The organism is Ruegeria sp. BH6 (assembly GCF_056538105.1).
The window spans coordinates 115,344-171,252 of the sequence record NZ_JBQFSR010000003.1 but is presented as its reverse complement, the minus strand read 5'-3'; the positions used below and the strand labels follow the sequence as shown (position 1 = coordinate 171,252).

Annotated in this window: 55 protein-coding genes, 3 tRNA genes and 1 pseudogene (1 of these 59 running past the window's edge); 18 read left to right on the top strand and 41 right to left on the bottom strand. The window is 56.0% G+C overall.

From position 1 onward, the window contains the following. On the bottom strand, positions 1 to 5 hold the start of the coding sequence (locus ACR0B8_RS08810) for a selenium-binding family protein (protein ID WP_226688885.1). Its footprint begins 1,351 nt before the window's first position; the window shows 5 of its 1,356 coding nt (coding positions 1–5); it begins with the start codon at positions 3 to 5; its stop codon lies beyond the left edge, outside the window. A 70-nt stretch (positions 6 to 75) separates the two neighbouring features. Between ACR0B8_RS08810 and ACR0B8_RS08805 the strand changes: the two genes are divergently transcribed. The 3 genes from ACR0B8_RS08805 (at position 76) to ACR0B8_RS08795 (ending at position 2,006) form a co-directional block, all read left to right on the top strand. After that, positions 76 to 837, top strand: coding sequence for an IclR family transcriptional regulator (locus tag ACR0B8_RS08805; protein WP_170359652.1), 762 nt, complete (start codon positions 76 to 78; stop codon positions 835 to 837). Between the two features lie 96 nt (positions 838 to 933). Next, on the top strand, positions 934 to 1,287 hold the full coding sequence (locus tag ACR0B8_RS08800) for a putative quinol monooxygenase (protein ID WP_170359650.1): 354 nt from the start codon (positions 934 to 936) through the stop codon (positions 1,285 to 1,287). A 506-nt stretch (positions 1,288 to 1,793) separates the two neighbouring features. Further along, a complete protein-coding gene (locus ACR0B8_RS08795; protein WP_170359648.1) occupies positions 1,794 to 2,006 on the top strand; it encodes a hypothetical protein in 213 nt (70 codons plus the stop codon). 172 nt (positions 2,007 to 2,178) lie between these two features. On the opposite strand, the gene ACR0B8_RS08790 is transcribed toward ACR0B8_RS08795, so the two are convergent. The 3 genes from ACR0B8_RS08790 to ACR0B8_RS08780 form a co-directional block, all read right to left on the bottom strand. Further along, a complete protein-coding gene (locus ACR0B8_RS08790) occupies positions 2,179 to 2,586 on the bottom strand; it encodes a (R)-mandelonitrile lyase (RefSeq protein ID WP_170350246.1) in 408 nt (135 codons plus the stop codon). 174 nt (positions 2,587 to 2,760) lie between these two features. Next, positions 2,761 to 3,165, bottom strand: a complete 405-nt coding sequence (locus ACR0B8_RS08785) for a DUF4345 domain-containing protein (protein ID WP_170359644.1) — start codon at positions 3,163 to 3,165, stop codon at positions 2,761 to 2,763. Between the two features lie 28 nt (positions 3,166 to 3,193). Continuing rightward, positions 3,194 to 4,021 carry an NmrA family NAD(P)-binding protein gene (locus ACR0B8_RS08780; protein ID WP_170359643.1) on the bottom strand — a complete coding sequence of 276 codons (828 nt, stop codon included), beginning with the start codon at positions 4,019 to 4,021 and terminating at the stop codon, positions 3,194 to 3,196. An 11-nt stretch (positions 4,022 to 4,032) separates the two neighbouring features. Here ACR0B8_RS08780 and ACR0B8_RS08775 point away from each other — a divergent pair, with 11 nt between their 5' ends. Then, positions 4,033 to 5,166, top strand: a complete 1,134-nt coding sequence (locus ACR0B8_RS08775; RefSeq protein ID WP_217356013.1) for an AraC family transcriptional regulator — start codon at positions 4,033 to 4,035, stop codon at positions 5,164 to 5,166. Here the strand turns inward: ACR0B8_RS08775 and ACR0B8_RS08770 are convergent. Beyond that, positions 5,133 to 5,606, bottom strand: coding sequence for a GNAT family N-acetyltransferase (locus tag ACR0B8_RS08770; protein ID WP_170360093.1), 474 nt, complete (start codon positions 5,604 to 5,606; stop codon positions 5,133 to 5,135). The genes ACR0B8_RS08775 and ACR0B8_RS08770 overlap by 34 nt on opposite strands. 66 nt (positions 5,607 to 5,672) lie before the next feature. After that, the gene (locus ACR0B8_RS08765; RefSeq protein ID WP_170377329.1) at positions 5,673 to 6,320 is read right to left on the bottom strand and encodes a class I SAM-dependent methyltransferase; all 648 of its coding nucleotides are present in this window, start codon (positions 6,318 to 6,320) and stop codon (positions 5,673 to 5,675) included. Positions 6,321 to 6,416: 96 nt separating this feature from the next. On the opposite strand from ACR0B8_RS08765, the gene ACR0B8_RS08760 reads away from it, so the two are divergent. Further along, positions 6,417 to 7,316 carry a LysR family transcriptional regulator gene (locus ACR0B8_RS08760; RefSeq protein WP_170359638.1) on the top strand — a complete coding sequence of 300 codons (900 nt, stop codon included), beginning with the start codon at positions 6,417 to 6,419 and terminating at the stop codon, positions 7,314 to 7,316. Between the two features lie 589 nt (positions 7,317 to 7,905). Here ACR0B8_RS08760 and ACR0B8_RS08755 read toward each other — a convergent pair. Further along, on the bottom strand, positions 7,906 to 9,306 hold the full coding sequence (locus tag ACR0B8_RS08755) for an NCS1 family nucleobase:cation symporter-1 (RefSeq protein WP_480686150.1): 1,401 nt from the start codon (positions 9,304 to 9,306) through the stop codon (positions 7,906 to 7,908). A 212-nt stretch (positions 9,307 to 9,518) separates the two neighbouring features. On the opposite strand from ACR0B8_RS08755, the gene ACR0B8_RS08750 reads away from it, so the two are divergent. After that, positions 9,519 to 10,175, top strand: coding sequence for a GntR family transcriptional regulator (locus tag ACR0B8_RS08750; RefSeq protein WP_170394381.1), 657 nt, complete (start codon positions 9,519 to 9,521; stop codon positions 10,173 to 10,175). Positions 10,176 to 10,657: 482 nt separating this feature from the next. Continuing rightward, positions 10,658 to 12,142, top strand: coding sequence for a DUF1214 domain-containing protein (locus tag ACR0B8_RS08745; RefSeq protein WP_480658380.1), 1,485 nt, complete (start codon positions 10,658 to 10,660; stop codon positions 12,140 to 12,142). 172 nt (positions 12,143 to 12,314) lie between these two features. Here the strand turns inward: ACR0B8_RS08745 and ACR0B8_RS08740 are convergent. From ACR0B8_RS08740 to ACR0B8_RS08715, 6 genes and pseudogenes are all read right to left on the bottom strand, one after another. Next, positions 12,315 to 12,860: pseudogene (locus ACR0B8_RS08740) on the bottom strand (D-lyxose/D-mannose family sugar isomerase); the annotation flags it as partial. After that, on the bottom strand, positions 12,857 to 14,134 hold the full coding sequence (locus ACR0B8_RS08735) for an MGH1-like glycoside hydrolase domain-containing protein (protein WP_170359632.1): 1,278 nt from the start codon (positions 14,132 to 14,134) through the stop codon (positions 12,857 to 12,859). The gene ACR0B8_RS08735 and the pseudogene ACR0B8_RS08740, both read right to left, overlap by 4 nt. 12 nt (positions 14,135 to 14,146) lie before the next feature. After that, positions 14,147 to 15,187 (bottom strand): ABC transporter ATP-binding protein, encoded by a 1,041-nt coding sequence (locus tag ACR0B8_RS08730; protein ID WP_480658382.1) that lies wholly within the window; start codon positions 15,185 to 15,187, stop codon positions 14,147 to 14,149. 23 nt (positions 15,188 to 15,210) lie between these two features. Next, positions 15,211 to 16,047 (bottom strand): carbohydrate ABC transporter permease, encoded by an 837-nt coding sequence (locus ACR0B8_RS08725; RefSeq protein WP_117871523.1) that lies wholly within the window; start codon positions 16,045 to 16,047, stop codon positions 15,211 to 15,213. Continuing rightward, complete coding sequence (locus ACR0B8_RS08720) at positions 16,044 to 16,889, bottom strand: carbohydrate ABC transporter permease (protein ID WP_170350238.1); 846 nt, start codon at positions 16,887 to 16,889, stop codon at positions 16,044 to 16,046. Before ACR0B8_RS08720 ends, ACR0B8_RS08725 begins: the two co-directional genes overlap by 4 nt. Positions 16,890 to 16,965: 76 nt before the next feature. Then, on the bottom strand, positions 16,966 to 18,234 hold the full coding sequence (locus tag ACR0B8_RS08715; RefSeq protein ID WP_170359630.1) for an ABC transporter substrate-binding protein: 1,269 nt from the start codon (positions 18,232 to 18,234) through the stop codon (positions 16,966 to 16,968). Positions 18,235 to 18,445: 211 nt separating this feature from the next. Here ACR0B8_RS08715 and ACR0B8_RS08710 point away from each other — a divergent pair, with 211 nt between their 5' ends. Beyond that, complete coding sequence (locus tag ACR0B8_RS08710; RefSeq protein WP_170359627.1) at positions 18,446 to 19,456, top strand: LacI family DNA-binding transcriptional regulator; 1,011 nt, start codon at positions 18,446 to 18,448, stop codon at positions 19,454 to 19,456. 802 nt (positions 19,457 to 20,258) lie between these two features. Further along, on the top strand, positions 20,259 to 21,959 hold the full coding sequence (gene aspT, locus ACR0B8_RS08705) for an aspartate-alanine antiporter (protein WP_170359625.1): 1,701 nt from the start codon (positions 20,259 to 20,261) through the stop codon (positions 21,957 to 21,959). A 1-nt stretch (position 21,960) separates the two neighbouring features. Here the strand turns inward: aspT and ACR0B8_RS08700 are convergent, their stop codons facing one another. The 3 genes from ACR0B8_RS08700 to ACR0B8_RS08690 all read right to left on the bottom strand — a co-directional run bounded on the left by ACR0B8_RS08700 (position 21,961) and on the right by ACR0B8_RS08690 (position 25,917). After that, entirely contained in the window at positions 21,961 to 23,634 is a 1,674-nt protein-coding gene (locus tag ACR0B8_RS08700; RefSeq protein ID WP_170350233.1) for an aspartate:alanine exchanger family transporter, read from the bottom strand. Positions 23,635 to 23,663: 29 nt separating this feature from the next. Next, on the bottom strand, positions 23,664 to 25,295 hold the full coding sequence (locus ACR0B8_RS08695; RefSeq protein WP_170359624.1) for a bifunctional aspartate transaminase/aspartate 4-decarboxylase: 1,632 nt from the start codon (positions 25,293 to 25,295) through the stop codon (positions 23,664 to 23,666). Positions 25,296 to 25,410: 115 nt separating this feature from the next. Further along, a complete protein-coding gene (locus ACR0B8_RS08690; RefSeq protein ID WP_226688881.1) occupies positions 25,411 to 25,917 on the bottom strand; it encodes a hypothetical protein in 507 nt (168 codons plus the stop codon). Positions 25,918 to 26,465: 548 nt separating this feature from the next. Here ACR0B8_RS08690 and ACR0B8_RS08685 point away from each other — a divergent pair. From ACR0B8_RS08685 to ACR0B8_RS08660, 6 genes are all read left to right on the top strand, one after another. Next, complete coding sequence (locus tag ACR0B8_RS08685; protein WP_226688880.1) at positions 26,466 to 27,371, top strand: LysR substrate-binding domain-containing protein; 906 nt, start codon at positions 26,466 to 26,468, stop codon at positions 27,369 to 27,371. A 99-nt stretch (positions 27,372 to 27,470) separates the two neighbouring features. Beyond that, positions 27,471 to 28,625, top strand: a complete 1,155-nt coding sequence (locus ACR0B8_RS08680; protein WP_226688879.1) for an aromatic ring-hydroxylating oxygenase subunit alpha — start codon at positions 27,471 to 27,473, stop codon at positions 28,623 to 28,625. Positions 28,626 to 28,658: 33 nt separating this feature from the next. After that, positions 28,659 to 28,898: a hypothetical protein gene (locus ACR0B8_RS08675; RefSeq protein WP_170359617.1), complete on the top strand. Its 240-nt coding sequence runs from the start codon at positions 28,659 to 28,661 to the stop codon at positions 28,896 to 28,898. Positions 28,899 to 29,031: 133 nt separating this feature from the next. Then, positions 29,032 to 30,504 (top strand): flavin-containing monooxygenase, encoded by a 1,473-nt coding sequence (locus ACR0B8_RS08670; RefSeq protein WP_226688878.1) that lies wholly within the window; start codon positions 29,032 to 29,034, stop codon positions 30,502 to 30,504. 1 nt (position 30,505) lies between these two features. Beyond that, entirely contained in the window at positions 30,506 to 31,480 is a 975-nt protein-coding gene (locus ACR0B8_RS08665; RefSeq protein WP_170359613.1) for an alpha/beta fold hydrolase, read from the top strand. An 83-nt stretch (positions 31,481 to 31,563) separates the two neighbouring features. Then, a tRNA-Met gene (locus ACR0B8_RS08660) sits at positions 31,564 to 31,640 on the top strand. 112 nt (positions 31,641 to 31,752) lie between these two features. Here ACR0B8_RS08660 and ACR0B8_RS08655 read toward each other — a convergent pair. The 8 genes from ACR0B8_RS08655 to ACR0B8_RS08620 form a co-directional block, all read right to left on the bottom strand. Further along, on the bottom strand, positions 31,753 to 32,049 hold the full coding sequence (locus ACR0B8_RS08655) for a DUF6538 domain-containing protein (RefSeq protein ID WP_480658386.1): 297 nt from the start codon (positions 32,047 to 32,049) through the stop codon (positions 31,753 to 31,755). Positions 32,050 to 32,355: 306 nt separating this feature from the next. Further along, entirely contained in the window at positions 32,356 to 34,104 is a 1,749-nt protein-coding gene (locus ACR0B8_RS08650) for a DUF262 domain-containing protein (protein WP_480658388.1), read from the bottom strand. Positions 34,105 to 34,527: 423 nt separating this feature from the next. After that, positions 34,528 to 34,602 (bottom strand) — tRNA-Phe (locus tag ACR0B8_RS08645). Between the two features lie 79 nt (positions 34,603 to 34,681). Then, the gene (locus ACR0B8_RS08640; protein ID WP_170359530.1) at positions 34,682 to 34,864 is read right to left on the bottom strand and encodes a DNA gyrase inhibitor YacG; all 183 of its coding nucleotides are present in this window, start codon (positions 34,862 to 34,864) and stop codon (positions 34,682 to 34,684) included. After that, complete coding sequence (locus tag ACR0B8_RS08635; protein ID WP_170359528.1) at positions 34,861 to 35,883, bottom strand: ribonuclease E/G; 1,023 nt, start codon at positions 35,881 to 35,883, stop codon at positions 34,861 to 34,863. The genes ACR0B8_RS08640 and ACR0B8_RS08635 overlap by 4 nt, the downstream gene beginning before the upstream one ends. Beyond that, positions 35,880 to 36,458, bottom strand: coding sequence for a Maf family protein (locus ACR0B8_RS08630; protein WP_170359526.1), 579 nt, complete (start codon positions 36,456 to 36,458; stop codon positions 35,880 to 35,882). Before ACR0B8_RS08630 ends, ACR0B8_RS08635 begins: the two co-directional genes overlap by 4 nt. A gap of 11 nt (positions 36,459 to 36,469) precedes the next feature. Beyond that, a complete protein-coding gene (gene infA / locus ACR0B8_RS08625) occupies positions 36,470 to 36,688 on the bottom strand; it encodes a translation initiation factor IF-1 (RefSeq protein ID WP_005978431.1) in 219 nt (72 codons plus the stop codon). A gap of 91 nt (positions 36,689 to 36,779) precedes the next feature. Next, a complete protein-coding gene (locus tag ACR0B8_RS08620) occupies positions 36,780 to 37,655 on the bottom strand; it encodes a carbon-nitrogen hydrolase family protein (RefSeq protein WP_170359524.1) in 876 nt (291 codons plus the stop codon). Between the two features lie 306 nt (positions 37,656 to 37,961). Between ACR0B8_RS08620 and ACR0B8_RS08615 the strand changes: the two genes are divergently transcribed. After that, the gene (locus ACR0B8_RS08615) at positions 37,962 to 38,282 is read left to right on the top strand and encodes a hypothetical protein (RefSeq protein WP_170350221.1); all 321 of its coding nucleotides are present in this window, start codon (positions 37,962 to 37,964) and stop codon (positions 38,280 to 38,282) included. Positions 38,283 to 38,375: 93 nt separating this feature from the next. Here the strand turns inward: ACR0B8_RS08615 and ACR0B8_RS08610 are convergent, their stop codons facing one another. The 9 genes from ACR0B8_RS08610 to ACR0B8_RS08570 all read right to left on the bottom strand — a co-directional run bounded on the left by ACR0B8_RS08610 (position 38,376) and on the right by ACR0B8_RS08570 (position 44,172). Beyond that, positions 38,376 to 38,969 (bottom strand): GNAT family N-acetyltransferase, encoded by a 594-nt coding sequence (locus tag ACR0B8_RS08610; protein ID WP_226688876.1) that lies wholly within the window; start codon positions 38,967 to 38,969, stop codon positions 38,376 to 38,378. After that, positions 38,962 to 39,360 carry a ketosteroid isomerase-related protein gene (locus ACR0B8_RS08605; RefSeq protein ID WP_480658391.1) on the bottom strand — a complete coding sequence of 133 codons (399 nt, stop codon included), beginning with the start codon at positions 39,358 to 39,360 and terminating at the stop codon, positions 38,962 to 38,964. Before ACR0B8_RS08605 ends, ACR0B8_RS08610 begins: the two co-directional genes overlap by 8 nt. Positions 39,361 to 39,362: 2 nt before the next feature. Beyond that, a complete protein-coding gene (locus ACR0B8_RS08600; protein ID WP_170350218.1) occupies positions 39,363 to 39,815 on the bottom strand; it encodes an arsenate-mycothiol transferase ArsC in 453 nt (150 codons plus the stop codon). 3 nt (positions 39,816 to 39,818) lie between these two features. Next, positions 39,819 to 40,298, bottom strand: coding sequence for a UPF0262 family protein (locus ACR0B8_RS08595; protein ID WP_170350217.1), 480 nt, complete (start codon positions 40,296 to 40,298; stop codon positions 39,819 to 39,821). Positions 40,299 to 40,390: 92 nt separating this feature from the next. Continuing rightward, positions 40,391 to 41,689 carry a histidinol dehydrogenase gene (gene hisD / locus ACR0B8_RS08590; RefSeq protein WP_226688875.1) on the bottom strand — a complete coding sequence of 433 codons (1,299 nt, stop codon included), beginning with the start codon at positions 41,687 to 41,689 and terminating at the stop codon, positions 40,391 to 40,393. A 60-nt stretch (positions 41,690 to 41,749) separates the two neighbouring features. Continuing rightward, entirely contained in the window at positions 41,750 to 42,268 is a 519-nt protein-coding gene (locus ACR0B8_RS08585; RefSeq protein WP_170359516.1) for a GNAT family N-acetyltransferase, read from the bottom strand. After that, the gene (locus ACR0B8_RS08580) at positions 42,269 to 42,745 is read right to left on the bottom strand and encodes a DUF2948 family protein (RefSeq protein ID WP_170359514.1); all 477 of its coding nucleotides are present in this window, start codon (positions 42,743 to 42,745) and stop codon (positions 42,269 to 42,271) included. It abuts the gene before it with no gap. After that, positions 42,742 to 44,010: a UDP-N-acetylglucosamine 1-carboxyvinyltransferase gene (gene murA, locus ACR0B8_RS08575; RefSeq protein WP_170350213.1), complete on the bottom strand. Its 1,269-nt coding sequence runs from the start codon at positions 44,008 to 44,010 to the stop codon at positions 42,742 to 42,744. Before murA ends, ACR0B8_RS08580 begins: the two co-directional genes overlap by 4 nt. Positions 44,011 to 44,016: 6 nt before the next feature. Then, positions 44,017 to 44,172 (bottom strand): hypothetical protein, encoded by a 156-nt coding sequence (locus tag ACR0B8_RS08570; RefSeq protein WP_170350212.1) that lies wholly within the window; start codon positions 44,170 to 44,172, stop codon positions 44,017 to 44,019. Positions 44,173 to 44,255: 83 nt separating this feature from the next. Here ACR0B8_RS08570 and ACR0B8_RS08565 point away from each other — a divergent pair. Continuing rightward, positions 44,256 to 44,330 (top strand) — tRNA-Thr (locus tag ACR0B8_RS08565). A gap of 541 nt (positions 44,331 to 44,871) precedes the next feature. Here the strand turns inward: ACR0B8_RS08565 and ACR0B8_RS08560 are convergent. The 4 genes from ACR0B8_RS08560 to ACR0B8_RS08545 are packed head-to-tail and all read right to left on the bottom strand — an operon-like array spanning position 44,872 to position 48,953. Further along, positions 44,872 to 45,783, bottom strand: coding sequence for a glycosyltransferase family 4 protein (locus tag ACR0B8_RS08560; protein ID WP_170359500.1), 912 nt, complete (start codon positions 45,781 to 45,783; stop codon positions 44,872 to 44,874). Between the two features lie 13 nt (positions 45,784 to 45,796). Further along, the gene (locus ACR0B8_RS08555; RefSeq protein ID WP_480658394.1) at positions 45,797 to 46,783 is read right to left on the bottom strand and encodes a glycosyltransferase family 2 protein; all 987 of its coding nucleotides are present in this window, start codon (positions 46,781 to 46,783) and stop codon (positions 45,797 to 45,799) included. A gap of 20 nt (positions 46,784 to 46,803) precedes the next feature. Continuing rightward, complete coding sequence (locus tag ACR0B8_RS08550) at positions 46,804 to 47,718, bottom strand: glycosyltransferase family 2 protein (RefSeq protein ID WP_226688873.1); 915 nt, start codon at positions 47,716 to 47,718, stop codon at positions 46,804 to 46,806. Then, positions 47,715 to 48,953: an oligosaccharide flippase family protein gene (locus ACR0B8_RS08545; protein ID WP_480658396.1), complete on the bottom strand. Its 1,239-nt coding sequence runs from the start codon at positions 48,951 to 48,953 to the stop codon at positions 47,715 to 47,717. Before ACR0B8_RS08545 ends, ACR0B8_RS08550 begins: the two co-directional genes overlap by 4 nt. A gap of 195 nt (positions 48,954 to 49,148) precedes the next feature. Here ACR0B8_RS08545 and ACR0B8_RS08540 point away from each other — a divergent pair, with 195 nt between their 5' ends. Continuing rightward, positions 49,149 to 50,378 carry a polysaccharide biosynthesis/export family protein gene (locus ACR0B8_RS08540; protein ID WP_480658398.1) on the top strand — a complete coding sequence of 410 codons (1,230 nt, stop codon included), beginning with the start codon at positions 49,149 to 49,151 and terminating at the stop codon, positions 50,376 to 50,378. Position 50,379: 1 nt separating this feature from the next. Here ACR0B8_RS08540 and ACR0B8_RS08535 read toward each other — a convergent pair whose 3' ends face one another. The 4 genes from ACR0B8_RS08535 to ACR0B8_RS08520 form a co-directional block, all read right to left on the bottom strand. Continuing rightward, positions 50,380 to 52,830: an ATP-binding protein gene (locus tag ACR0B8_RS08535; RefSeq protein ID WP_226688971.1), complete on the bottom strand. Its 2,451-nt coding sequence runs from the start codon at positions 52,828 to 52,830 to the stop codon at positions 50,380 to 50,382. A 132-nt stretch (positions 52,831 to 52,962) separates the two neighbouring features. Further along, entirely contained in the window at positions 52,963 to 53,469 is a 507-nt protein-coding gene (locus tag ACR0B8_RS08530) for a putative pterin-binding protein (protein WP_480658400.1), read from the bottom strand. A 101-nt stretch (positions 53,470 to 53,570) separates the two neighbouring features. Continuing rightward, the gene (locus tag ACR0B8_RS08525) at positions 53,571 to 54,452 is read right to left on the bottom strand and encodes a UTP--glucose-1-phosphate uridylyltransferase (RefSeq protein ID WP_480658402.1); all 882 of its coding nucleotides are present in this window, start codon (positions 54,450 to 54,452) and stop codon (positions 53,571 to 53,573) included. A 20-nt stretch (positions 54,453 to 54,472) separates the two neighbouring features. Further along, complete coding sequence (locus ACR0B8_RS08520; protein ID WP_480658404.1) at positions 54,473 to 55,846, bottom strand: WecB/TagA/CpsF family glycosyltransferase; 1,374 nt, start codon at positions 55,844 to 55,846, stop codon at positions 54,473 to 54,475. Positions 55,847 to 55,909: the final 63 nt, after the last annotated feature.

Below are 55,909 nucleotides of genomic sequence, written 5' to 3'. Positions count from 1 at the left end.
TCCATCGTGTGCTCCTCCCTTGATTCCCTAAATTGTATCGTATATCGAAAACTTATTTATCATAAAGTGAGAAAAATGCATCTCGAACGATTAGCGCTGATTTTGGAAATCGTGGGTCAAAAAGGACGTGCGTCCGTAGCGGATATCTGTGCCCAGTCCGGTATACCTAAACCGACGGCCTACAGGCTGGTTCAAGACCTTGTTTTGTCCGGCCTACTTGAAGCACCAACCCGCGGTGAGTTCGCGATTGGGATTAGGCTAAAGCGTATCACGTTGAGCGATCACTCTGATCCCGCTCTTTTGCAGGTGATTGCGCCTGTCCTCTCTGGCGCCGCGAATGACTATGGCGCTGCGTTCTTCTTGTCTCGGCTACGGGGCCATTGGGTTGAGATTATTCATGTGGAGACACCGCAGACGGGCGTGTCTTTTCTTCATCCAGGTATGGGCAAACGACCAATGCACGCGTGCTCTTGCGCCAAGGCAATCGCCGCCGTGTCGCCTGAGCTGCTGTCTCAAGACCGATTGGATGGGCAGCTTAAACGATACACAGATCGCACGATTACCGACCCTAAGGATCTGGCCGCGGAACTCGATGTCATTCGAGCCAAAGGGTATGCCGTATGTGTTGAAGAGCTCGAGCGCGGGATCAGTTCTGTCGCAACAACGCTGACCAAGACAGGTGTTGGTGCGACGCTTTCAATCGGCGCTACGGCGTCTCTTCGGGTGTTTACACCTTCGAAGCGAGAAAAGATTGGCCATACACTTACCACAATGTCACACGAACTTGCACGCGCGCTAGGATGGGGTGAAGCAGATAAAGAAAGGATACCCGCTTAGGGTTATGGGTATCGCAGTGCTGTAGGTTAACGCCATCCAGCAGGACAGGTGTGTTTTGCGACCTTCGCCGCTTTTAGGTCAATGAAGGAGACAAATATGGACGATGCAATGTTTGGTGGGTTCTTCGTGATCAACGTAAAACCTGAGTATCGGCAGCCCTTTTTGGACGCCAGCATCTTCCAAGCGCAAAATGTTGTCAGTGAAGAACCCGAAGTTTTCCAGTTTCATATTTTGGTGGATGAAACAAACCCAAATCGTTTCTATTTCTACGAAGTGTTCAGGAACGAAGCCGCGGTCCAAGATCATTGGGAATCTGAAACCTTCAATAACTGGTTAAACACTGTCCGAAAGATGCTGGATGGTGAGATCGAACTTGTTGCCAGGATGCGCTCGCTTTTTCCGACGCCAAAAGGTTTCGAGGCGCAAAAAGCAAGCCTGCTACTATGGTAAAATTGACCAACGTTTGAAAATTTCGTCCGTGCGAGAACATTACGGGTTTTGGTGCTGGTCCGCTTTGGACACGATGCGATCATGCGATGATGTTTCGAGAGCGTCTTCGATGCGCTCGAAGCTGACACCCGACAGATTTGACTGAACAGCTGCCAGCCTATTTCAGAGAAAAAGGGAATTTCGTATGAACACATGGATTTATTTTGGCTTCGCGTTGCTGGTTTCAGCGTGCAGCCCACCTACACAGGCTCCATTGGTCACTGACGCGAACGGTCAGACTGCCATCCAAATCAACACAAGCGGGCTGACATGCTACGAGTCGACCTGTCTGGAGATCACAAGAGGCAGCGTTCGCGCGATCGGACACAAGAGAGCTCGGATCCCAAAAGGTATCGATGTCAGCAGCGGAACCGTCACCCCAGACGAGTTCAAGCGGATGCGCCAATCAGCGATGCTGGCGGGGGGACCCGGTTCTGGCAATCGGTAAAGGAAGGAGAGGTCGTGATATGTTCAACGATGACGTCCAGGCACGATGCCCGGAATGCGGATCGCCGGATACGCTGGTTTCGGGTGAGAAGGCTGCCGGCAATGCATGTGGGTACGAGGAGTCTTTTCTGTTCGATGAGGAGGTGCGCGACGGAGCGCATGAGGTTGTGGCCAACGCGCAGAAAATGGCACGGACGAGAGACGTTCTGCAGCGATGGGATTTTGCAGGGTAAATGGGTGGCTGAGGGGGCCAGAAAACCAGAAAAGTGAAAACGCGCAGTGCGGGCCTCTCAGGAACGAAACAAGGGCCGCGCCTGTCATGAGATGAAAAATCCGTTAACCCCTCTTTGAATGGGCGTAGAAGGGGTTACTCTGCTGCAACTTGCTCGTTAGGGCTCAAACGCTTCATTCTGCGCGGGCTGCGCTGTAATCCTCGTCTGAGACATGCTCCATCCAATCCGCAGTCTTGCCTTCAACAGAGGTCTGCACAGCCAGATGGGTCATCGCACAGTCAGGCGACGCGCCGTGCCAATGCCGCTCTCCTGGCGCGAACCACACCGTATCGCCAGGGCGCAACACCTGCACTGGCTGCCCCTCAGACCCAGCCAGGCCCAAGCCCGACAAAACATGCAGCGTTTGACCGGCAGGGTGCGTGTGCCAAGCTGTCCGTGCGCCGGGCTCAAAAGTCACCGTAAGGATCTTGACCGGCGAGGGATCATTCCCTGTTACAACGGGATCAAAGCGGACCGTACCGGTGAAATACTCATTGCCGGGAAATTGAGAGGGCCGGTCCCCGGCGCGGTGAATCTCCATGATGTGCTCCTTCGATGCGCTGCTCTTGGCGACTTAGCAGAGTTCCGATTTCAAACCCAGAGGCGCGCCGGGTCGACGCGGCCATCAGAGCGCCATTGTCGAATGCCCAGAATGCGACTGGAACCGGTCATCGGTTTGAACAGGACCTACGGCCGAGTTGCAGACAAAGCCGTCTCAGGCTTGCGCTGCAGATTTCGCATTTCCACCGACAACCCACAGGCAAAGCAAAGCAAGAAAAACCTCTATCGCAAATGCGGCAAGAATGCTGTCAGATGGCAAGCCATCGAGGACGAAACTAATTGTCCTACCGAGGGCAAAAGCAGAAAATACCGTGACTCCAAGCAAGGCTGAGGTCTGGACCAACTTTTGGTAACATGCTCCGCACAAGATGATCAGGCCAAGAACCGCGAGATTGGCAGCAGGTGCGCGCAACTCGCTCATGAGGTTTGGCTGCGGCGAGAGTACGATGCCGTAGTTGGCGTAGAAAGTCTGTGGGTCCAGTGTGATGGCCAGACCTATGGCGAATGCCGTTAATCCGGACATCCCCAAGATAAGTCTGCGTCTAAGTTCAAGTTTCATGATTGTCTCCAATGTCCTTTGGCCTGGCTCAAGCGGCTTTGGTCCACGCGCCAGACATTGCAGCTTTGTTTGCGAAGTCGGCGAAGTCGCGTGGCGCGCGTCCAAGCGCACGCTGGACACCGTTCGCGAGGTTCGCATTGCGCCCGTCCAGCGTTTCACGCGCGATGTCCGTGATCACATCAGCAATCATCTCGCCATTCGCATGCGCGATTTCCGCGTGGAAGTCTTCGAATGAAATTGGCAGGTATTGCACAGTCCTGCCCATGGCGCGCGAAAGCTCTGCGGCCATGTCTGCAAACGTCATTAGACGGGGGCCGGTGACCTCGTAAAGCTCGCCGTCGTGTCCTTCTTCTGTCAAAGCAGCTACGGCAACATCGGCGATGTCGTCCACGTCGATGATCGGTTCGCGTACATCGCCGGCGGGCATCGGCAAGACACCTGCCATGACCGGACTAAGCAATGCCCCTTCAGAGAAGTTTTGTGCAAACCATGCTGCACGAACGATAGTGAACGGAACTCCGGAATTGCGTACGACTGCTTCCGCTCGTTCCGCATGAAACTCGCCACGCCCGGTCAGCAGCACAAGACGCTGTAATCCCTTTTCACGAGCCAATGCTGTGAAGGCTTCGACTTGCTCAACCGCGCCAGGAAAAGCGATGTCAGGAAAGTAAGAAATATAGGCAGCCGAAACGCCTTCCAGGATTGCGGGCCAGGTCTGCGGTTGTTCCCAGTCAAATGGCGTTTCACTGTTCCGCGATCCGCGCCGGACTGTCTGCCCTTTTTCTTCCAGACGTGTCGCGATCCGCGATCCGGTTTTGCCTGTTGCGCCAAGTACGAGAATGGATTGCTGTGTCATTGGTCATCTCCTTGAGTTCAGTTGATGGCCCGAAATTAGGTAATCAAAAGAGATGTTCTATTCTTCAAAATCCCGCATTCTTATCCAATCGTCCAAATCGAATAGACGAACAGGTGAATTTCGTCCAATCTCATGACATGAACCAGTTTGACCCTCATGTCCCCGACCCCGATGCACTGGCGCAGCCGATTGGCGATCCGCTGGGGGAAATCCTTCATCTTCTGAAGCTCACCGGCACATTCTACTGCCAGTCGCGCATGTCCGCTCCTTGGGGCGTGTCTATACCAGGCTTTCCCGACATACTGAGCTTTGCGGTCATTACGCACGGGCGTTGCTTCATGAAGGTCGGACAAGATGACCCCTTTGAGGTCGAAAAAGGCGACCTGGTCTTGATGACCAACGGTGCGCCCATCGGTTTTTTCAGCTCGGAAGACACGCCGCTTTTGACGCTGGAAGAGTTGCCCATTCGCAAGGTGACCGAGCTCTATGAAACACTGGAATACGGTGGTGGTGGAGCGGAGACGGGCATCATGTACGGCCTCGTCCGGATCGATCACGCCGCCAGTGGTATGTTGATGGGCTTGCTTCCGGATGTGCTCAAAATCGACCCGTGGGAAGAGGATGCCGGAAGCTGGCTACAGGCGACTTTGCAATTCATCGCGAAAGAGGCGCGGGAATTGAGACCGGGTGGCGAAACCGTGATTACGCGCCTGGCAGATGTCGTTGTCATCGAGGCCATTCGTCGTTGGCTGAACAGCGCACCAGACGCAAACCGCGGCTGGTTGAAAGCGGCGCGAGACCCGCAGATCGGGCGCACGATAGTCGCCATTCACCGTACGCCTGCTGCGGCTTGGACAGTCGAGTCTCTCGCGGAGGTTGCTGGTATGTCCAGATCCGCGTTCGCGGCGCGGTTTACTGGGTTGGTAGGCGTTCCAGCAATTCAGTATCTTGCAACGTGGCGTATGCACCTGGCCTGCGAAAGGTTGGTGTCTACCGATCAACCAATCTCGCAGATTGCCGCTGACATTGGATACTTGTCAGAGCCTGCGTTCAACAAAGCCTTCAAACGGGTATTTGGCGCACCACCGGGAAAAATCAGGAAGAACGGAGTTCACTCCGTATCCAGGCGAAACTTGAGAAACTGAGCATCTTCGTATTCGATCTCGCCGATGCGTTTGGCACCGAGTTTCCGGAGTGCACCCAGATTATTTCTACTTGGTGGCAGCAGAAACGTGACAAAGGGGATACGTTTGTCAGCGATCGCAAAGTCGATTGCCATTTTGGCAATCCGTTCCCCAAGTCCAAAGGCGTCGGGCCGCAAAACCAACCCAAAATCCCACTCGTTACCTTCTTTTTGAAAGCCCCCCCAACCAACATACCGACCGCCTGACAAAAACGCCCAATGTCCAAGACCGTCCCGCGCCCAGTAGCCTTCCTTTTTGGCGACAAATTCTCTTGCGACCTCAACATTCCATTTGAACGTCAAAAGCGGCATATGCTCTGCTACCCGGGGGTCGGACATATGAACCGCAATGTCATTCGGATCGATTTCCGAAAGGCGTGCAAATGAAATCCCATCTTTCATCATTGTACTCACTTGATGGCCCGAGCTGTCCCTTGCATGCAAAGTAATTATGGCGCGAATACTGTTTCACAGCTTTCTCGCGACAATGTACCGGCTCGGCAATAACCCGGCTTGATCCGCTGTCTCAACGATATCGAAGCCCGCACGTTCAATAGCGTGCTGGAGTTCAGCTACGGATACAAAATTTACGAACGGAGCTTTCCCGAGCACCTGCATAATCGGGATCGCTATTCGGCTGATTATGCCATATTTGAACCCTCCACTCTCTGGAGCGCAGACGGTCTTAGAAATGAATACTCCACCGGGTTTTGTAAGGGTCGCAATGTGTTCGAGTGCATGGCCCATATCAGGTACAAGGTGCAGTAGATTATGTGCGAGGACAGCGTCGTAAGAACCGTCGTCAGGATCGTGCTGCAGAACCTCGGCCACTTTGAACGTTACATTCTCCAGCTCTTCTTCAGCGAGTTTCTCATTGGCGATTTCGATCATCCCCGGTGCGAGATCGGAGGCAGTGACTTGAGCCACATGTGGTGCCAGTAGCAACGCGGTTGACCCCGTCCCACACCCGATTTCCAGCACGCTGTCTTCGGCTTGCAGGTAGGACTTTGTACGTTCGAGCGTGTTCAGATACCCTTCCATGTTCCGGATAGGATCAGCCGCATATTTGCGCGAAATCTTGCTCCAGAACGCGGCATCTTTGGACAATGCAGCCATATCGTTTCTCTTTTCCTTTGGTGTCACCGCAGCCAATATCTTAAAACGCCGATTTATTAAATTGCCAGATATTGCAGAACTGTTATGCATTAATGCATGAATTGGAACGCTATCAATTTCGATTGGAACCAGGCACGGTCCTTTCTTGCAACGGCAGAAGAAGGTTCGTTTTCCGCCGCGGCGCGCGTGCTTGAGCAGACCCAGCCAACCGTCGGTCGTCAGGTCGCCGCGCTGGAACAGGCGCTTGGCGTCACCTTGTTTGAGAGGGTTGGCAAGTCGCTTAATCTGACAACAGCCGGTGCTGAGCTTTTGGTGCATGTCAGTGAAATGGCAAATGTCGCGAACAAAATTTCTCTGACCGCAACAAGCCAGTCACAAGCAGTTGAAGGGCAAGTCAGGATCACTGCTTCCGACGTGATGTCAGCCTATCAGCTACCGCCTATTCTCAAACAGATCAGGCTCGCGGCACCGCGGCTTGAGATCGACGTTGTCGCAGCAAATGACATACGAGACATACAGCGGCGCGAGGCAGATATCGCAATTCGGCATGTGCGCCCGACACAGCCGGACCTGATTGCAAAGCTCGTGGCAGAAGCGACGGCACATTTTTACGCTGCCCCTTCATACCTCGAACAGGTTGGGCGACCACGAAATGAAGACGAACTTGCTAAGTTGGATTTCGTCGGCTTTGGCGATGTTGACACGATGATTGGATTTCTCAATCCGGCTGGCATCGAAGTAACCCGCAAGAAATTTCGGATTGGATCGCAGAGCGGGATAGTGTCATGGGAGCTTGTGCGCCAAGGCTTCGGCATTAGTGTTATGTCAGACGATGTGGCGGCCCTGACACCCGGTGTGGAGCGTGTTCTGCCCGAACGCGAGCCGTTCAAGTTTCCTATCTGGTTGGCCACACACTCTGAGTTACAAACAGCGCGAAGGATCAGGTTGGTATTTGATCAGCTTGCAGACCATCTCGGCTCGCGGACAAATTATTGAACGTGAGTTGGTCTGGTGTGTGAACTGGAGTCTGCTCAGGGCTCCAAGCCGACCTTGGAGGCGGTGCAGCATCCTGTTATCGTCCCTCGTCATCGTCGGGTCGTCGTTGTGGGCGTGCATAGCGGAGCGGAGGATCAGTTATGGAAACCCAGACTTACCTGCCATTCGCGCTCTTTGCCCGGCCTGGAACAACGGCCGGAGCGTCGGCCAGAAGCGACAATTGAAACCAAAGCACGTCTGGGTAATCCGAGTGCGACTTGGATTGGCCCAGAACCATCGCGACCTTGCACAATTCAACATGGCAATCGATAGCACGTTGCGCAGATGCGACGGGGTGAAACTACCTGTTGCCTTTGCAACACTCAATCTTGGCGGCGAAAGTCAGCTTTGCTGGCAGTCGACCTTAGCGGGAAGAGCAGAGAACGGCGCCTCTTAAGCTCTAATTGCAAGACTTCTGCGCCGCAGCGTATGACGGCTTTGTTGTAGTAAGTGAATCAAAATAACTGCTGCGTCAACGAGCTAAAAGAAGAACTCTTACTGAAAAAATGGATGGCCAGCGAAGTACAACGCTCCACCGGCCAAGCCATTGTCAGACCTTCACATGGTCCTTGGCGATGGCGTTGTAAACTGCACCGCCAAGGAGCGCGCCAATCACCCAGTTGAAGCCGGACAGGACCGAGAACCATGGAACCCAGACTGTCGCAACCGAGAAGACCGCAGCAATACCGAAGGCTTTGACCGCGGCGTTGTTCCAGCCGTTGTCATAGTGATAGATACCGCCGCTCATGTTGTAGAGATCGGCTTCACTAAGTTGTTCCTTGCGGTGGGCATAGTAGTCAACAATCATGATGCCAAAAATCGGAGCGAGCACCGCGCCAAGCGTGTTTACGAAACCGCTGATCCCGAACTGGCTGATGAAGCTGTTCCAAAACCCGCCAATCACCAAGGCAAAGATCGATGTAATCAAACCGGCTTTACGGAAGCTGATCTTCTCAGGCGACAAGTTGGCGATGCCGTTGACCGCCGGGATGAAGTTAGCCACTAGGTTGATCCCAACAGTTGCGGCAAAAAAAGTCATCGCCGCTATGATTCCCAGAAGTACGCTGTCGGTACGTTCGACAATCTCGGTCGGGTTGATAATTGCCTCGCCATAGACCACTGCAGCACCGCCAGTTGTCAGAAGCGCCAGTGCCGAAAACAGGATCATGTTGAAAGGCAGGCCGGCAAGGTTACCCAATTTCATCGCCCGCTTGTCTTTGGCATAGCGAGAGAAGTCGCTGAAATTAATCATCACGGCCGCGAAATACGCAACCATTGTACCGACGATGGCGACGAACCCTTTGAATTCGGTCCAAGCAGTACCTTCGGGATTGGCGAAGATCGTCGCTGTGGCCGAGAGAAGCTGACCGTCAGAACGCTGCCAAAGCACTATCACAAGGCCGATCATCACCAAATAGACGAAGGGACCAGCAATGTTCAGGAAAGTTTCAACCCAGTTCATGCCACGCCAGAAGATAACGATGTGGAAGCCCCAGACAATAAGGAAGGAAATCCAGTCAATGCCAGTCAGGCCGAGAATTTCTTCCCCGCCACTCACACCCGTGATCGAACGGATCAGCAGGGCAACAGCCGTTGAGGCAAAATAGACCTGCACCCCGTACCAGAACACCGCGACTATCGCGCGTAGAACGGCCGGAAGCTTGGCGCCCTGGGTTCCCAGGCTGGCGCGAGCCAAGACCGGATAGGGGATGCCGTATTTTTCACCTGGGGCCCCAGACAGGTTGACCATCCACATTACAAAAAGCCCGGCCGTGATCAAAGCCGCGAAAGCAGTCCAGCCTCCGACACCAAACGAAATGAACAGCGAGGCCACAAGGGAATACCCAAAGAGAGACTGTACGTCATTTGCCCAAATATTGAAGATCGCGAACGGCCCCCAGGATTTTTCATCGGCACCGACTGGGTTGAGAGTGTTTCCTTCCGGATCCATCGTGCCGCCATGCACGACGGGTGTGTTGTCAATTGAAGCCATTTTTTCCTCCCTGCGCCCGAGATCCGAGCGGAAATTTGAATCTCGGCGAATCTTCGCGCGAAATTGAACTTGCAAGTAACATTTTAGAAGATATATCATGTAGTCGACTATCAAATACTTCAGCCAACACTTTACTGTTCTGGTTGACAATAGCGCAGACGAGGAAATCGATGAGCCATTTTACCGAAGGCACATTGTCAGCGGATAAAGCCCAGCGCGCCCTTTGGTCCGCACTTCGATCCGGGGAGTTGCGGGACGGTCAGTTCGTCTCAATGTCGCAACTTGTCGGTATACTTGATTGCCCGATTGCAGCCATCCGCGAAGCGGTGAAACAGGCCAGCGCACTTGGATTGGTGTCCACATTGCCAAAGCGCGGTGTAAAAGTTATGGAAGCGCGGCCTGAAACCATCCGGGAGTGTCTTGATTTTCGCATGGTACTGGACCAGGAAGGCGCGCGGCGGAGAATTGCTGGCGGCGCGATCTCGGAATTGAAAGCCTTGCGGAAGCAGCACGATGAGATGCGTCTCGCGGCCCGCAGCGGTGCGGGAAATAATCTTTCGCCAAAAGCCGTCGAAGTCGACTTGACGTTGCACGATTTTCTGGCCGAGGGGCTGAATAATCCTCAACTAGCGGCCGCTTATGACGCCAACCGGATGCGGATCGCAATTATCCAGAATGTGCGCCCGTTTATTCAAGACCGGATCGTCTCTGCGATGAAAGAGCATATTTCTATCATTGACGCCCTGGAAAGCCGTGACGTTGAAGCCGCTGTGCAAGCTATCCGGTATCACTGCGAACAAACCCTACGGTGGTGGGGCGTTGCCTGACATCCGTATTTGTTGCGCCATTCGACCCCGCGAAGCGGTTTGATCGTGGAATTATTCTCCATGACCTGATCGCAGGATTGTTAAAGCAGACCTTTATGGCTGAACTTGCAAAGGGCGCTTTGTCCCGCTCCACGATGGTCGATCCCGCTTGCGGCGAAAGGGCGGTTTGAATTTACCAGAATTGTCACCAGTGAAGGTCCGGTTCGGTGAAATTTCGCTGCGCCACCGAAAAGGTGCTGCCGCGAGTGCGAGGAAATGCTGCGTCAGCGACATAGCAAAACACCAATGTCGGCAAAGTCCGCGTCGCTGACCTTGGTGCCGATTGAACCAACTCAATGACCTACTGATATCGTCAGATGACCGGTCTGAGCCCGAAGCCGACGCAAGAAATCTTTACGTTTTTTGGGCGACGTTTGCCACTGCACTTCCGAGTAATTCGTACATAGACTGCAGGGGTTTCAATTAAACGCCGAGGTATCAATATGAAAACTGTACTGCCCTGTTTGACGGTAGCTTCCGCAATCCTACTGTCTGGTCAACAAGCCGTTTCGCAGTCTTTCAATGACACAGGCGATATTCTGGCGAGATCCGCCGAGATCGAGGACATTGAATACACGATCATGGTTCAACGCGCGACGCAGGCCGCAATCTGGGGAATGCCTGCGGCTGGTATGGTGGACTTCCTGAAAGGCATTCGGCGTGACCTCGGTGGCGACTACAACGATGTCGTTTACCTGAACAAACCCTTCGACTCTAAGCATGGGTTTTTGACAGCGAACGACGTGACCGCCTATGCATGGTCGTCGATGACATCTGAACCCGGTCCACTTGTGATCGAGGTGCCGGCGGCAACAGACAACGTCAGCTACTTCGGAACGATTGTGAACGCCTGGGACGTGCCAATTGTCGATGTTGGGCCGGACGGCCATGACAAGGGAGAAGGGGGCAAGTACCTGATGCTCCCGCCCGGCTACGAAGGAGAGGTGTCGGTCCAGGAACTGACGGATGCGGGCTATATGCCCTTCGAAACTGATACATACGAGTACGGCTTCTCTTTCCGCCCGAGGCTATACAACGGAGCGACGGATGCCGACGCTGCGGACTATGCGCAGACGATCAAGGTCTATTACTTATCGGAAGCGGATAACCCGCCGCCGAACACCTACCACGAAGCCTCCGAGGTTCCGTATGACTCGCTGCCCTACTACAATCATACCTACTTTCAGGACCTGAACGACTACATTCAAAACAACCCGATCCGTCCGCAAGACAAGATCATGGTCAATTTCCTGAAGGATCTTGGGATCGAAAAAGGCAAACCCTTCGAACCGACGAAACGCCAAATCGATGCTATGAACGAGGGGCTTCTATTGGCCTATGCCGCCATGCAGCGATACTTCGTTGAGCCCGGTTTAGCGACCGTTCCGCTTTGGGTCGACGAAAGCGGTGACTTGAAGTCGCAATGGCTGATCTGGGACTTTGCCGAGGGGCAAGCCGAGCTTGGCTTCCCATACGAGACCGATACCGAAGTGTTGGTCGATGATCGGGCTGGTGGAAGTTACTTCTGGATTACCTATCTGCCCAAGAATCTGGGCGGTGGCACCTTCTATCTCACTGGTCTGCGCGACAGCGCGGGAGACATGTACGACCATACTCAGACATACAAACTGAACATCCCTGCAGATACGCCCGCCGAGGATTTCTGGTCCGTGATTGTCTACTCGATGGAGACCAAGAGCTTCATCCGCAATGTGAACCCAGTCGGCCTGTCGTCGCGGGATGTAGAATCAATGCAGGTCAACGATGATGGGTCGTATGACATCTACTTTGCTCCCGATGCACCCGAAGGACAGGAGAGCAATTGGATACCGACGACGGAACCGTACTTCTTACTGTTTCGACTGTACGGACCTGCTGAAGGCTGGATTGAGAGCGGCTGGGTATTGGGTGATCTTGAGAAAATTTGAACAAGCCCAAGTCAGAAAGCTGTCCGAGTAGCGGGCCAAAACGCGATTCCGCGTAATGTCTGCTTTGTCCACATAGCTGCTGTCCAAGGCTCCAAAACACTGCATCTTTGATCTAAAGTCCGGTTCCAGTGCATTACCGCCGTCACTATGGCCTAGTGCTGCACTAGCAGCGAAGGTCCCCGCCTTCGCCCCAGAACGCGTGCAATCACCAGGACGCAGGGTAACGCGTTCACCCGGTGCCAGGCGCAGCTTCTCGCCCGGTTGATAATGATGTCGGATGCCATCCAGCCAGACCACACCGCCGCGATCCTCTGCAAAACCACCCGTGTTGCCTGAGCCGAAAAGCTCAACAATCAGAGTTGCGCCACCGCGGTTGATGATATCCTCAGCTTTCAGAACATGCGTGTGCATGGGGGGGCAGCTGGTCCTGCCTTGAAATCAACAGCTTCTCGGCGTAGCACATGCCGCCGCCCATGGCCAAATCACTCTGTAACCCGTTGCGCAGGGTAAAGAGGAACAGGCCCATCTTGTCAAAATCCCCGTTACCATAATCGGTGATGTCCCAACCGCACCTTGCGTCAATCACGTGACGGGCATCACTTTCACGGGCCTTAAACTCCTTGGGTGTCCAAAAGGCAAAGGGCGGCAACGTGAACCCGTGAGTGCGGATCATCTCATCTGCTTGGGCCATGGTTTCATTGATGCGCGAACGCTTTATGCCGGCACTCTTTTGGTTTTGAGGATTTCGATTACCATGGCTGCGGTCCACGTAAAGCTACCGCCGCCACAAGGTTCACCACTCATCGGGTCATAATATTCTGCAAAGCCGCTTTTCTGAATAAGCTTTAGGCTGTCGGCGAGGATGCGTTGTGCCATTTCCCCCTGCCCGGACCGACCTAGACCTTCAGCAATCAAATAATTTACGATTAACCATGTCGGCCCGCGCCAGTAGCGCAGGCTGTCAAAAGCGCCATCTGCCGGGTCGTGACTGGGCACCAGATAGCCGCATCGTTGGCCCAACAAGGCGATCCTGCGTACCAACTCCTCAGCGCGGCCATGAGGGACATCGGCAATTGCTGCGAGTAGCCCTGCTACCGTGGGCGTGCTCTGCAGATGACCAGCAGCGCGGTTGTAACACGTGTATTGTCCAAGTGTCCTATTCCAAAGGCTTTCCAATGCCGCACGACCCTTCACGGCCATTGTTCGCGCCTCCGAAGCCATTGAGGTATCGCCCAGGACTTCGGCCAAATCCGCTACATCGTCGCAGGACCGTATCAGGATACCGTTGAAGCCCGGATCAACCAGCCGGAAGGGTGAGGCATCGTGGAGCTTCGCATTGTCCCAACCAAGCCCTCGGAAATGTTCAAGCAGCCAGATGTAACACTTGTATTGCTCGTCCGACGGGCGGTGATCAGGGTTGGCGTGTGTCGTATCGCGCCGCGTAAATGGCGCGACGCCCTCGATCGGCATGGCTTCCAGCGCTTCATCCCAATCCACCGAGTTGTCTCGGCCAGACTCCCAAGGGTGAATGATTGCGACCAACCCCGTACCGTCGGGATCGCGGTCGCGATAGAACCATTGGTGCCACGCATGAACCTTTGGTAGGAGCTCAGCCAACCGTTCGCGCGCAACAGCCTTGTCGTTGGACCGATCGTAGAGCTTCCGCACAGCAAAGCCCGCGACCGCTGGCTGGGTGATGCCAGTCGTGGGTATAACTTGACCGGTTTTCCAGACTTCAGGGCCTGGGAAATATCCGTCATCGGGTTCATGAAAGATGATATGGGGCACCATACCATCGTCCCATTGATGAGCCATAAGAGTCTCGACCTCGACCCATGCCCGATTCATGTCAAAATGCGAGAAGCCAAGCGCGGACAATGCGCTGTCCCAATTCCACTGAAAGGGATAGAGGCCATGGGTGGGAACTGTATAGCTACCCCGGTCATTTCCTTCCATTACTTCACGAGCCTGATCAATCAGCGCTTGGCTCATATATCTTCTCCTTTAAGCGACAGCCAAAGTGGTTTCGGTGTCAAACCAGCGACCCCGGCCTTCTTGCGGCGCCAGCGTAAGTACGTCACCAGGTTTCACGCTGAGCTCACTGTCCAGGACAGCGCGGAACTGGTGTCCGTCCACTTCACAAGTCACCAACAAATGTGCGCCCAGAGGCTCCACTACTTTGGCTCGCGCTCCAAAACCCTGATCCGCAATGCGCAGATCTTCTGGACGGATGGCCCATTTAAGATCTTTTCCATTTGCCGGCCCGTCAAAGCTCTGTCCCGCCACTGTCCAGCGACCAGAGCCCGCAGCTTCAGCTGGGAGGAAATTCATAGGAGGGTTGCCGATGAAACTGGCCACAAACTCGGCCGCTGGATCCCTGTACACTTCGATGGGTGAGGCTGCCTGAACAATTTTGCCCTGATGCATAACGCTGATCCGGTCAGCCATGGACATAGCTTCGACCTGATCGTGTGTCACATAGATGGCGGTGGTTTTGCTTTCGGCCAGAACGCCTTTCAACTCAGCACGCATCTCCATGCGTAGGAGCGCGTCAAGGTTCGACAGCGGCTCATCCATCAGGATCACGTCCGGCTCCATTGCCAACGCACGGGCAACAGCGACCCGTTGACGTTGGCCGCCGGACAATTCTCCCGAATAGCGCTTTAGAAGCTGTTCGATATGCATCAGCCCAGCAGTTCTCTCGACCCGGCGTTTGACTTCATCATCGGGCAGCTTTTGCATCCGAAGACCAAAGCCAATGTTCTCGAATACAGTCAGGTGCGGGAACACCGCATAGTTCTGGAACACCATCGAGATGCCGCGATCTTTGGGCGACAGGTGATCTACCCGGCGGCCACCGATCCAGATTTCGCCGGTCGTAGCCGTTTCCAACCCTGCGATAATGCGTAAAAGCGTAGATTTACCACAGCCCGAGGCGCCCAAAAGGACCATAAATTCCTGGTCTGCGATGGTCAGGTTGATGTCGTGAAGAGCCTGGTAAGATCCAAAGTTCTTGGCGACGTTCTTGATCTGTATTTCAGCCATAACAGTTTCCTTTCAGCCACCGCTCAGCGGTTGGCGATGCCCCACATCGCAAAGAGATATTTGCGTACCGCGAAGATGAAGATCAGAGCAGGCACCACGAGGATAAAGCCGCCTGCAAATTTCAGGTGCAAAGGGGCCTCGCCCAGGGTCTGCAACAGGAACGCGGGAAGCGTCCGGTTCTCGATGGTCAGAACGGCGGCCGCGAACACTTCGTTCCACGAGATCACAAAGGCGAAAATCGCCGAGGCTGTGATCCCTGGTAGCACCAGAGGCAGGATCACCTTGGTGAATGCGGTCAGCCGTGTGCAGCCCAATGTCCAAGCCGCTTCTTCGAGCTCCAGCGGGATACCCGAGAAGAGCGAAAAGGTGATGAGCACCGCGAAGGGGATCGCCAACGTTGTATGAACCAGCGCCAGACCAAAAGCCGTATCATCCAAGCCCGTACGGATGAAGAGAACTGCCAAGGGTAGTGCCAAAAGCGGAAGCGGGAAGGCCCGTGTCAGCAGGATCAGCAGCCGGAACAGTTCTTTCCCTCGGAAGTCGAACCGCGATAGCGCGTAGCCCGCGGGGGCGCCTATGGCGATGGACATCACCATCGTCATCAAAGCCACCACAACCGAGTTCCAAAGCGCCCTCAGCATCCCCTGGAACCCCATAAAGAACTCCAAGGATCCCATATTGAACTCCGGAATGAAACTCTTGGGAAAACTGTTCACCGTATCCGGTGAAGACATCGTGTTCACGAACAGTAGGTAGAGCGGAATAATCACCCAAGCGCACAGCAGGATAACCCCAGCCCGATAGAGCCCCCTTCCCGCTTTGCGGGCGTCAGGGGCCACAACGTCTGCAACTGCCGTCATATCGTGGCTCCTTTCGGGACGCGCAGAGCGCGCATGATGATCAGAGTGAAGACGATCGAGATGATCAGAACGATGATCGCCAGCGCTGCCGCTGCTCCGCCATTCTGCAAGTCAAACTGATAGGCGTAGATTTCGCCCATAAGCACCGGGAATATCGTTCCCCCAAGGGCTGCGACCACAGCAAAGACTTCAAAGGCCAGAATGACACGCAGGACCAGGGCAGTTTGCAGCGATGGGCGCAGAAGCGGCAAAGTGATCCGGGTGAACTGTTTCCAGCGCGAGGCGCCAAACACATCCGCAGCCTCGTAGTATTCCTTGGGGATCAGACCGATGCCCGCCACAAGGATCACAAGCATAATCGCGGTCGCGCGCCAAATCTCGGCAAGCATAATCGCCAGGAACACAACCCAGGGTGTTTGATAACTCAGCAAACTTACAGGTTGGTCAGTGACACCAAGCCCGACCATCATCGAGTTCAGAAAGCCCGACTGCTCGAAGATCGCCAACCAGATGATACCTGCAGCAAGGTCAGAAATCCCCAAGGGAATGGTCCAAATATACAGAACCAGATCACGGCCCTTTTGCATCTTCGTGACCATCGTAGCCATTAGAAGTGACAGCGCCAGCTGAATTGGCACCACGGCTGCGGCCAGAAGAAAAGTGTTCTTCATCGAAATCGGGAACTTCCAGTAGCTCACAACCTCGCGAAAGTTGTCCAGTGAGAATCCGTTCTCAGTTCCAAACGCCTGCTGCGCCACTAGCGCAAACGGGTATAGGAAAAACAGGCAGAGAAACAGGGTCACCGGGAGGATCAGAAAGTAAGGCAATAGCCGCGCTTCCATCGGACCGCTCCTTTAAGTTGGGAATTTGCTGGGGAGCCGGGCCACAGCTTCCGCGGCCCGGCAGTCATGGAAGGTCTTATTCGACCGGGCAGGCACCTTCCGAAGGTGCATCTGGTGCCCAGCAAGGCGCGCCGGTTTCGTTCATGATCTTTTCCAGCTGTTTCTTTTGATCTTCCAGAACCTGCTCAATGGGTTGACCAGCCAGAACAATGCGTTCGAACGCATCCACGTATACACGGTTGAAGTCGCCGCCCATGCTACCCAGACCTGCAGGCAGTAGGCCGGGATTAGCGTCTGCCGAGCTGCTCATCTTGGCAACCGCTTCGCCGGCAGCTTTGACCGAAGGCGGTAGATCGTCTGGTAGCTCAACATCAACCACAGGGAAGAAGTTAGTGGCTTTAAGGGTTGCGATCTGTGTCTCGGGCTGCATCAGATAAGTCACCAAAGCTTTGGCACCTTCGGCATCCGGCGCGGTGCGTGGGATGGCAACACCTGCCAAAACAGGCATGAAGCCACGACCAGTCGGTCCAGCAGGCGCCGGGAAGGCGACGAAATCGTCGGGACGCTCATTGAAAGCCTGCGCAAGGCGCGAAGTATGATCAAAGACAATCCAGGCATCGCCGTTCAACAACTGCTCCTGCATGAATGAGAAGTTGGTTGATGCGGGGTTCGTATGGCTCCAAAGTTCTTTGAACTTTTCCCATGCCGTCACAGCCTCGGGCGAAGCAAAGGTCCGCACAACACCGTTGGTGTAGGACGGGTAAAGATAACCTTGGAAAAAGCGGTGTTTCAGACCCTTGGGTCCCGCTGGAAAGCCGAACTTCTTCTGACCCGTCGCTTCTTCAACGTTCGCCGCCCACGCGATCAACTGGTCATAGGTCAGTGCATTGATGTCCGCACCTTCAGGCAGGTATTGCAGCGCTTCCGTATTGGCGGCCATGATATAGCTCGCTTGCATCCACGGCATATATTGCAGACTGTCGGTTCCCAGCTTAGCCAGATCATTGAAAGTGCCCGACGCCGACATGACGCCAAGATCGCTAAGGTCCATCAGGTCATCAGGGTTCATCGCCGAGAAGTTGCCATGCAAGGAACCCAGCAAGTCAATGCTGCCTGAGTCGGCTTGCAGCTCGGCTTGCAAGCGAGTGAGCCAGGGGCCATCTTCGTTCGGTTGGTAGTCAACCCCGCCCTCGAAGCCACCAAGAACCTCACTCCGCATAGCCTGCGCTTCTTCGGCGGGCCGGGCCTGGGTCGACCAGAACAGAGTTTCAGCTTGCACGGCAGCTGCGCCAACAAGCATCGCAACACCGGACACGGCACCCGACAGTTTCAGATGAATCGACATGATTTCCTCCCTATGTCTGAGGCTGACCGAAACCCGACAACCTCTCTCCCTCGCCGACACCTTTGGGTCAGTCTGCGGGCGAATGCAGTTAATATGATATATCGTTGTATCTTGAGTCAAGCCTGTTGCCGCCAAGCTTTCGCCATAATTTGCTTGCCAATTTCAAAACCAATTGCGACTTTAGGAAAACGATATATCTAAACTGTGGCCCATGAAGAAAAAACCCACCCTATCCAGCGTTGCCAAAGAAGCGGGCGTATCGGTTCCAACCGTTAGCCAAGTTATGCGTGACACCGGCCGAATTTCAGAGAAGACACGTCAGAAAGTCCTGAGCGCAGCCAAGCGTCTGCGCTACGTCCCAAATCAAGCGGCGGCTACAATGAGATCAGGGGACAATCGCGAGATCGGGTTTATCCTAAACAAATTGGCAAACCCGTTTAACGCAGAGGTCGTGAGTGGCGCCGTCGACTTGCTCGAAACCGAAGGGTTCATGGTGTCGATACTCGATGCGCAAGGCGATCTTCAACGTCAAGACCGCCTTCTGGAAGCCTGCATCAGATTTGGCCGACGTGGATTGATCTGGGTTCCGGCGCTCGACACAAGCGAAGTATCTATAGAGCTTCTGAATGCTCACGGTGTTCCCGCTGTGACATTCATGCGAAAGGTGTCGCAGTCTTTCGACCATGTCGGCATTCTTAATACCGAAGCCCTCGCACAAGCCACGCAGCACTTGATAGACTTAGGGCACAAGCACATCGCCTATTTTGGCGGCACCGAGCAATCGTCCGTGCGTGAAGAACGCATTGCCGGTTACCTTGGCGCTTTAAAGCAGATGGATGACGTGCAGCCAATTGTCTGGCCATGCGATGAGAATAAGAGTGCTGGCTTTGACGCTATTGCCGCACTCCGTCACAAACACCCCGAGGTGACGAGTATTGTTTGCAACGGAGACGTTGTGGCGCTTGGCGCTTGCTTCGGCTTGATCCAGTCCGGATTGAAACCAGGGCATGACTTTTCAGTAGTAGGCTTCGATGACATCGAGGATGCGGCCGTCTCGACGCCCGGCCTCACGACCATGGCGATCGACCCGAAGAAGTTAGGCAAGCGGTTGGCCGAGATCCTTCTGGACCGAATGCGAACACCCGATCTGCCAGTCCGTCATTTCGAGTATTCTGCGACTCTTACAATTCGAGGAACATCAGGAGCAGCCCCTGACCACTAAAGTGTATTTCTCAGTTGCTGCCGCAGGCGTTCATTGCAGTACCATGCGATGTTTGACACTTTGGGCTCGCCACGGACCTTCTCTGCACCAAGTCCGAATTGGCAGTGAGAGCCCTTAGCAGAAACTACGGCCCACATTACCGCCTGCCCGGTCTACGCCCCCGGCAAATTGCGCACACAAGGCTAGAGTGCGCGAACGTCCCAACCGACGGCGAAGCGGAAATCCGGTTCGCCCAAGGCACTCCTGTGGCCGGGCAGTTGGGCAATAAACGGAAGAAACCGCATAGTATTTCGCCGGCGCGATCTACTCTGAGATCATAAATGTTCTTGCAAGCCAGCGTATCGCTGGCTTTTTCTTTGCCATTGGAAGGAAGAACTTTGCTGCAAAAAAGGAATGTTGGGGGCAGCAATCGAGTTACCACGCATTGATTTCATTGTGCTTTTTTGGGCGAAAAAGGAAAACCTTTGAGGGTCGAGCCAACAAAACAACAAGACTGTATGCGTTAGAGCGGCGTGACACATTGTTGTGGCACAAAATGAAACTGCATGCGTATTTCGCGCAGTACAGGCTCGGCGTTCCTTTCTTTTGTTGGGTGCTATAGCGCTTCGAACCCCAATTTGCCGCGTCTCGGTCGATTCCATTGCAGGCGGTGAATTTCACTGGGCAATTTGACAGATCACAAAACCGATGCTTACCTGAGCGCGACGCAACACAGATAATCTAAATTTCCAAGCATTATCAGCGTTCTGAAGCACCATTCGTGGCGCCGTTAAAGCCAGACTTGAACCCTGGAGAATTTAAGATGGAATTGATCACTGAACAGCTCCGCGCCTTTCCGATCATGGCGCTTTTTCTCTGTCTTGGCCTGGGATACGGCGTCGGCAAGTTCCGGGTCGGCAAGTTCGAACTGGGTGGTATCGCCGGAACCTTGCTGGTGGCCGTTTTTGTGGGTCAGATCGGCGGTATCAACCTGAGTACGGATGTTCAGAACGTCTTTTTCTCGCTGTTCATTTTCATGGTCGGCTACAATGGCGGCCCGCAGTTTTTTGCGGCTCTGAACCGAACCGCCCTGACAAAGCTGCTGGCCGCGTTCATGATGACGCTATGGGGGCTGTTCTTCGTCATCGTCGTGGCTCGATTGGCGGGGTTGGACAAAGGGCTGGCCGCCGGGTTGGCCGCCGGAGGGTTGACGCAGTCAGCGATCATCGGCACCGCCGGCAATGCCATCGACTTGCTGGGGCTGGCAGCGGATGAGGCGGAAAAGCTGAAAACCAATATCGCGGTGGGGTATTCGGTCACTTATATCTTTGGCTCAATCGGTCCGATCCTAGCGGTTAGCGTTATCCCGATCATCATGCGTGTCGACCTGCGACAAGAGGCAATCAAGCTGGCTCAGAAGCTCAGCGGTGGCGGTCGCAAGCTGGAGGAAGGTGAGTTCCTTCCGATGAACCGTTTTGATGCCCGCGCCTATCAGGTGAATGCAGACGCTGCGATTGCAGGCCAAACGGTAAAATCCATTGAAAGCAGCTATGACGGAGATCTGGTCGTCGAAAAGCTGCTGCAGGACGGCGTCCCGGTGGATCCGACGCCGGGTACTTTGATCAGCGCAGGGGACGTGATCGTGGTTTCTGGCCTGGTCGGCACGCTGACGCAATTCGAAGGTACAGCTAGCGGTGAAATCGGAGAATACCCGCCCGAACTGACCGTTGTGGAAGAGCGCCGCAATGTCGTGGTCACCAACCGCAAACTGACCGGCAAGACGCTAGTGGAATTGCGCGAGGCGTTGACGGCGGATCAGCGGCGGGGCGTCCACATCTCAAAAATCATCCGCATGGGCCATGAAGTGCCAGTGCTGCACAACACCGAAATCCACGCGGGTGATGAAGTCAGCATTGTCGGTCACAAGGATGATCTGAACCGGGTTGCTAAAATGGCGGGCTATGTGCCGCCCGCAGCCTCGGTCACCAACTTCATTGCACTGGGGGTCGGCGTGGCTGTTGGATATCTGATCGGTGAGATCAGTTTTGTCATTGCCGGTACGAAAGTGGCGCTTGGGTCCGGTCTTGGTTGCTTGGTAACCGGGCTGATCATCGGATACCTGCGCATCCGGCGGCCCAAGATCGGTGGGATCAATCGCGGGGCTGCGAATTTCCTACAAAGCTTTGGCCTGGCCGTATTCGTCGGGGTTGTCGGGCTGAACGCGGGTAAGCCTGCGCTTGAAGCCATTCAGCAATACGGGATCACCTTGCTGTTGTTGGGCGTCGTGGTCACGCTGATGCCGATGATCGTGCAGTTCCCGATCAATTATTTCGTCTTGCGTATCAAAAACCCGGTCGAGGCTTGTGCAGTGGTGACAGGGTCGCGGTCGGGTAATCCGGGTTTTGCAACGCTTCTGGAAAAAGCCGGGAATGCAACCCCGACGCCCGCGTTTACGATGACTTATGCGGTGGCGAACATATTCCTGACACTCTGGGGTCCGTTGGTTGTGGCATTCGTGCCGTAAGCTACATCAATACAATAACGATGACCGAGCCCCACAGGGCCAGCAAGACGTTGCCCACGGCATAGCCAAGACCATAGCCCAGGGTTGGAACCTGGCTCTGCGCCGCTTCCTGCACGGCAGCCAGACCGGGGGCCGAGGTCCCTGCCCCGCAGCAGGTGCCCGCCAGAACGCCCTCGTTTATTCCAAAGACCTTGCACCCAACAATGACCGCCGACCCATGGGCCAACAACACGATGGCCACCGACCCGAAGATCAAAGATGGCCCGCTTTCGATCACCCCGGTCACAAAGCTCGGCCCCGAGGTGATGCCCACGCAGGCCACAAACACGCACAAACCAAGCGAGTCGAAAATCCACAGCGTTGCCTCGGGCACAAAGCCGAATGTGCGATGGACCGAGCGCAACCACCCCGCCACCAGACCGCCAAGCAGCACGCCGACCGACGTCCCAAGCCCCAGTTCTATCGCGCCGTACTTCAACGCGGGGATACCGATCAACCCGCCCATCAGGATGAAAAAGGCCACAAAAACCATATCGGTCTTGCTGGTTTCACGGTCCAGATAACCAAGGCGTGCAGCGGCATCCTCGATATGACTGCGAGTGCCCGAAACGGTCAGCACGTCACCCTTGTGCAGGGTCACGCCGCGAAAGATTGGCAAACGCTCGCCGCTGCGCATGATGCCGCGCAGGTAGATGGTGCGCGCTTCGGGACGGGCGGACAGTTCAGCCAGGGTCTTGTTGACCACCTCGTTGTTGGTCACAACGATGTCGTTGGTTTGAACCGGCAAGTCCAGAAGTTCAGGATCTTCAACCTCTTCCCCCAATAAGGCGGTGTGTTCGATCAGATAGGATCGCACGCCGGCGATGGCGGCTATGTCACCCTCTTGCAGCACCATATCGCGTGTGGTGGGCAGGATCTTATTCCCCCGGCGGATACGATCGAAAAACGCGCGGACATGTTCGGGCACGCGGGCCTCAAGCTCGGAAATCCTGTGGCCGACGAATTCGGGATTGATACGATAAGCGCGGGCTTCGAAATCGCGGTGTTCGGACACCATCGGGGCGTCGTTGCTGTTCAACCCGGCCTCGTATTCTGCGCAGGCCTCTTTCAGCGACCTGCCATAGAGCCTGGGCGCCAGCTGCGTGTGGAAAATGATGGTCGCAATGACCCCGACGAAGTAAGCCACAGCAAAACCGGTGGCAATCTCACCGTCGAAAATGGCTTGCGCGGTCTCGTCGGCGCCAGCTTTGGCAAAGGCGTCAATGGCAACACCCAAGGTCGCGCTTTCCGTGACACCGCCCGCTAAAAGCCCCGCAGCAATTCCAACGGACAGCCCCATAAGCGGAGCTAACAGCACCGCGACCAACAGCGCCACAACACAAAGCAACACTGTGATGGCAATCTGCGGCAACGCACTAAAGTTCAAAGACCGAAAAAATTGTGGCCCGGTTCGGTACCCAATGGAGAACAGAAACAGTAAAAAGAACGCCTGTTTCAGGTCATCTGAAACGACCACACCGGTCTGGCCGACCAGAACACCGGCCAGAAGACAGCCCGCCACCGATCCAACGGTAAACGAGCCGATGGTGATCTTGCCTAGCGCATAGCCAAGGGCAAGGCTGCAGAACAAGGCCAGCGCAGGATGAGGGCCCAGGATCGACCCGATCAACTCCATGATAAGCTCCCCTTCCCTGCGGCTCTGCCTCAGCCGTGTAGCGGCAATCCTTTCGAGGCCCGATAGGCCTGTACATAGCCCACAGCCACCGCCCGCACGGCACGCCCAATTTGGCGATAGGCGCTATCGTCCAGATTGGCGAAAGAAACACGTGCCGACCAGTTCGGTGCATCAAAGCCCGATCCGTTCAACAGCACGATCCCATGGTCCTGCGCCAGCTTGAACGAGATATCCAGCGGGTGGACGTTTTCCTTGATCCACACCACCACCTCTTCGCCAACATATTTTCGCAGCCAGAATTCGAAATCAATGATGCCGTAATATTTGTCGAACAATGGGTTGTCGGGCACGTCGATACCCATCCCCTCGACCAGTTCATCGAAACGGTGTTTCAGGATACCCCAGCAGAACTTCTGATATCCCTTATCTTCGTCCATCAACTCGACCAGCGAAAACAGCGTCATCATCACCTGCTGCGGCAGGGACAGGCCTGCCGTGTGGTTCAGTGCAACATCGCGGCTGTCGGCGACGATCCGGTCGATGAACTTGAACGACGACGGATCGGGGGTCAGCGTCTCGTATCGCGCATTGACGACGGTCTTGGTTTCCTCCGTAGCCTCGGCAATCATCTTGTCGAAGATGTTGTTTTCGGCCACCAGAATGGCCCCCAGACGCCACCCCGTGCAGCCAAAATATTTAGAGTAAGAATAAACCCCGATGGTGTTCTCGGGCAGATGACCCATAACGGACTGAAAGTTTGGAACGAAGGTGCCATAGACGTCATCAGTCAGGATGATCAGGTCAGGCCGCCGGGTTTTGACGAATTCGACCAGTCGAGCCATGACCTCGGGGCTGATGGCGACCGAGGACGGGTTGCCCGGGTTGACCAGGAACAACGCTTTTACTTTTGGGTCGGACAATTGCTCGAGATCGTCATCGGTCAGCTGGAAATGGTCCTCTTCTTCCGAGGACACGTCCACCACATTCAGCCCGTAATCTTCAAGCACCGGCATTTCCAGGTAGGGCGTGAAAATCGGCGTGCCCAGCGCAATGGTATCGCCCGCACTCAGCAACCGTTGGTTTTTGAGCGCCTTGAAAATATAGCACATCGCGGCAGTGCCGCCTTCGACCGCGTAAATGTCAAACTTGGCATCGGGCCGGTGCCCCGCGCACATCGCCCACATCACGTATTCATGGACGATGGCTTCGTTATGCGCCATGCACCGGTCCGGCATTGGATAATGATCACCGACGATGCCATCGGTGAGTTCCAGCACGAAATCGTCTGGGGTAAAACCGAATTTCTCAATCGCGAAATCCACCACAGCGGCCAGAGTATCTGCGCCCGGAGGGCCGTTCTTCGCGATCGAGTCCGCGCAATAGGCGTTGAGCCGATCATAGCAACCCGGCCCCTGCGGCATCCCTGCCAGACCGACCAGCGCTTCGTTGCGATGGCGCTGTGCTTCGGTCATGGCGAACTGACCCAGCAGGAAAAACGCCTCGCGCGCTTTGGAGGCGATCCAGTTTGGATTGCCACGCCCTGCGTTCAGATAAGGCAGCGCCATCTGGCGTGACTCTTTCTGCGCCAGCTTGATCAGTTCGTCTTTGATTTGAAAAGGACTTAGGTTTTCGAACTTATGCAGGTCCAGTGTTTCTGACATGGCATCAAACCCTTGCGTTAAAACAATCGGAAAAATTCTATCGGATCGTACGCAAGGATTCGCATGTGTGTAAACTGTGTAGTCAGTCGCTGACGTTGGGATAACTGCGCAGCGGTCAGTTGATCCGGGACGACGCTGCCAGTGCACCGGCCAGCGCATTCTGAATCTCACCAGGGAATTCCCGCCCCTTTTCATGCAGCCCTGCGGCAACCCATCCGACAGTATGCCCCCGACTGCCAATGTCATTCGCCCGAACTATCGTCGGCGACGTGTGCTCGACGCTGACCAAAGCCATCGACCGTTCAATCTCACTATCGGTCAGCACCATTTTGACGGCACTGAAAATATCCATCGAAACCTGCAAGGTCTGATGCTCAAGCCGATGCGCAGCGCCCGTCAACATACGGGTGCAAAAGGCTGACAGGAAATACCAGCGAAAAATGGAAAAGACACGGTCCTGCAACTCACCATGTACTGCGGCGCCATCTTTGGCTGCGCAGGCGACCTGTTCAAACGCGGCCTCGGCAGCTTTGGATGCCCGGAATATCTCGCGCTCGCGCTTTGCGATCGAGATGACACGCGGCGCAATCTCAGTTGCGGCTTCGTGGGATTCCAAATTCATAGATGTCCTCCAGCATTAAAGTCTAATGAGGACATGGAAATTCTAAAGGAAATCCGAATGCGATTTAACGCCATTTTTTGCAGAAAACATCCCTTTGTTGGCGAAATAAAAATGTCACGACCAGCTATTTAACACAAACATAACTGGCGGAAAGGATGTAATTTCCAGCAGGTATGTTGAAAACATGCACATTAAGATTGGGGCAAATTGCGCGGTTTCGACCGAAAGATACATAGAACTGACACGATCTTGTAATAGTTATGCCCATTTCCGCATCTATGAATACCTAATCCTGCTGATCAGTTTACGAGTTTGAATTTAACGAGGGGGTACGAGCGGGACCAGGGGGTGAGCGCCTGACCAACCGGGCTCGCCTATGGGCAGAGCAGCTCCCCCCGCCGCTTACGGCCACATTTCACCGCGCCTATCCAGCAAATTGACCGACACACAATTTTGCTACGTACGTGGTTCTGGCCTTCATCGATAAAAAGCCCAATACTCGGATGAAGAGAGCTCATCTGAAATCAGGCAATGCTTCCCAAATCATCATGTCCAGACGCCACTATAACCTGCCGCCCCTGACCACCTTGTCCGCCTTCGAGGCCGCCGCGCGGCATCTGAGCTTTAAGAACGCAGCCGAGGAACTGTCGGTCACGCCGGGCGCGGTCAGCCACCAGATCAAGGCGTTGGAGGGCGATCTGGAAACCACGCTGTTCCAGCGCAAGCATCGCGGCGTCGATCTGACCGAAGACGGCAACGCGCTTTACGAGGCGCTGTCGTCGTCATTCGGGCGTATCTCGAAAGTTCTGGCAACGATCCGTGACCGCAAATCTGGCGGCAAGGTCACGGTCGGATCGACCACGGCAGTGGCGGCGTTGTGGTTGTCGCCCGCCGTGATCCGATTTTGGCGCGAAATGCCGGACGTCAACGTGGACCAGCTGTCGCAGGATCGCCCTTTTCGGGACCGACCGGATGTGGACTTCTTTATTCGCTACGGGCGCGACCCCGACCCGAACTTGACGCATACGCCCCTGTTCCGCGATCACCTGATCCCCGTCGCCAGCCCCGAGGTCGCGGAACGATTGGCTGGTGCTGACCTCGACGCGCTGGCAGCCGAACGCTTGATCCACATGGCCTCGGAAGACCGCACTTGGACCACCTGGCCGGAATGGTTCAAACAACTGGGATATGTGGGCACGATCCCGATTGACTCTAGGGTGAACAGCTATTCGGTTGCCCTGCAATTGGCGCGCAAGGGGGCTGGGCTGACGCTGGGTTGGCAACGGCTGATCCAGCCGATGCTGCAATCGGGAAAGCTGGTCGCCATTGGCCCGCACTATCTGACTGCGCCCAACCAATTCTACATTGTTGGCCGCCCGGAGGAAGACCTCTCGGACAGCGCCCGTGCCTTAAAATCATGGATCATTCAAGAGGTTCAGGACGGTTCAGTTTAGATCAGATCACCCAGTGGTGAGGTTTTCTGATATTGAGAAAGGGCTACACCATCCGCCAATACGGAAAAGAACGCATCTAGCAACCCACAGGAGAGCCCGATGAACAAGCACAGCGCGCTGTCATCCGTTCTGAACGATGTGACCATCGCAAATGGCCTGCCGAATGAACACTATATTGACCCGGTTGTTTTTGCCGAAGAAAAGCGTTCGGTCCTCTTTGCCAATTGGTCCGGGATCGGGTTTGGTCTGGATGTCCCCGAGGTAGGCGATGCAAAACCGGTCGACTTTCTGGGCATGCCACTACTGATCGTCCGTGATCGCGACGGAGAGATCGGGGTTTTCCAGAACACCTGCCGCCACCGCGGCATGATCCTTGTGGATACGCCCCGCAAGATCGAAGGCGCGATCCGCTGCCCCTATCACAGCTGGTGCTACAGCCTGAAAGGTGAGCTGCGCGCTACCCCGCATGTGGGCGGCCCCGGTCAGAACAAGCACGAAAACGTCGATCACAATGATCTAGGGCTGGTGCGTGTCCGGTCGTATGTCTGGCGCGATGTGATCTTTGTGAACGTAGACGGCAACGCACCGGAGTTTCAGGATGCCCATGGTGCCCTGCTGGATCGTTGGAAGGAATTCGAACAACCCCTGCATGACGGCGGCGAGATGGCCTCGTTCAAGCTGGAGGTCAAAACCAATTGGAAACTGGCGGTCGAGAACTACTGCGAAAGCTATCACCTGCCTTGGGTGCATCCCGGCCTGAACAGCTATTCCCGGTTGGAAGATCACTATAACATCGAAGTCCGCGGGCATTACTCCGGTCAGGGCACGCTGGTCTACCGGCAGCTAAAGGATCAGGACGGCACCACCTTTCCCGATTTTGAAGACCTTAGTGACAAGTGGGATGAAGGCGCGGAATACGTAGCCTTATACCCGAACGTCCTGTTGGGGGTGCAGCGCGACCATGCCTTTGCAATCTTACTTGAGCCGGTCGACCACGAAAACACCGTCGAACATATCCGGCTGTACTATGCCAAAAGCGTTGAGGACACGCCGCATCTGGACGGGCTTCGCACCACAAACGCACAACAGTGGCGGGCCATTTTCGAAGAAGATGTCTTTGTTGTCGAAGGTATGCAAAAGGGTCGCCACGGGGTGCTGTTCGATGGCGGACGGTTTTCACCCGCAATGGACGGGCCGACCCACAACTTCCATCACTGGGTAGCAACGCAGATCGAAAACGGACGGGCGGAATAACCTCTCGGCCGGCACCTTTTGGCAGGAGGTCCAATGGAAAAAGACGAATTGGATCGCCTGCTGTTAAAGGCCCATGAGCAGGACGATCATGCTGCCCTGATCCACTATTACACGATGGCTGCGGATGAGCGCGAGGCGGCACAGGATATTGATGCCGCTTGTTTTTACCTAACCCACGCCTTTGTCTTCGCGCTAGAATCCGGTGCGCCCGAGGCCGAGACACTTAATGCACGCCTTGTCGCGCATGGTCGGGCACATCGTCTCGAATTTTAAGATTGGTGTCACGTCAGGGCGAATCGCGCCAGGCTATCCAAACTCTATGTGACCCCACGGGAAGCTGTTCAGACGTCTTAGGTCCCCTATAGTCAAATGAAACCGTCACGGTTGCTTTGGGAGGGGCAGGTGCATGGCGCACAGCGCGGAAATGCTGATCATTGGTGCCGGGTTCTCGGGGCTGACCATGGCAATCGAGGCACGCAAACGTGGAATCAGCGATATCGCCATCCTTGAAAAAGCGGGCGATATCGGCGGTACATGGCGCGAAAACACCTATCCCGGCGTGGCATGCGATATTCCCTCGCATCTGTATTCGATGGCCACGCACCTGAACCCGGACTGGAGCCGCGCCTATGCCGGTGGGGCCGAGATTCAGGCGTATCTGCAAAAGATCTGCCGGGATGAGGGCCTGTACGATCTGTGCCATTTCCACCAGCAACTGAAATCCGCGCGCTGGGACGGCGACCAATGGCAGGTGGAAACCGAGGGCGGGCAGCACTGGACGGCGCGCTTTTTAGTCTCGGCCATTGGGGCACTGCATCTACCGGATGTGCCCGACATACCCGGTGCTGACAGCTTTCCCGGGCCTAAGTTCCATTCTGCCGAATGGGATCACGACGTGGAACTTGTGGGTAAACGCATCGCGGTGGTCGGCACCGGTGCCTCAGCCGTTCAGTTTGTGCCTGAAATTGCGAAAACGGCGGCCCAAATCACCATCTTCCAACGGACCGCGCCCTACGTCCTGCCCCGCCCCGACGGGCCAATTGCACCGTGGGTTCGCAGCCTCTATAGGTGCATCCCCATCCTGCCCCGGATACGCCGCAAACTGATCTACTGGATTTTTGAGTATCGCCACCGTGTGTTTCGGGGTGAAGAGCGGATGGTCAACTTTGCCATGAAGATGTGGCGAAACGGGCTGGAGAAAGCGATAACTGACCCCGAACAACGCGAACGCCTGACCCCTGGCTACAGGATTGGATGCAAACGTATCCTCAGTTCGAATGACTGGTACACGGCCCTTGCGCGGGACAACGTGACAGTAATCCCGCACGGGGTGGCGACAATCGAGGGAGATCAGATCATCGCCGCGGATGGCAGCCGGACCCAGGCCAATGTATTGATCTGGGGCACAGGCTTTCATGTGACGGACGTGGTCGAGCGTCTGGACATCACCGGAACCGATGGCCTGACCCTACGCCAAGCATGGACCGATGGGATGCAGGCCAATCTGGGCACTGCCATCGCAGGTTTTCCGAACTTCTTTATTCTGTTGGGGCCACATACCGGATTGGGCCATAACTCGGTCGTGCTAATGATCGAAGCACAGGTCCGCCATATAGGCAGGGTGCTGGATCAGATGCAGCGCAACGGCTTACAGGCCATCACACCTGACGCCGCGAAACAAGAAGCCTTTACGCAGGAAATGCAGGACCGCCACTCAGACAGCGTCTGGCAAGCGGGCGGCTGCACCTCGTGGTATCAGGATGCCCAAGGCCGCAACACGACGCTTTGGCCCGGCACCGTATCCGAGTATGAAAAGCGCATGGCCCGATCCGGGCTGGAACAATATCACCCTGCCCCTCCCCCAGCCGGAGATCGTTGACATGACCACTCTTCTAACCATCACCCTGCTGATCGTCGCATTTTTTGTCGGCATGAAACTGTGGACCCGCAAACTGACTCGCCAAGGCCAAATCCGAGTTCCGCAGCTTGGGGTCATCGCGCCCGTGAACGGCGGCAGCATCCATTATGTGGAAAAGGGCGATCCGTCGAAGCAGACCCTTGTCATGATCCACGGGCTGGCTGGGCAATTGCAGCATTTCACCTATGCCTTGGTCGACATGCTGGCCGATGACTATCACGTCATCGCAGTGGACCGGCCCGGCTGTGGCTATTCGACCCGCGATAGTGCCGATCTGGGCCGTCTGCCCGAACAGGCGCGCATGATACAAGAGTTTCTGGACAGCAAGGGCGTCACCGACGCTGTCCTTGTGGGTCATTCCTTGGGCGGCGCGGTGTCGTTGGCCATGGCGCTGGACCACCCAGAAAAGATCAAGGCCCTGGCTCTGCTAGCCCCTCTGACGCAAGTTTTGCCGTCGACACCCCAGGTTTTCAAACCACTGGAAATCCGCACGGAATGGCTACGCAGCCTGATCGGCAACACAATCGCTGTACCCGTGGCCGCCAAAACTGCACCACACACTCTGGACGTCGTTTTCGCCCCCGACCCTGCGCCTGCGGACTTTCTGGATCGTGCTGGCGGTGCGCTTGGACTGCGCCCGTCGGCCTTCATTACCGGATCGCAGGACGTTGTGGGGATTGATGACAGCATGGCGGCGCAGGTCGCCCGCTATGAGGAGTTAGCCGTACCCGGCGGCATTCTATACGGCACACAGGACGCTATACTTGCAGCCCACGCGCACGGCGATCCAATGATCCAGTTCGGCCTGTCAAACGAGTGGATTGACGGGGCAGGTCATATGATCCTGATCACGGCACCGGACACATGCGCCGCATTCATCCGCCAGATCGCAGAAACCAAGTATTTCGAAACCAAGGCGGCGCCCGAGACGGTTTGAACGGCGTGGAAAAGAATTCGGCATTGACCGTGTTTTCCCTCTTGACCCGCCACAGCCCCTCGCTTAAATCGCCTCTCACTCATGGCGGAGTAGCTCAGTTGGTTAGAGCAGCGGAATCATAATCCGCGTGTCGGGGGTTCAAGTCCCTCCTCCGCTACCAAAATCCCCTTAGAGATAAAGACATTACGTCCTGTGGCCAAAATCCTCTCTGCAGGTTATCCACCGGGACCGCAATGGGACAGCAACCCGGCGGAAGGGATTCTAACGCGGACCTAACTGATTGTCCTGTCTATAAGATCGAATCCTCGGTCAGTCAGCATGCAGAACATCCTCAGAAGATGCTTGCCCGGTAGGTCTACGTCTTGGATGCGCAGGTGATACCAGTGTTCATCCAGTTGCTGAGCAGCTCTTTGCGCTCGGGACTTTGCGACCGCCGCTGATATTGTCCGCAGCGAGAAGGATATTTTTTCGGTGGTATAGTGGTGATCGAGGTCCTTCGGGACCCGTCGCGTGAAGTAGAAGACCCCTGCTTTCACAAATGAGAAGGGAACGGTTTTGTTCTCCAGCATGTACTACGCCCTTGGTCAGCTCCAGTTAAAGCTGAAGGGAAACAGTAGCTTACCTTTTGGGAATGGTGCCCGGGGGCGGATTCTTTTCACAATTAAAAACAACGACTTAGAAGTCATGCTACACTAATTATGCTACACTTATGCTACAGTTTCCAAACCAAACTACTCCATGAGCAAAGCCAATACGATCCAAAGCTGTAGCATAACTCTGTAGCTACTTTTTCTAGGAACGGGCTAGCCGGGAATACCCCAGAATCGGACTTGCGTCATTTTAGTGAAGCTTTTCGCATCAGGAATTGCCCGGCTTTAGCTAGATTGCTTTTCATGCGGCCATCTGCAAACCGCCCAATCTGAAAGTTCACTCGAACGGAGTTCGAACTCTTCGTGGTTCCATGTAGCGAACTTTTCGGCGAACTCACGTGTGCTTTTAAACTTCGAATCCTTTGCGAACCGCTCCTGCTTCTTCGAGTACGCCTGGTTACCCATTGAAGCGTTCATCTTCCCCGTACACGGCAAGAGGTTTGCAAGGGCATCAACGTCGTTTGCTATGTGTTTTTCTCCATAAGCAGCTTTCCATTCTGGACCTGGCTTTTGCGGTAGAACATGTTCGATAGTTTCAACGCAGTGAAGCTCATCTCCGCCTCTTGAGGAATCAAACTCTATTAGGAAATACGGTGTGATTGCCGAACCATATAGCGGTCTGGATGCGACAGCCCGCTTCAGTTCATTCGCATCAGGCCATACGACCGTTTTGTGGTCGCTGATTGCTACCGTGACTGTAGAGCCTGAGATGCTCCCCTTTAGATCAGCCCAAAGTCGCTTGAATACGGCATGAAGGCCTGTTGGTTCGTGCCCGGCCAACGCTCTCCTAACCAAAAAACTCTCAACAATGTCCAATATCTCTACAGCAGAGCTCTCGGAAACTTCTTCATTTATTACTGAGCGGCCGAGGCGCATTGTAAACGGCAAGATGGAACTCGGAGCGCCCAGAGCTGAAAGTCTGGTGTAACGGGTCGCGAGGTCGGGAGAGAATTGGCATTCGTTTTCTCCATGCAAAGTGTCGAGAAACGGTCTGCGATACTCATCAAACGCTTCAATGATTTTGGTAGGATCATCTTCGGCATTCCAATGCTGTCGCAAGTAAAAGAAGACTTCCGACTTTTTTAAGTTTGGGTCGGATATTAGTGCATAAGGGAACAGAAACCTTTCGAAGCTATTGACCCCATTGTGCTCAAATCGAGCAAAAAATGGCTGCCAAACCTCCTCGTCTATTCGTTCAATTTTCTCTGGAGGTTCATCCGATATTTTCCTGAATATCTCATTGCGTACGAGATCACTGATGCGCATCGGTTCTTGTTTTGAGTTCAGGCTATCAAAGATTTTAGGCCCATCTGTTGGATCAAGTACGTCTATTTGAACCACTGTAAAGTCATTCAGGAAGACGCCATAAATTGCTTGAACTCGATCCATGCCTCCCTGGTCATATTCTTCCAAAAAAAACCGCTTAAACCTATTGTAGTTGTTTCGCAGAGCGCCACGATTTGCGCCATAAGATGGAAGCGGATTCAGGTCATAGGGTTTAAGTGCATCAATATATTTCTGATCAGACTTCAGGTCTTCTATAACGGCTCCCATCATCGAGCGATCCAATCGGCTTGAATGGATACGAAGATTTGATTTGTTGAAGTCCCGGCCAATCTGCAAGTAGTTTTGGGTCAAGCTCGCCGCTTGGTCATATTCTCCCTTTGAAGACAAGACCTTCACCAAAGCAGCAAGGAACAAAAATGCGGTCGTAAGACGTTGCTGACCATCAATTACCTCAAAGACTTTTGGGTCGGTCGGGTTTGCCCGTCTTCCATGTACAATTACAGCACCAAGAAAGTGTTTATCACTCTGTCCATCCACAACATTCAATATGTCTTGGAGTAGGTTTTTGGCTTTGTCGGGTGCCCACCTGTATTCACGCTGAAAGAAGGGTATCAAGTACAATGATGTCCCAATAGAAAGTAGATCGCCTATAGAAGTTTCCTGCGAATTCGTAGTCAGCCTAGTCACGTAATCTGCCCCAAAAATTTGGTGTTTCTTAATTCAAGCCGTTCATTCAATCCTCTACATGACTGTTGGCTTGATAGTTGAGCGCAACCTAGCCCAAGCTCATGGCCCACGCAAATAGCGTGTGGTCGCGTGCGCTAAGAGAGTGATTACCCTGTCGCTTAATTGCGAGTTTCATTCTCATTTGTTCAAGCCTTACATCGAATTCGATTCCACGTTTGGGCATCGAACTCACAAGTCAAAACACATTCCAAAAACGGATTTCATGCTACACTTGTCGCGCCGAAATTCACATTTCGGTTTAATCCCTTGAAGTCACAACCGTTTTCGGAACCGATTATGCTACAGTTATGCTACACATTTTCGGCTGTTTTTCGAAAGGTCGCCATGTAAGCCTTTGATATTAAAGATTAAAATTTTGAGATATGGTGCCCGGGGGCGGAATCGAACCACCGACACGAGGATTTTCAATCCACTGCTCTACCCCTGAGCTACCCGGGCACGGGAACGATGTTCATCGTTGGGTGGAGGCCTTCTATGACTTGCCACAGGCAGTGTCCAGAGGCTTTTTTAGATTTTTTCAGTGTGGACGCGATTGCTCGGTTTGACCTTCGGATCCATCGGGGTCCAAGTCCTCTTCCCGCTGCGACGGAACCGCGTATGAGCCGTTCAACCACTTGGCCAGATCGAGGTCAGCACAGCGTTTTGAACAGAAGGGGCGGAACTTGGTTACCGTGTCTTCACCACAGATCGGGCAACTCATTTCAACACCTCCGTCAGTGGAATACGGCCGCGTTTGCGTTGCAGTTCGTAATGGCCCAATGGTGTCCAACCCGCCAGGGTGGTTTCAATTCCATCTGCCTTGAACGCGGCGCGCAGGGCTGATTCAAAACCGCGCCGATCTTTCTTGGGCATTGGGGCAAGGTCCAAGGTGATTTGCCCGCCCAGACCCCGCACGCGCAACGCACGTGCCAACACCTTGGCGCAGGCGAAGTTCGCCTTGGTTCCGGCGGCCATTGAGGTGTCGGATCCGGTGTTTACATCCACTGCGACCAAGGCGCGTGTGGGCTGAATATACAAGTGCCCGCCGCCCGGAAGCGGCTCGGAAATACCGCGCACCTCGTCCAACGCATCTAACACGCCCTGTGTTTCAAAGCTTCCGTCCTGCGTCACCACTTCGGCCGGGTCGGTCCAGTCGCGCCAGGCCAGAACGTGAGGGCCATCGCCCTCCAACAACAGCTCGGGTTCGGTTCCCGGATCATTCAAAACCTGATCGGCATGGGCCAGCATGGCGTTGATATCCTCGGCGATCTCGCCCGCATCTTCACCCAGACAACAAGAGCGCAGAATCAGGCCATAAGTGCTGCCGTCCATGCATTCATGCGCAATCTCAAGCAGACGGTCGCGCTCGTCCTCGTCACGGATTGAGCGTGAAATATTCAGACCTGGCGCTTCGGGTGTGACAATCGCATAGCGGCTTTTGAACAGGATGCGATCTGTGACTGGCAGCGCCTTGCCCGGCTCTGCATAGCCAGTGATCTGCACCAGCATCAGGGTGCTCGGGGCCAATCCCTTCACCTGCCGCAAGAAGGCCGGACCGTCGGGAGTTGTCAGGAACATGCCACCCTGCCCTTTGACGGGGCGGTCGGCACGGGCGCGATAAATCGTGCCCGGTGCGGGGGCACCCCCTGCGATCAGGAAATCATCCAGCTTGCCATCCACCATTAAGGCGGCAGCTTCGCGGTTGTCGATATGATCCAGAACGATGGTGCGGCCCTTCATGACACCTCACGATACAAAGGATAGCCGATACCCTGCAAAAGGGCGGCAGTTTCAGACAGGGGTAGCCCTACGATGCCGGTGAACGAACCTGAAATCCAGGGAATGAACGCCCCGGCCGGACCTTGAATGGCATAAGCACCTGCTTTGCCCTGCCAGTCTCCGGTTGCCAGATAGGCATTGATTTCAACGTCCGACAGGCGCTTGACCTTGACCTGCGAGACCACATCACGTTGCAACACCCGATCGCCACGTCGCACAGCGACCGAAGTGATCACGCGATGCCGCCGACCGGACAGCGCATGTAGGAATTCGGCCGCCTGCCCCGCATCTTCGGGCTTGCCCAGAATGCGACGGCCAAGCGCGACGGTCGTATCCGCACACAGGGTGACATCATCGCTATCCGCCTGAATAGCCTGCACTTTTGCCCGCGTAATACGATTACAGTAAGGCACTGGCAATTCGCCTCTCAAAGGCGTTTCGTCAATGTCGGGGGCGCGAATTGCATCGGGCTGCACGCCAAGCTGGGCCAGCAGGTCCAGCCGCCGTGGGCTGCCCGATCCTAAGATAAACGCCATTGCGGCAGGCGTTACTTGAAGCGGTAGTTGATCCGACCCTTGGTCAGATCATAAGGGGTCATCTCGACCTGAACCTTGTCGCCGGCCAGAACACGGATGCGGTTCTTGCGCATCTTGCCTGCCGTATGTGCGATGATCTCATGGCCGTTTTCCAGCTCGACCCGAAACGTCGCATTAGGCAGGAGTTCCTTCACGACACCGGGAAATTCGAGCGTATCTTCCTTGGCCATGTTGTCTCCATCATTACGTTGCACCCGCAGAATCTACGGGGATGTGCGCTTAAATGAGCCCATTTTGGGCTTATTTCAAGGCCAGAATCACCTAAAGGCGCGATAATGTGACGGAATCGACTCGCGGCGACTGCTCCTCCCAATGAGTGCGGTTCAGAACATGCCCATCGGTGCGAACTTCGGCAATTGCTGAAAGGTCGATATCCGCATAGGTCCATCCCGGCTGGTTCAAAGCGCCTTCCGCCAACACACCAGTCGCAGGAAACCCCTTGTCGGGTGGGCCGAAAATGCCGCCGGTGCCGGTATTCTTGTCCACCGCCTCGGACCAGTCATTGTCCCCGACCAGAGACGCCATCACCGTAACGCATTGATTCTCCAGCGCCCGTGACATCGCGCCGATCCGAACCCGCCAATAGCCTGCCAAAGCCTCGGTACATGAGGGGACCAGGATCAGATCGGCCTCGCTCAGCGCATGGCCCAACAGGGGAAATTCGCTGTCATAGCAGATCAACACGCCGATCTTGCCCAACGCGGTATCGAATAGTTTCAGCGGTCCGCCCGGCGCGATATCCCAGTCTTCGCGCTCAAAGCGGGTCATGATCTGTTTGTCTTGATAATCCTGCCCACCATCGGGCGCATAGAGTGCTGCACGGTTTACCGGTCGGCCCGGCCCATCCACAATCGGGGCCGACGCGCCCAGAATGTAGATCTTGTATTCCTGCGCAAGACGCTGATGCAGGACCTGCGCCGCTTCCATCCGATCAGACACTGCCCGGATCGAACGCTCGAGATCGCCCGCGACGTCGACCCCATCCAATGTCGACAACTCCATCGCACCGTATTCAGGAAAGACCAGCAACTCAGCCCCCTGTCCGGCGGCGTCTGAGACCCAGCGGCCTAGCTTGTCCTCATACTGCGCCCAACTGTCGAGCCAATCGAGGTTATAGGCAGCGGTTGCGACTTTCATTTTTTGAAACCCAAATCTTTTGGTCACACGACAGTAGATTGCAAATGGATAGCCTGTACAGCTCAATTGAACCAAAAGTAAGCGCGCCAGCCCGCAAGTTACCCAGTACGGAGTTGGTTTGGACGACCCAATAAACCTGCATTACTGTCCAGATTTGCATTAACCAATTTCGGCAACGTTACCAAGCTGTCAAATCGGACGCTGTCGGCAAAATTGTAAAGCACCTTACCGGCGCGTAATCTGGCGGTGTTAGACTGTGCAACACTCAACTGATGCTTAGGGTTTTTCATAACGGGAGAAATTGACATGCCTCATTACATTAATCACTTCACTTGCTCGGCGGCGGCATGGCCAAAAGACCGCGAGGGGGAGATCGCTGCGTGGACCGATATGGTCGGCGATGCCAGCGAACTTGTGGAAGGGGAAGGCCCAGTCAAATTCACAGGTTGGATAAGCAATACTGAGGGCTATGTTCTCCTTGAGGCGGACTCCAAAGCCGAAGTAATCGGGATCTGTGCGCAATTCTGGCCGCTTTTTCACAATGACATCATGGAAATTGTGCCAACTGCAGAAGCAGGACCAGCAATTTTGGCTGGCGTAAAGCGAGGGTGGGAAAAGAAGGCATAGCACTTCGTTCTGGCGACCAACAGTTTCCCCTGAAGATCGGAAAGGCCGGCCAATTTGCGGGATTACTACATGCTAACGGGTCAGCGCCATCTGTTAGATATCCCGTATCCAGAACTGCAGCGGCTTCAGCGTCTCGCTCTCTTCGCCAATATCCTTCCAGGAAAACTGCGCGATTGCTCCGGGCAGCGGCTCATATCCCCGCGCCCGCCAGAAGGCGTCCAGCGGCCGGTAGTTTTCGGGCCGCATCGGGTGATCCGCCGGGCGCTGTACGCCGCAAAAGGCGCATTTGCTGAAACCTAGTGCGCGGGCATGCTCCTCACGCAGATCGAAAAACTTATGGCCAACGCCCTGACCGCGATAGTCGGACAGCAATACAGATTCCGCGCAGTAGAAGATCTGCGACAGATCCAGACCGGTGCCCTCAAACGCCGCCGCGAAATCGTCGGCGTGGTCAGTCAGCGGTGCCCCGGTTGACGCGCCAATCAGGCGATCGCTGTCAAAGGCGCCGACGACAATTGCTTTGTCGCTGTCACGATAGGATTGCAGATATTTCCGCTCATATGCCAGATCACCATCATAAAGGTAGGGCCACGCCCGAAACACTTCGATCCGCAAGCGCGCCACGTCGTCCAGAGCGGCCTCTAGCACCGCACCGGTCAGGGGGCGGACGGCGGTGACCTCAGCCACCGAACACCTGCTTGGTCCAGTCTGCAAGATTGTAGAAGGTGGTGACGCGGGTGATCTTGCCATCCTTAAGGTCAAAGAACGACCCCGCTGGCAGGCGGTAGGTCTGACCGTGGGCCTCGGGCAGGCCCTCGTCAGTTTCCAGATAGGTGCCGTTTACGATGAATTCGGCCGCTGCACGTGTGCCGCCCTTGGCCTCGAAAACCACGATATCAGTCAGGTTTTCGCGATAGCAGCGGTTCATGTGATCGCAAAAGGCCGTGAATTTCTCTTTCCCGACACGAATTTGACCTTCGTTCACGTGATGGGCCACATCCTCGGACAGGCAGGTCAACATGCCCTCTACATCGCCGGCGTTGAAGGCATCGAAATAGGTTTGGACGGTCTGGTTCATGGTCACTCCGTAGGTTCGCCCCAGCGGTCTTTCAGATGCTTGATGATCTGATCGCGGGTCTGTCGGTAGTGATGTAGCTTTTGTTCGCGATTCTCGCCCAGTCCAGTAGGGTCCATTATTGGCCAATAATCGACATCCAGATGAAAAACCCGTGTCAATTCCAGCGCCTGACGCTGACTGGCGGGCGACAGAGCCACGACCAGGTCGAAGGAACTAAGATCGTCGCCCCATTCCTGCATCTCATCAAAGGACCGCGAGCGATGCCGGGACAGCTCGACGCCGATCTCGTGACAAACGGAAATGCAAAACCCGTCAATCTCAAGGTCGTTATGGACGCCAGCAGACTGTACATAGGTGCCGGTACCATAGAATTTCTTCATGATACCTTCGGCCATCGGAGACCGGACCGAGTTGTGGTCGCAACAAAATAGGACCGACTGCGGCAGAGGCTTCACGCGTCAGCCCCCAAAATGCAACACGCAAATCAGCGTGAACAGACGGCGGGCGGTGTCTGTGTCAATATCCGCCTTTCCTTCCAGCCGCTCCTGCAACACGCGGCTGCCTTCGTTGTGAATTCCGCGCCGGGCCATATCGATGGTTTCGATCTGGCTGGGTGGCAGGTTCTTGACCGCGTTGAAATAGCTTTCGCAGATCTGAAAATAGTCTTTGACCACCTGCTTGAACGGGCCAAGCGAAAGGTGGAACTCGGCGGCTTTTTCCTCAGCCTCGGTGGCGATGTCAAAGACCAGACGTTTTTCACGGATCGACAGTTGCACGTGATACGGCCCGTCCGGCGCCGTGCGCCCGTCCCGTTGAGGAAGGGTAAAACTGTTGTCTTCCAGCAGATCATAGATGGCGACCTTGCGCTCTTGCTCGATCTCGGGGGTCGGCGGCGGCAGGTTTCGATCATCCAGTTCGATATGTGAAATGCGGGTCATGTCGCGTGTGGTCCGTTCAGTTCAGCACAGACCTATAGCAATGGTTTTCATTGAGCAACGCACAGAAACGCCATGTGCCATAGGTCTTTGCGTCAATTCAGCCCGTTGAGGCGGGCCGTCACCGACAGACCGTGCGCCTCAAGGCTTTCGGATTGCGCCAGTTGTTCCGCCGCAGGGCCAATGGCGCGCAGCGCGTCGGGCGTCATCTGGCTGAGCGTGGTACGTTTTAGAAAATCCATCACGCTGAGACCGGATGAGAACCTGGCCGAGCGCGCGGTGGGCAGAACGTGATTTGGGCCACCAACGTAATCGCCGATGGCCTCGGGCGTGTACTGGCCCAGGAAAATCGCACCCGCATGGATGGTTTTTTCACTCAACCCAACCGGATCGGCGACGCACAGCTCCAGATGCTCGGGCGCAATGCGATTGGACAGGGCGGCGGCCTTATCCAAGTCGCACACGGTGATTATTGCCCCAAAGTCGCGCCAGCTGGCCCCTGCGATGGCGCGGCGTTGCAAGGTTTCAAGTCGCTTCTCAACCGCTTGCGCCACTGCCTGCCCAAAGGCGGCATCATCGGTGATCAGGATCGACTGGGCGCTTTCGTCATGTTCTGCCTGGCTAAGCAGATCCAACGCGATCCAATCGGGGTCATTGTCCTTGTCCGCGATCACGAGGATTTCAGATGGACCGGCAATCATGTCGATCCCGACCTTGCCGAACACTCGGCGCTTGGCCGCCGCGACAAAGGCATTGCCCGGGCCAGTGATCTTGTCCACTGGCGCGATGGATGCGGTGCCATAGGCCAGCGCTGCAATCGCCTGCGCGCCACCGATGCGATAGATTTCGTCGACTCCAGAAAGCCGCGCGGCCAACAGGACCAGTGGATTCACCTGCCCGTCTGGCGTTGGCACCGTAATAGCCAACCGCTGAACCCCCGCCACCTTGGCCGGAATTGCATTCATCAGAACTGACGAGGGGTACGAGGCCAACCCGCCCGGCACATAAAGCCCGGCTGCCGACACCGCCGACCAGCGCCAGCCCAGTGTCGCCCCGACTTCGTCGGTCCATTGATGATCCTCGGGCATCTGTTTTTCGTGATAGGCGCGGATGCGCTCGGCTGCCAGTTCCAGCGCGGTGCGGTCCGCATCCGAAACCTGCGCAACCGCAGTGTCGATTTCCTTGGCGGAAAAGGCCAACGTACCGGGGGTCAGCCCAAGCCGGTCGAACTTGGCGGTCAACTCTATCACAGCCGCGTCGCCACGACTGCGCACATCATCGATGATTTGCGCCACGGTGGCATCCACATCCGGGCTGTCCTCGCGCTTGGCTGACAACAGCGCCTGAAAGGCGGTTTCGAACTCGGACGACGTGGTATCAAGGAAAACGGGCATGATCAGGCACTCCGGGGCGTTTGATGGGGACATATCGCCGGGATGAGTTGGCCTCAACCCTTAGTCCTTAGGGTGCAGCGATTTGCGCATCGCGAAACAGGACACGTCGCCACGCGCGCCACATTGCCCGGTGGCCTGCCAGCCGTGCCGCCGGTAGAAGTCCTGCGCGGTTTTTGTCGCCTCTAGTCTGGCATCGAATTGACCCGAGGCAATCAGGTCTTTCTCAAGCCGGTGCAGCAGGACGGTCCCTAGGCCACGACCGAGATGATCCGGGTCGATGTACAGCAGCGTGATTTCGTCGTCGCGCAAACCGCCCACGGCGGCAACCTGCCCTGCATGTTCGGCCAGCCATATGTGCGCACCCGCCACGATCCAACCCCGGATGGATGCAGGGTCCTTGTTTGCGGTCCAATGCGCGATGGCCTGTGGGTCGCCCCGATGATCCGCGACACAAAGCTGGGTGATCGATCGGATCAACACCCGACTCAGATCGAACACATCAAAAACGGTTGCGCGGCGCAGGGATACTCCAGCTGGAATCTGCGAGAATGCCTGTGAAATGCCGCGCTTGTTCTGCATTTATTCGGGGTGATGCGGCGCCTGACCCGAAGGGGCCTTGTACGGCCGCGTCACATCCTTGAGCGTGGCGTCCAGTGCTTCGACCTTGAGCCGGATGGCGCCATCCCCTGCCAGCGTCAGCAAAACCTGACCCGCCCCGTCCTCGCCTGCCTCAAAATCAATCGACAGCAGGGACATCACCATGTCCTTGTCGCTGCGGTCGATGCCCTGACTGGCCACCGACAGCACCGAATCGAACACCAGAACCGCCTGAACCCGCTCAAACGGACGATCACGGCGTGTCGCGGCATCCTTATCTTCCCACCGAAAACGGTTCAGCAGCAGGCCGAACCGGCGCTGCGAGGGCTGCCATGTTATCTCGGTTACAGGAAATACCGCATCCTGCGCCAGGGTCGAGATCACCTGCAGATCCTCTGCATCCTCGGCACCCAGATTCAGAGGGGCCTCGCGCCCGTCGTGGAAACTTGCGTCTGTCATTGGCCCTTGATCCGTTCTATTTTTGCACCCACGCCTTCCAGCTTGCGCACCACATGCTCATATCCGCGGTCCAGATGATAGACCCGGCTGACCGTAGTTTCGCCCTCAGCTGCCAGACCCGCCAGAATCAACGAGACTGAGGCCCGCAGATCCGTTGCCATCACCGGCGCACCTTTCAGCTGATCCACACCTGTAACAGTGGCCGTGCCGCCATGCACTTCGATATTCGCGCCCATGCGCACTAGTTCAGGGGCGTGCATAAAGCGATTCTCGAAGATGCGTTCTTCCAATACCGCGGTGCCTTCGGCCGTACACATCAACGCCATCATCTGCGCCTGCAGGTCAGTCGGAAACCCCGGAAAAGGCTCGGTCACCACATCCACCGAGGTCACGCGCCCGTTCTTGCGCGCCACTTTCAGACCCTTTTCGGTTTGCGTGACGCTGACACCCGCCGCGTCAAGCTTGGCAGCAAAGGAGTTAACCAGCGACATGCGACCGCCCAGCAACTCTACTTCACCACCGCAAATGGCCGGGGCCAGCATATAGGTGCCCAGCTCAATCCGATCGGTCACAACCTGGTGGGTTGCACCGTGCAAGCGATCAACGCCCTGAATCTCGATGGTCGAGGTCCCCTCGCCCGAGATTTGTGCGCCCATCTTGCGCAGGCATTCAACCAGGTCGACGATCTCAGGCTCGCGCGCGGCATTCTTCAGAACCGTGGTGCCCTTGGCCAAGGTGGCCGCCATGACGATGTTTTCGGTCGCGCCCACGGATGCAAAACGCATCTCGTGGACTGCGCCTTTCAACCCGCCGGATGCTTTGGCGTGCAGATAGCCGTCCTTCAGCTCGATCTCAGCGCCCAGCGCCTCAAGCCCCTCAACGTGCAGGTCCATGGGTCGCGCGCCAATCGCACAACCGCCAGGCAGCGAAACCACCGCCTGCCCCAACCGCGCCAGCATCGGACCCAACACCAAATTGGACGCACGCATCTTGCGCACGATTTCATAATCCGCAGTGTGGCTGGTCAGATCATGACTCGACATCGCGATCACCTGCCCGTCCTGCAGAGACGACACCTCAGCCCCCAAAGACTGCAGCAATTGTGTCATGGTCTTGATGTCGCTCAGCCGCGGCGCATTGGTCAGCGTCAGCGGTTCTTCGCTCAGCAAGGTTGCGGGCATCAGCGTCAAACACGCGTTCTTGGCCCCCGCAATCGGTATCTGACCGTTCAGCGGCCCATTGCCCGTCACCAGAATCGAATCCATCTGCTCTTATCCCTCGTCCTTTTCGGCATCGTTATCCGAGCTTGCGCGCGCCTTGGCCTGCGCCTTGCGCCGCGCCATATTCGCCTTCAGCGCCGCCTTCAGCCGCTCTTCCCGAGCGTCCGCGGATTTGCCATGTTTTTTGGGTGTATTTCTATCTGCCATAATCTTTCTCTACAGGAGGTGAAAAAAACCGTCCAGAGACCCTTGCGCCCTGTTTCGTTTGCGTCTAATCACCCGCCCACAGCGCTGCTGTAGCTCAGAGGTAGAGCACTCCCTTGGTAAGGGAGAGGTCGAGAGTTCAATTCTCTCCAGCAGCACCATAAAATCAAAGGCTTATAGAATTGTCGGCGTGCCCCCACAGGGGATAGGCGACCACATGGGGGCCATCGCACGGGATTCCTCATCCGATGGCTACGTTGCGCCGATTGGCTTGAGCATTCGATGATAGGCTGCACCTAACTGACGAACCCGCCCCCCGGCCTACCCCCTCAGTCAGCCCTGCGTGTGCTATTGAGGCTCGCCGACTTTGCGGGCATGATTTTCAAAGGACCATCCTCTCTTAAGTAAAGCTCTAGGTGTTCTTTGAAGGCTGTCGAATTGGGGGTTCGGGACGAATGCCCGCTTCAGCCCGACAGGGGACGTTCACACAAGGCGGAGCTACGTCCGAGGTGCGGACCGAGCCGCCATCCACTTAGCACAAGGCAATGACCGCTCTTAGTCCAAAGCGGACACCAAGATGTATTGCGCTAAGTAAGCGCGTACAAAACGCAAAGCTGACCTTAGGCAATTTCTTTGAAATCACAATTGATTTTGCTGCGAATGACTCAGCAAAAAGGCAAAGATCTAGTGTCAGATTTTGATTCAGCTGCTTTTCTCAATAGTGTCGGAAAGCAGAAAATTATTGATCGCAAGTCGCCAATCATTAGGGTCAAGGTTGCAGAATGAAACTCTTGTATCTCCTTCACGGTCACGTAACCCATCAACTTTACTGGCGATCACATTGCGCTTCGCGGCAAGCGCTTCGTCCAGCACAAGTCCATAAGCCTCCCAACGCGAGGGAATCGCAATGATATCGACGGCTTGATAAGCTTCTGCCGGATCTTTGGCGTGACCCCGAAATTCGATGCGCGGGTCACCCTCAGCCAACGCCTCAAGGTATGACCTTTGACTGCCTTCGCCAAAGATCAACAAGCGCGCGCCTGGCGTTCGGGTTGACCGAAAGCCTTGGATCAGGATGTCGAAGCCTTTCTGCTGCTCAAGCCGCCCGATGGCGCCAATTGTGGTCTTTGACTTGGGAGGCATCGTCTTTCGTGACAACTGCTCAAGATCAACGGCCGGAGGAATGACGGCCAGTTTTTCTGAAGCAGCTAGGCGTCGTTCTTGCATCCAGTCCGCCTGCGCATGGCTGACCGCCACCAACTGATCGAAGAAGGAATAGATCACCCGAAGCATCGCAAAAAACCGACGTTTGTGAGGGACATTCAGGGTGGTGAATGCCCGGGTGTAACTGTGTTCGACATGGACAAGTCGATTATTAACATGCATTGCGCGAAGGGCCGAGAACGCAGGCAGGCTTCTCCAACTTGGTGCGACGTGGGACACGATGACATCCGCATCCAGTTTGCCCCAAGAAAACGCGGTCCGTTTGACCTTCAACACCTTTTGCTCGATCGCGCCGGAAAGATCTGACTGCGCCAAAAGATGGTCGAGCATTCGCATCACGCCGCCCGCTGTCGTGTCGTCTACCAGGTGGAGGACCTTTTTCTGTTCCATGATGATGCCTCTCTCAAATCGATTGCAGTTTGGATTTCATTTGCCTCAGCCGGGTGATCGGGCCGGGTCCAAACGTTTTCAACACAAGGGCCGCGGCGAAGGTGCTGAACGACTTCACAGGTTCCTCAAGCACCGGGCGGAGGCTTTCCTGGACGCTTCGCGCAAACAACTCCCAAGCTGTGTCCCGGTCGAGGTTGGTGATGGCCCGCCGTGCCAGATAGCGTAGCTGATAGGCCCGCGCTGAGTGTTCGTGCTGGGCAAAAAACTCAGGGTTAATCGGGCGCAACTTCGCGACCAACCGCTCCCACGCCTCCAACTGGCGGTCCAAAGCCGCTGACAGCCCGCCTGCATTGATCCGGTAATAGGTTAACAGCCCCGGAACGCCTTCGATCTGCCAATCGGTCGTCAACATCAGCCGCATCCAGCATTCTATATCTTCGGACTGCCTGAACGTCTCATCGAAGACCCAATCCCGCTCGATCTCAAAACTCGGGCGGTAGGCCAGAGCCTCCAGTACCGTCTTTCGAATAACGGCCGCCGATCCATTGCCGATTGGATTGCGGTTCAGAACATGGGCTGAGGTCACATCCTTCAGGCGGGGTGCTTGTTTGATCCCCATCATGAACCCCGCCTCGTCGATCAAGGCACTGCCGGAGAAACTAACTCCCACATCCGGTTCGGCCTTGAGATGGTGAATATGAGCCGCCAGCTTCTCGGGCATCCACAGATCGTCGGCGTCGCAAAAGCCGATGAACGTACCCCGCGCGGCAGCGATGCCAGTATTTCTGGCCCCCGCCAGCCCACGATTGGCCTGCCCGACAAGTCGTATGCGCGGGTCGCCTTGGTGCGCGCGGGCAATCTCAGAGGTCGCGTCCTGCGATCCATCGTCGACAATGATGATTTCGAAATCGTCATAGGTTTGCGCCTGCAGTGAGGCGAGCGTTTCGACCAAGGTTGCTTCGGCATTGTAGGCGGGTACGACGATGGATGCTGTGGGCATGGTGATCTCCTTCAGAACTCTTAAGAAAACAACGCACGTTTGATCGCTTGCGGGAGGATCGGGGCCAGCGCGGCCCCTGCGGCGGTAGGCAGTCCTCGGCGCAGGGGCAGCAGGAAACTGCGCGCATGCAGGCTCAAGCCTTTGCGTGTGTAAGACAGGGCCTGACCCTGATGCCCCAACCGCAGCGCCCGGCGGGCAAGATAGCGCAAATAGACGGCCTCGGACGACCGCAACGGGAACACGCCAAAAGACGCAGCCGTTTTCACCGCATAGGCCCGCCCAGCGCGCATTGCGTTCAGGTCCGAGGACAAGCCCCCGGATCTGGTGCGATACCAGACCTGGAACTGATTGACCCCTTTGACGGTAAACCCCTTGCCTACGAGGCGGATTAACAGCTCCAAATCTTCGTTATGCACCGTTCTCGTGTCCAACCCGCCAATGGCGTTGAAGACCTCGCGACGGATCGAAAGATTCGACATGGTGCAGACGGGATTCTCAGCCAACAGGTCCTGAATGTTCAGTGGTGCGCTAGGAACGGTCGAGCATGTCTGAGAATCTCCGAGCTGATCGGCGAAGAACCCGATCTGCCCAAAAACAGCATCCGTCGAAGAGGATTGAAAGGCTTCGTTAAGCTGCGCCAGCTTGTCCTTGTGCCACAGATCGTCTGCATCACAGAACGCCAGCATGTCTCCCTTGGCCAGTTCGGCCCCATAGTTGCGGGCGGCACTTGGGCCATCGAAGGGGCTGCTTGCGACCCGGATACGGGGGTCTTGGGCAATGTGATCCAACACGATAGACAGGCACGCCTTCGAGGGACGGTCGCCGACGCAGATCGCCTCCCATTCCGTGAAGCTTTGCGCGCGAATGCTGGTCAGCGTATCAGCAATTGTGTCCGCATCGGTGTGAAACGGCACGATGATGGTAAAGCGGGTCATTGGAAGCCGAACCTCTCTGTTGTCTTTTGATCCCGAGGCAGCAGCACCCAAGAGGCGATCAACATGAGGGCAGCACTGGTCATCAGGTATCCCATCGCCACTGGCATCAGCCCGAACGGGGCCATGATCGCGGTGTTGAGGATCAATGCGAATGCAAGGGCCGTGCTGACTCGTAGCTCGGTGATCGCGCGGTTCTCGGACCGCAGCCAGCCGGCCACGGCGGACCAGATGACGCTGGGCAATGCGGCAAGGCACAAGACCGAGACCACCGGTGAAATCTGCTGCCACTCAGCACCCAGCAGCAGCGGCACGTAGACCGGCGCAAGGGCGGCTTGCAGCAAAACCAGCGGGGACAGCACCAGGAGGGACGTACCGAGCCCATGACGCAGCGCCTTGGTCTTGTCCGGGGCTGCGCAAAGATGTGGGAAAAGAACGACTGAAAAGGCCTGCGTGAACGATGTCGCCAAGCCGAGTCCAGCGTTGAAAGCCATGAAGTAGATGCCAAGGCTCTCGGCCCCCAGCATCACGCCGACGACAAGCTTGTCGGCCTGCAAACGCAGAACTTTGACAACCTCAACCCCCAGAACGGCCCAGCCGAAGCCAACAAACGGGCGAAGGGCGGCAAACCCGCGCTTCGCGTTTGATGCCCAGGGACGTAGACGGCGCATCAGGACCAGCCAAATCGGGGCGGCCAGCAATCGGGGCAGAACCAAAGCCAGCGGCGAGGCCCAGAGCAGCGCCAGTAGCACGGCCATAACATTTGCGCCAACCACCTGCCCTCCGGCAACAGCGGCTGTCTTTTGTAGCTTGCCCTCACGCATCGCAAGCGCGGCCTGCACCAGGCCGGCGGGCATGAACAGATACTCTCCGGCCAGAATAGCGAGCAGCAGCGCCAGGGTCTGGTGCCCTATCGCATAGAGGGCAATGGCGATGATCACCTGCAGCAAAAACAGCGCCCCGCACCAGACCCAGTAGATACGATGCGCGGTGTTGCAGCGCTGTTCCAGCTCGGACTGCGGGGCTTGGATGATCCTCTGCCCCACGCCGTTCTCGGTTAGCGCCTTTAGGATATCCCCTGCCGCGAGGGCAGCGGCAGCCAGTCCTATTGCCTCGGGGCTGAGGGTGCGGGCCACAACCACGACCACCGCAAGACGTGAGGCTTTTGCCGCCACTTCGGACGCCGCATAGGCTAGCAGGTGCCGCAGGAAACTGGAATGTGCCAATCGCTGAGTCATGTCGCCAAGTGTCCAAAAACAGTATTGGGATCAGTTCTAATTGGCAGCGACATCCCTGTCCCAGACGCGGGCGGACAGCCAGACGAACCATCGGGCGAGCGACCTATCCGATTGGGATAAACGGCAATCCCGATGCCGGTCTGACGCACATCAAGACACTGCTGTAGCTGTGGATGCAGTTCAGGAGAGTTCAAAATGAAACGACATTTTAAAGTTTTGGTTTTAGGGGCCGTCAGCGCAATTGCTCTGTCGGGTTGCAGCAGCATGAAGACCCCGCGCAACATCGAACCCGTCGCAAAAGGCGAAAGCTATCAGGCGCAGTACCGTGCCCCATCACGTCGCCGGGCAAATGCGCCCTTGCTGCAAGCGGAACATTTGAACGGGCGCGCCTGTATGCCTCCGACCGGGGATCAGGGCACAAACGCCTTTGCCAAATGGTCTAAACCCGCGCTTAGCCCTCTGCTGGGCGAGAAACTTTCGCGCAATGATATGGTGCAGATCACCATCGACGGGGATGAGCTTCTCAGCGACACCTATGTTGTGTCCCGCGATGGCGACCTGAAGCTGCCGTACCTGCCGCCGGTGCGCGCGCAGGGCAGAACGACCGAGCAGGTCGAGCGAGACGTGGCCCGGGTTCTGGTAGCCGCACAGTTCTACGACAGTACCCCGCGCGTCACGGCGCGCATCAGCGATTTCGCCTCGGTCACTGTCGGCGTGAAAGGCGCAGTGTTTGAACCCCATTCGGTCGAGATCGGAGGCATCCCCGGCGACGCGCTGGATCGAGGGCGTCAGGGCGTACTGGGTGCCTCGACCGAGGCGCGCAACCTCTCGGTCGCCATTCGTGCGTCCGGAGGTGTGCGCCCGGATGCGGATTTGTCAGCGGTTGAGCTGCACCGGCAGGGCACGATTTACCGGATGGACCTTCGCGGGGTGTTCGAAGGCTCGGATCCGACCGACATCATGCTGCTGACCGGGGATCAGATCGTGGTCAACAGCCGAGGGTGTTTCCAGGATGATTTGATGCGTCCCAGCCCGATCAGCCCGCCCGGCGTAACGCTTTATATGTCCAACCTCACGCAACCTGCCACCGGCAACGCAGAGTCGGCCATTGGACGAGACGTGCGTGAGGTACCCTATGGGACGCGCTACCTGCAGGCCGTAGTCGATACCAATTGCGTCGGTGGGGCCAAAACCACCAATGCCAATCGCAGCGCGGTCCTGTTCACCCGCAACCCGATGACCGGGAGCTCGATCGTCATTGAACGCAATATTGAAAAGCTGCTGCGACGTGGGGATCGCGATGACTATGACCCCTATGTTCTGCCAGGAGATGCGATTGCATGCTACGACAGTAAGGTGACCGGCCTGACCGAGGTCGCCCGCGCGGTTGGCATCGTCGGCGCAGCGGCGCTGCTGGCGCCCTAAGTCAATCCCTAGCGGGCGATGATTTCGCCCGCTCCCAAGCAGTGGAGACTGCAGCGAGTTTGTTAGTGATGTCTTTGTGTTCTTTGGCTGCAGTCTCTACCGCAACTAACGCCTCTCGAAACTCTTCCACGCCAAAGGTTGCTGCACTCCCAGCCAGTTTGTGACAGGCCTGAGCGATTTGATTTAAATCTGTCTGGTCAAATGCCCCGGTTTCTAGCTGTTCAACCAATTCATCCCCTTCGGCAATGAACTTGGCATGCAGGCGGGCAAAGACTTCAGGGCCGAGGCTGCCTTTCAACTCCGCTAACGGATCTGGCTGCGCATGTTCCGAAATCTGCCCGTCGGTGCGCATGACCACCGAAAGCGCCCTGCGCAGGGCATTCAGCGAGATCGGTTTGCCAATGAAAGCCGTCATACCGGCGGCGCGAAAGGTCTCAACCGCATCTGGCAGGACATTGGCCGACACAGCGATAATCGGCACATCGGTCGACTGCCCCCGACCGCCGCGAATATGGCGCGCAGCGGTTGGCCCATCCATCACTGGCATGCTGATATCCATCAGGATCGCGTCGAACCTCTGACTGCTGGCCTTGTCGACGCCAACCTGCCCGTTCTCCGCCGTAGTTACACGGTGACCGTCCAGCGCCAGCATGTTGCAGATGACCTCGAGGTTGATCTCGTTGTCTTCGACCACCAACAAGTTAAGCGGGAGAGCGGTCTCGGTATTGATCTGAGCAGCTTCTAGCAGTTGGTCGCGCGCTGACGGCTGTAACGGTATCCGCAGCCAAAAAACGCTTCCTTCGCCCAATGTGCTTTCCGCCCCCACCTCACCACCCATGGCCTGCGCGAACCTGCGGGCAATTCCCAGGCCAAGCCCGGTCCCTCCGACCGTGCGACCGATAGAGGGATCGCTGGTGTAGAAGTCATCAAAAATGGCGTCGATCTCATCCTCGGCGATGCCAGCCCCGCTGTCGATCACACGCACTTCGTAGACATGTGCCTTACCCTGACCGGAAGGTTCACATCTTTCGACCTCGATCGACACACGGCCATTTTCGGTAAACTTGATCGCATTACCCACAAGGTTCAGCAGAATTTGCCGCAACCTTTGCGCGTCAGTCGCGACATGCGGATAGACTCCGCCCACCCATTGCCACGAGATTGAATTGCCGCGCGAGGCCGCATTGCCGCTTTGACCATCCACAAGGTCCTGCAGCATCGCGTTCAGGTCGGTTGGCTCGTGCGCGACAGACAGCTTGCCGGCCTCGAACCGAGCAATATCCAGCACCGCATCCACATGATTTTGCAGAACCTGGCCCGAGATCTCCATGTTGCGGACAAACTGAGACTGCTGTTTGGTCTTGCGGGTATTCTTGAGAAGGGTGAGGTTGCCCAGCAACCCGTTCAACGGGGTTCTGATCTCATGACTCATAACAGTCAGAAAATCCGACTTGGCCTTTTCCCCGGCAAGGGCACGGTCGCGGGCCGAGACAAGCTCTTTCTGATCCGCAACGCTTTGTGAGATATCGCGGACAAAACCGATAACAATTTCCTCGTCCCCGGCCTGAGCGGATTGCAAAGCGAGTTCGACGGGAAAAACATCGCCATTCCTGCGCAACGCCTCAAGCTGAACGCGACCCTTGCCAACCACGTGGCGGTCGCCCCCGCTCTGCATCCGCTCCATCCCTTCATCATGCGCCGCGCGTAGATGCGCAGGCACAATCAAGTCGCCGATCGAATGCCCTTTGGCCTCATCTTCGGAATACCCGAAAATCGCCTGTGCAGCTGGGTTGAACTCCAGCACTTCGCCGGCGGCGTTCACCACGATCACGGCATCCAATGAGGTAGAAAGGATCGTATTCATGCGCTGGTTGGCCTGCTGGATTGCCCCACCGCGTCGATCTGCCTTGCGATTGACCACCAAGAGATAGGCGCTGACCGCGGTCAGCGTCAGAAACAATCCCCCGGACAAAACGGCCAGTTGAAACAGGCTGAGCGCGGTTTCTTCACGGCGCTGATCCGACTGGCTTGCAAAGTACGAGATCGCCGAGACCGAAAGCTCTCGCACTTTTTGAGCGATCCCCTGCGCGCCGTCATAGAGAACCGGCAGCTCCGCCTTCAACCCAGGATCCTCAGCATCGATTGTAGGCACCGAGACCTCCAGATATGCGGAGACGTCGTTCAGAGGTTCAGCGAATTTCGGGTCGCTTCGCAGCGTTTCAAACAGACGCGAGGTGTCTAGAATATCGATTCGGCTGTAAAAAAGATCGAAACGGCGCCGGACAAGGTCCAAGTTTTCTGTGCTTGGCTCTGCGTCCGATACACCCGCCTCAAGCGCGTTGAGGTAGAACAGGAACTCGACCTCGACCTGCGTCAGCGTCCATTGCACGTTATCTGTTCGGGCTGACTGCCGGTCGCGCAGGTCGGATATCACCTTGACGGAAAGCAACACGACCAAAGCAAGGGCACCCAAAACGGCGATACCGAGGAGCCCGAAAGCCCACCGGCGCCGCGAGTGGTATTGGAAATTTCTTGTCAAAGTCTAGCCCGTATCACCCACTTCATACTGTGTTGTAACCCCACGCTATTTAACGATTTCCAACCTGTCGAGTTGCCAAATGCTGCGAGAGTAAATCACCTCGGTCTGGTACTTGGTATCAGTGTCATAGGGATATACGATCCATAGAGGACCTTTCTGCCGCCGGGACATCGCCGCGCCATCCATCTCATAGGCGACAATCGGGTCCTGTGCCGATATTGAGCCCACAGGTATCTCAACCGCGTAGTCGTTGATCGCCATTGCCCGGATCGTAGCACCCTCTGCTCCGATCTGTTCCAGCAACACAGAGAGGGAAACGCCGACAAAGCTGGTCTCGCCTTCAGTCCAGATCGTCGAGGTTTCAAAGCTGCGCTGCGGTAGCGCCTGCAACATTTCCATATCGAACTGCGCCGTCCCGTCGGGGCCGGTCTGTGCGACGTTGCCCGATACGGTCAGGACGACTTCCCCTTTCGGAGTTCCCAAGTCTTCGGCTTGCGCAGGCGTCAGGCAAATGGTGAACGCCGCTGTGAGAATCGCAAAAAACAGACGCATCTCGGTCTCCATTTTTGTGACCTTAAGAAACCAGAAAGAGGTCCGTAGCGACAGATGGGCATGAGGATAAGCACCTATCCGAACGGATAGGTGCCTCGGTCTCATGCGGCGCTAGTCAGCAGATTCATGCGCTGTCGCAACATGGTTTTGAACCCGTCACGCAGCTCGGCACGTTCCAATGCAAAGACGGTGGTTGCCTCAAGAAACCCGGCGATCGACCCACAATCGAAGCGCTCTCCTTGAAAAGCGAAACCGCGGCATCCGGTCGCTTCGATATCGGCCGCGATCGCATCGGTCAGTTGGATTTCATTGCCCGCACCGGGCGCCAATCCGTCCAACTGATCGAAAATCGAAGGTTGCATCAGATAACGCCCGACAATGCCAAATTCCGACGGAGCTTGATCGGCAGTGGGCTTTTCGACCAACCCTTTCAGATGTTGCACCTGCCCTGTCCTATGCTCGATATCGACCACGCCATAGGCGCTGATCCGGTCGGATGGGACGGCTTCGGTTGCAATCATATGGCTGCCTTCAAAGTTCTGGACCATTTGCGCCAGAACCGGGCGCTGCGCGTAGATCACATCATCAGGCAGGATCACGGCAAAGGGTTCATCACCGACAATGTCACGTGCCAGAGAGATTGCATGGCCCAGACCGCGCGGGCTGTCTTGTTGGATAAAGCTATATGTCTCATCCTCAAGGTTCGTGCGGCGCAAACGGTTCAGCAGGGTGGTTTTGCCGCCATCCTTCAGTTTACGCTCCAGTCCCGAGTTGCGACCAAAATACGCCTCCAGCGCGGATTGGCCGGTTGAGGTGATGAAGATGAACTCATCAATCCCGGCCGCGCGGGCCTCGTCCACCGCATATTGAATCAAGGGGCGGTCAATCAGCGGCAACATCTCCTTGGTCACCGATTTGGTAGCGGGCAGAAACCTTGTGCCGAGACCCGCGACCGGAAAAACAGCTTTGCGAATACGTGTCATTTCAATGCTCCTAGTTTTGATCAGTAAGCGCCGCGACCTGACACGACGGCACGTGCGGTCATTGCGATGAGGATGAGGTTCAGAAGGGGCGAACGGGAGCGGACATAGGCTGTATCCAGCTCGATCATGTGGTCAAAGCCGATGCCGGCGCGGCCCGAAACCTGCCAGAGGCCGGTGATGCCGGGACGAACCTGCAGACGCTCCAGCGCTTGTTCGGGATAGGCGGCAACCTCTTCGGGCAAAGCCGGGCGCGGGCCGACCAGCGACATATCCCCTTTCAGCACGTTGAAGATTTGCGGCAATTCATCCAGCGAGAACCGGCGCAGAACCTTCCCAACGCGAGTGATGCGTGGGTCATTTTTGGCTTTGAAGCACACGCCCTCACGATCCGAATGGGTGAGCAAATCCGCACGTCGTGCTTCGGCGTCCTGGGTCATTGAGCGAAACTTGTACATCTTGAATGGCACCCCGTTTCGACCGATACGTGTCTGCCGAAAAAAGGCGGAGCCGCGACTGTCCAATCGCACTAATGCGGCGATTGCGGCCATGGGCAGGGCCAGAAGAGACAGCGCGACCACCGCCAAAGTGAGGTCCAGCAGGCGACATGCTGAGACCTTGGGAACAGAATTGTGCGCGGCACGCCCGAGGAATTCGAAATTGCCCAATAGATATCTGCGGGCCATACGGCGGGGCTCCATCGCCAACCGCCATGCCCACTCCATCCGGACGCGCCGAACACTACGCGGTGCCCGGCGCACGTTGCCAGCCAGGAAGTCAAACAAAGCACCCACGCCCAGCGCGACGCAAGGGGCCAGCCGGTGGCGGTTCTGCATAATCCACAGCTCCTGCAGCGGGACGCCCATCGCGACCAACAGGATGTCTGCGCCAGACTGGTTGATATCGTCAATCGCCTCATCAACCCGCGCGGCCCCCGCGTAGCCATCACGCGTACCAGCCACAGCCAAATCGGGGATCATGTGCTGCAACCGCGCCGCCGCCGCCTGAGCTGTTCCGGGACTTCCCCCCAAAAGGTAGACCGACTGCCCAAAACGCGCAGCGCGTTTCAGCAGTTTGGGCACAAAATCCGTGCCGTTCAGGTTCTCGGTCAACTGGACGCCTTGCAACTTTGCCGCGACGTCTACACCAATTCCATCAGGTAGGATCATATCTGCCCGGGCCAATGCTGCTCGATAGGTATGGTTGCGGGCCCGTATGTTTGCGCAATGTGCATTCAGGAAAAACACAGTCCGGCGTGTCCCATCCAGCAGTTTGGAGATCACCTGTCCGGATCGAGCGTTCACAACTGGCAGACCCATTATCTCAGTCTTTTCCAGAGTTGGTATGGGTGTTGGCTGCGCGCCTTTATACATATCTTGGACTGACAGGAACTGCATAGAACTCTCCGATCAACAATGACAATCTGTGGCTTCAGACTGCCAATGAGACCCTGCAACCGA

Excerpts from the sequence above, each read along its gene's own strand:
- ACR0B8_RS08805 (WP_170359652.1), top strand. The coding sequence starts at position 76 with ATGCATCTCGAACGATTAGCGCTGATTTTGGAAATCGTGGGTCAAAAA.
- ACR0B8_RS08800 (WP_170359650.1), top strand. The coding sequence starts at position 934 with ATGGACGATGCAATGTTTGGTGGGTTCTTCGTGATCAACGTAAAACCT.
- ACR0B8_RS08795 (WP_170359648.1), top strand. The coding sequence starts at position 1,794 with ATGTTCAACGATGACGTCCAGGCACGATGCCCGGAATGCGGATCGCCG.
- ACR0B8_RS08790 (WP_170350246.1), bottom strand. The coding sequence starts at position 2,586 with ATGGAGATTCACCGCGCCGGGGACCGGCCCTCTCAATTTCCCGGCAAT.
- ACR0B8_RS08785 (WP_170359644.1), bottom strand. The coding sequence starts at position 3,165 with ATGAAACTTGAACTTAGACGCAGACTTATCTTGGGGATGTCCGGATTA.
- ACR0B8_RS08780 (WP_170359643.1), bottom strand. The coding sequence starts at position 4,021 with ATGACACAGCAATCCATTCTCGTACTTGGCGCAACAGGCAAAACCGGA.
- ACR0B8_RS08770 (WP_170360093.1), bottom strand. The coding sequence starts at position 5,606 with ATGAAAGATGGGATTTCATTTGCACGCCTTTCGGAAATCGATCCGAAT.
- ACR0B8_RS08765 (WP_170377329.1), bottom strand. The coding sequence starts at position 6,320 with ATGGCTGCATTGTCCAAAGATGCCGCGTTCTGGAGCAAGATTTCGCGC.
- ACR0B8_RS08760 (WP_170359638.1), top strand. The coding sequence starts at position 6,417 with ATGAATTGGAACGCTATCAATTTCGATTGGAACCAGGCACGGTCCTTT.
- ACR0B8_RS08755 (WP_480686150.1), bottom strand. The coding sequence starts at position 9,306 with ATGGATCCGGAAGGAAACACTCTCAACCCAGTCGGTGCCGATGAAAAA.
- ACR0B8_RS08750 (WP_170394381.1), top strand. The coding sequence starts at position 9,519 with ATGAGCCATTTTACCGAAGGCACATTGTCAGCGGATAAAGCCCAGCGC.
- ACR0B8_RS08745 (WP_480658380.1), top strand. The coding sequence starts at position 10,658 with ATGAAAACTGTACTGCCCTGTTTGACGGTAGCTTCCGCAATCCTACTG.
- ACR0B8_RS08735 (WP_170359632.1), bottom strand. The coding sequence starts at position 14,134 with ATGAGCCAAGCGCTGATTGATCAGGCTCGTGAAGTAATGGAAGGAAAT.
- ACR0B8_RS08730 (WP_480658382.1), bottom strand. The coding sequence starts at position 15,187 with ATGGCTGAAATACAGATCAAGAACGTCGCCAAGAACTTTGGATCTTAC.
- ACR0B8_RS08725 (WP_117871523.1), bottom strand. The coding sequence starts at position 16,047 with ATGACGGCAGTTGCAGACGTTGTGGCCCCTGACGCCCGCAAAGCGGGA.
- ACR0B8_RS08720 (WP_170350238.1), bottom strand. The coding sequence starts at position 16,889 with ATGGAAGCGCGGCTATTGCCTTACTTTCTGATCCTCCCGGTGACCCTG.
- ACR0B8_RS08715 (WP_170359630.1), bottom strand. The coding sequence starts at position 18,234 with ATGTCGATTCATCTGAAACTGTCGGGTGCCGTGTCCGGTGTTGCGATG.
- ACR0B8_RS08710 (WP_170359627.1), top strand. The coding sequence starts at position 18,446 with ATGAAGAAAAAACCCACCCTATCCAGCGTTGCCAAAGAAGCGGGCGTA.
- aspT (WP_170359625.1), top strand. The coding sequence starts at position 20,259 with ATGGAATTGATCACTGAACAGCTCCGCGCCTTTCCGATCATGGCGCTT.
- ACR0B8_RS08700 (WP_170350233.1), bottom strand. The coding sequence starts at position 23,634 with ATGGAGTTGATCGGGTCGATCCTGGGCCCTCATCCTGCGCTGGCCTTG.
- ACR0B8_RS08695 (WP_170359624.1), bottom strand. The coding sequence starts at position 25,295 with ATGTCAGAAACACTGGACCTGCATAAGTTCGAAAACCTAAGTCCTTTT.
- ACR0B8_RS08690 (WP_226688881.1), bottom strand. The coding sequence starts at position 25,917 with ATGAATTTGGAATCCCACGAAGCCGCAACTGAGATTGCGCCGCGTGTC.
- ACR0B8_RS08685 (WP_226688880.1), top strand. The coding sequence starts at position 26,466 with ATGTCCAGACGCCACTATAACCTGCCGCCCCTGACCACCTTGTCCGCC.
- ACR0B8_RS08680 (WP_226688879.1), top strand. The coding sequence starts at position 27,471 with ATGAACAAGCACAGCGCGCTGTCATCCGTTCTGAACGATGTGACCATC.
- ACR0B8_RS08675 (WP_170359617.1), top strand. The coding sequence starts at position 28,659 with ATGGAAAAAGACGAATTGGATCGCCTGCTGTTAAAGGCCCATGAGCAG.
- ACR0B8_RS08670 (WP_226688878.1), top strand. The coding sequence starts at position 29,032 with ATGGCGCACAGCGCGGAAATGCTGATCATTGGTGCCGGGTTCTCGGGG.
- ACR0B8_RS08665 (WP_170359613.1), top strand. The coding sequence starts at position 30,506 with ATGACCACTCTTCTAACCATCACCCTGCTGATCGTCGCATTTTTTGTC.
- ACR0B8_RS08655 (WP_480658386.1), bottom strand. The coding sequence starts at position 32,049 with ATGCTGGAGAACAAAACCGTTCCCTTCTCATTTGTGAAAGCAGGGGTC.
- ACR0B8_RS08640 (WP_170359530.1), bottom strand. The coding sequence starts at position 34,864 with ATGAGTTGCCCGATCTGTGGTGAAGACACGGTAACCAAGTTCCGCCCC.
- ACR0B8_RS08635 (WP_170359528.1), bottom strand. The coding sequence starts at position 35,883 with ATGAAGGGCCGCACCATCGTTCTGGATCATATCGACAACCGCGAAGCT.
- ACR0B8_RS08630 (WP_170359526.1), bottom strand. The coding sequence starts at position 36,458 with ATGGCGTTTATCTTAGGATCGGGCAGCCCACGGCGGCTGGACCTGCTG.
- infA (WP_005978431.1), bottom strand. The coding sequence starts at position 36,688 with ATGGCCAAGGAAGATACGCTCGAATTTCCCGGTGTCGTGAAGGAACTC.
- ACR0B8_RS08620 (WP_170359524.1), bottom strand. The coding sequence starts at position 37,655 with ATGAAAGTCGCAACCGCTGCCTATAACCTCGATTGGCTCGACAGTTGG.
- ACR0B8_RS08615 (WP_170350221.1), top strand. The coding sequence starts at position 37,962 with ATGCCTCATTACATTAATCACTTCACTTGCTCGGCGGCGGCATGGCCA.
- ACR0B8_RS08605 (WP_480658391.1), bottom strand. The coding sequence starts at position 39,360 with ATGAACCAGACCGTCCAAACCTATTTCGATGCCTTCAACGCCGGCGAT.
- ACR0B8_RS08595 (WP_170350217.1), bottom strand. The coding sequence starts at position 40,298 with ATGACCCGCATTTCACATATCGAACTGGATGATCGAAACCTGCCGCCG.
- hisD (WP_226688875.1), bottom strand. The coding sequence starts at position 41,689 with ATGCCCGTTTTCCTTGATACCACGTCGTCCGAGTTCGAAACCGCCTTT.
- ACR0B8_RS08585 (WP_170359516.1), bottom strand. The coding sequence starts at position 42,268 with ATGCAGAACAAGCGCGGCATTTCACAGGCATTCTCGCAGATTCCAGCT.
- ACR0B8_RS08580 (WP_170359514.1), bottom strand. The coding sequence starts at position 42,745 with ATGACAGACGCAAGTTTCCACGACGGGCGCGAGGCCCCTCTGAATCTG.
- murA (WP_170350213.1), bottom strand. The coding sequence starts at position 44,010 with ATGGATTCGATTCTGGTGACGGGCAATGGGCCGCTGAACGGTCAGATA.
- ACR0B8_RS08570 (WP_170350212.1), bottom strand. The coding sequence starts at position 44,172 with ATGGCAGATAGAAATACACCCAAAAAACATGGCAAATCCGCGGACGCT.
- ACR0B8_RS08560 (WP_170359500.1), bottom strand. The coding sequence starts at position 45,783 with ATGGAACAGAAAAAGGTCCTCCACCTGGTAGACGACACGACAGCGGGC.
- ACR0B8_RS08555 (WP_480658394.1), bottom strand. The coding sequence starts at position 46,783 with ATGCCCACAGCATCCATCGTCGTACCCGCCTACAATGCCGAAGCAACC.
- ACR0B8_RS08550 (WP_226688873.1), bottom strand. The coding sequence starts at position 47,718 with ATGACCCGCTTTACCATCATCGTGCCGTTTCACACCGATGCGGACACA.
- ACR0B8_RS08545 (WP_480658396.1), bottom strand. The coding sequence starts at position 48,953 with ATGACTCAGCGATTGGCACATTCCAGTTTCCTGCGGCACCTGCTAGCC.
- ACR0B8_RS08540 (WP_480658398.1), top strand. The coding sequence starts at position 49,149 with ATGAAACGACATTTTAAAGTTTTGGTTTTAGGGGCCGTCAGCGCAATT.
- ACR0B8_RS08530 (WP_480658400.1), bottom strand. The coding sequence starts at position 53,469 with ATGCGTCTGTTTTTTGCGATTCTCACAGCGGCGTTCACCATTTGCCTG.
- ACR0B8_RS08525 (WP_480658402.1), bottom strand. The coding sequence starts at position 54,452 with ATGACACGTATTCGCAAAGCTGTTTTTCCGGTCGCGGGTCTCGGCACA.
- ACR0B8_RS08520 (WP_480658404.1), bottom strand. The coding sequence starts at position 55,846 with ATGCAGTTCCTGTCAGTCCAAGATATGTATAAAGGCGCGCAGCCAACA.